Raw genomic sequence first — 56,359 nt, 5'->3', positions numbered from 1 at the left:
TTCCTTTATCTCGTCAGAACCCCTCCAATCTGTACGTCGCTAACCGGCGCCCTCCGCATTTCGCTGTCCAGCTCCGGGCGCCATCGGCTCGAGGTCGCTTCGGAGAAGATCAGGTGGGTTAAAAGCACCCACCCGTTCTTCACCTCCAGCGCTTGTCGCCGATAAGCGGGCGCTCTCCGCATTTCAGTTAATACTGCCTCTTATAGTCTACTACGTTCCTCGGGAGTTTTTCTCCGTTTAGGTAGGCTTTGAGATTGGGTAGGAAGATGTCGTTTATTACTCTTTCGTCGTAGTATTCTGTTGAGCCTGATGTGTGTGGTGTGATAATGACGTTTTCCATTTCCCACAGTGGGCTGTTTTCGGGCAGGGGTTCTGTTGCGAAGACGTCAAGTCCGGCACCGGCAATGTCTCCGGCTTCCAAAGCGAGCGCCATTGCTTCCTCATCAACAACTTCTCCACGTCCAATATTAATAAAGAAAGCGGATGGTTTCATTGCGGCAAATTGAGCCTTGCCGAACATGTTTTTCGTCTCTTCTGTCAGCGGTACGGTCAAGACAACGTAGTCTGCGCGGCTGAGTGCGTCATTTAGTTGGTCGGAAGTGAACATTTCATCGACATTTTCCTCTGGCTTTCCAGAATGGCGGACGCCAAGCACTGTCATGCCGAAAGCCTTAGTCAGTTTTGCCGTCTCCTTCCCGATTTCGCCGACCCCGATGATCGCTACGGTTTTTCCGTGCATCTCCGCTCTTAAACCAGCATTATGCCAAACTTTCTTTTCCTGATTACGAACGTAGGCATGGATTTTACGCGTTAATCCGAGCATCATGGCGAGGATCGTCTCGGAGATTGGATAGGCGTGTACCCCGCTAGCCGTCGTCAGGAGAACGCCGCGATCCTCAAAACGGGAGAGCGGCATCTTGTCAACCCCGGCACTCCAGCTTTGGAGCCATTTTAGAGAAGACTCTTCTTCAAGGCATAACTGCTCGATCTCTTTGTTCCAGCCGCAGATGATTTCTGCTTTCTTTATGTCAGTTTCCCATTTGCCCGGCTCTTTGCTGATAATTACGTTCCAGTCTGGCAGGGCATCCCGGACCTTTTGTGCAAGAGGATCTTTCAGATTTTGAACGATGATACAAGTTTTTTCATTCATGCAAACGCCTCCAAGAAAGTAAGTATTGCTTCGGAACAAAAAGTGTCATCTCTTCCGCCGAAACATATGTTTTCTCTACAGCTTTGAGAGAAAAGACTATGGTATAATCATACATATTATCATAATCATTGCTTCGATAATAAAAATTAGATTAGGTGATCAAATGGCGAAAAAGAAAAAACGGAGCCGCCGCTCGAAAGAAAGCATGAAACAGACGCTGCAGTATGAACTGGCTGGGATTATACTCATTGCGCTCTGCCTCATTTCGATCGTCAAGCTTGGAACGGCAGGCAAATACATAACTTACTTTTTCTATTACTTTTTAGGTGAATGGTATATGGCAGGGCTGCTGGGGGTCTTTGTGCTCGCCTGCTTTTTCATTGTAAAAAGGGGATGGCCGGTTTTGCTTAATATGAGACTGGCTGGTGTCTATCTCATTTTGTCCAGCTTTTTGCTGTTTGCCCATATTAAGCTGTTCGAGCTCATGGCCAATCAAGGATCCATCGGCAAGCCAAGCGTGCTATCGAATACCAACGCGTTATTTTGGCAGATTATGAAAGGCAAAGCTTCTACAGAGGATTTAGGGGGCGGGATGATCGGTGCCCTGCTTTATTCGGTCTTCCATTTTCTGTTTGATGCAGCCGGGGCCAAAATCATTGCCGTTTTCCTGATTGTCATTGGACTGATTCTTGTATCAGGAAAATCTCTGGGAGATGTATTTTCTAAAACTGGAAGCTGGATCGGTCAGTTTCTGTCAGGCCAATGGGAGGGATTTAAGGAAGATATAAAGGATTGGAAGCACAACCGGCAAGAGAAGCCGGAAAAGGTGAAGAAGGTGCGGCCGGTTAAAGAAAAGCCGGTTCGAGAAGAAGAACCGGCGGTGCCTGAGGAAAATGTCGCAGTTCATGAAGACAGGCATCCTGAGCCGCTTATTTCAAGCTTCACCGAACGGGCGTATGCCGCTGAACCAGAGCCGGTTGCCGTTAAGGAGCAGCCGCATGAAGATGAGGAAACGACAGAACCGGTGATTCCATTAGCGTTTGCGGAAATGGAAAACAAAGACTACAGCCTGCCGCCGCTTTCTCTGCTTACCCGTCCGAAGGCGACAGACCAGAGCAGCGAGTACAAGCTTATTCATGAAAATGCCGCGAAGCTCGAAAAAACCTTCCAGAGCTTCGGCGTAAAGGCGAGAGTAACCCAAGTTCATCTCGGTCCCGCCGTGACAAAATACGAAGTCCATCCTGAAGCCGGAGTAAAGGTAAGTCGAATTGTCAGCCTAAGCGATGACCTTGCATTGGCACTTGCAGCGAAAGACATCCGGATCGAGGCGCCGATTCCCGGAAAATCGGCAATTGGCATTGAAGTACCGAATTCGGAAGTTGCTGTCGTCTCGCTTAGGGAAGTGCTGGATTACAAGGAGCATGATAAACCTGAAGCGAAGCTGCAGATTGGTCTCGGCCGTGACATCACCGGACAGGCTGTCGTAGCTGAACTGAATAAGATGCCCCATTTGCTCGTTGCCGGCGCAACGGGCAGCGGAAAAAGTGTATGCATTAACGGAATCATCACGAGCATTCTCATGCGAGCGAAACCCCATGAAGTTAAGATGATGATGATCGACCCGAAAATGGTTGAACTCAATGTCTATAATGGAATTCCGCATCTTTTGGCGCCAGTCGTCACGGATGCGAAAAAAGCTTCACAAGCACTGAAAAAAGTTGTCAATGAAATGGAGCGGCGGTATGAACTCTTTTCCCATACGGGGACGAGAAATATCGAAGGCTATAACGACCACATCGTCCGTTACAATTCGGAGAGCGAAGCAACGCAGCCGCTTTTGCCCTATATTGTCGTAATTGTCGATGAGCTGGCGGATTTGATGATGGTCGCATCCAATGATGTTGAGGATTCAATTACGAGGCTAGCCCAGATGGCGAGGGCAGCGGGAATCCATCTGATTATCGCCACCCAGCGCCCGTCAGTCGATGTCATCACCGGCGTCATCAAGGCAAATATTCCTTCTCGAATCGCCTTTGCCGTCTCTTCTGCGACCGATTCCCGTACCATCCTGGACAGCGGCGGAGCGGAAAAGCTGCTCGGCCGCGGAGATATGCTGTTCATGCCTGTCGGTGCGTCAAAGCCTGTCCGTGTGCAAGGAGCCTTTCTATCCGACCAGGAAGTTGAAGAGGTTGTTGATTTTGTCATTGGCCAACAGAAAGCGCAGTATCAGGAAGAAATGATTCCGGATGATATCCAAGAAGTTACGGGCGCCGTAGATGATGATTTGTATGAAGAGGCGGTCGATTTGATTGCCGAAATGCAGACAGCGTCCGTGTCGATGCTTCAGCGCAGGTTCCGGATCGGCTACACACGTGCGGCAAGACTGATAGATGAGATGGAAGCGCGGGGAATTGTGGGCCCATATGAAGGAAGCAAACCGCGTGCCGTATTGATAGGGAAGCCGGGAGAAGAACAAAGTTCATAAATAAGTAAAAAAACAAACGAGGCGAATTTATTTCGCGTCTAAATTACTATTTTTCATTTATTTCTAGTAAAAAAAATGGTATAGTATGTTCGATTAGCAGGACAAAAAGGCAATGGGCATCCTTGCTGAACGCCTTTCACTTGCTAAGACAACATTATTAGGGGGTTCTATCTGGTGAAAAAGCATAAATTCGGTATGGCTTTATCACTCATCCTGGCAGCTGGCACGATTCTCGGCGCTTGCGGATCAGGCGACAAGAAAGAAGAAGGGTCTGCAGGTAATAAAGACAAGGACAAAAACTTTACTGCAGCAATCGTAACAGACGAAGGCGGAGTCGACGACAAATCCTTCAACCAATCCGCTTGGGAAGGGTTGCAGGAGTTCGGCAAAACGCATGATATGGAAAAAGGCAACGACGGTTATAACTATTTTGAGTCAAAAACAGATGCAGATTATCAAACAAACCTGAATACAGCGGTCCGCAATAAATTTGATCTAATCTACGGTGTTGGCTTTAAATTGAAGGAGCCTGTTGAAAAAATTGCAAAGCAGCGTCCTGAAAGCCATTTTGCCATCGTTGATGATGTGATCGAAGGCGTGGACAATGTAACGAGCATTACGTTCAAAGAGCATGAAGGCTCCTTCCTTGTCGGCGTTGTTGCCGGCCTAACAACAAAAACAAACAAAATTGGATTTGTCGGCGGGATCGAAAGTGACCTAATCAACAAATTCGCAGCAGGTTTCCAAGCAGGTGTTAAAGCGGTAAATCCGAATGCGACTGTTGATATCCAGTTTGCAGGAAGCTTCTCCGACTCTGCAAAAGGCTCTCAAATCGCAGCTGCCCAGTACAACTCCGGTATTGATGTTATCTACCATGCAGCCGGCGGTGTAGGACTCGGCGTATTTACAGAAGCGAAGAACCTGAAGCAGAAAGACCCTGAGCGCGATGTATGGGTTATCGGTGTTGACCGTGACCAGCATCCTGAAGGTGATGTGAAAATTGGCGACAAAACAGAGAACGTAACATTGACTTCAATGGTAAAACGTGTTGACGTTGCTGTTCAAGACGTCGCTCAAATGGCGAAAGACGGCAAATTCCCTGGCGGAGAAAAATTGGAATATGGTCTTGAAGAAGATGCGATCAAGATTTCTGATTCCAAAGAGCATTTGTCTGAAGAAGTATTGAACAAAGTGAAGGAATACCAAGAAAAGATCAGCAGCGGTGAAATCGAAGTACCGACTACATTGAAATAAGATGTTCACAGGGCCGGCTTTGCCGGCCCATTAAAAATGTTAAATGAATCGCAAGCGCATGCTCGCCATTCATTTAACATTTTTAAGGCTTATGCCTTTATTGTTTGAAAGAAGGGAAGTGTCGAGGTGGAGTACGTAATTGAAATGCTCAATATCCGCAAAGAATTTCCAGGCATCGTCGCCAATGACAATATAACGCTTCAAGTAAAAAAAGGAGAGATCCATGCTCTTCTTGGTGAAAATGGTGCAGGAAAATCGACGCTGATGAATGTCCTTTTCGGCCTCTATCAGCCAGAAAAGGGAGAAATCCGTGTAAACGGCAAACCGGTCCATATTACCGGACCAACCGCAGCAAACAATCTTGGTATCGGCATGGTGCATCAGCACTTTATGCTCGTTGACCCATTCACTGTGACTGAAAACATTATCCTCGGCCAGGAGCCGAAGAAGGGGATGTCAATCGACAGAAAACAAGCGGAGAAGAAAGTGCAAGCGATTTCAGAACAGTATGGGCTTGCCGTTAACCCAAGAGCAAAGATCGCTGATATCTCGGTCGGCATGCAGCAACGGGTAGAAATTTTGAAAACATTATACCGTGGAGCTGAAATTCTTATCTTCGACGAACCGACAGCCGTTCTAACCCCGCAGGAAATTAAGGAGCTGGGGGAAATCATGAAGGCTCTCGTCAATGAAGGAAAGTCGATTATTTTGATCACCCATAAGCTGAAAGAGATCATGGAACTCTGTGACCGCGTCACCGTCATACGAAAAGGAAAAGGAATCGGAACGGTGAATGTAGCGGAAACAAGCGAAAACGATCTAGCCAATCTAATGGTAGGCCGTGAAGTCGTATTTACAACCGAAAAGAAAAAAGCAGAACCAAAAGAAAATGTGCTCGAGATCAGCGATCTGGTCGTGAAAGATTCTCGCGGCGTCGATGCGGTGAGAGGGCTGAATTTGAATGTCCGGGCAGGAGAAATTGTCGGTATCGCCGGGGTCGATGGAAACGGGCAGACGGAATTGATCGAGGCGCTTACCGGTCTTGCAAAGACTGATAGCGGGACAATCAGATTGCTAGGAAAAGACCTTGCTGGCCAGGCTCCTAGAAAAATTACTGAATCCGGTCTTGGACACATTCCACAAGACAGGCATAAACATGGCTTGATCCTTGATTTTCCAATTGGGGAAAATATGGTGCTGCAAACGTATTATAAAAAGCCTTATTCCAAAAACGGTGTGCTTAATTATTCGGAGATATACAAAAAGGCAAAGGGCCTAATTGAAGAATTTGATGTTCGGACGCCGAGCGAATACACACCGGCACGTGCACTGTCAGGCGGTAACCAGCAGAAGGCGATCATCGGCCGCGAAGTAGACCGGAACCCGGATCTTCTGATTGCAGCCCAGCCGACAAGGGGTCTTGATGTCGGCGCAATCGAATTCATCCACCGAAGACTGATTGACCAGCGGGATAACGGGAAAGCGGTTCTGCTCATCTCGTTTGAGTTGGATGAGATCATGAATGTCAGTGACCGGATTGCGGTCATTTATGAAGGGAAAATTGTAGCAATCGTCGACCCGTCAGAAACAAACGAGCAAGAGCTCGGTCTATTGATGGCGGGCGCGCAGAAAGCGGAAGCGGGGGAAGGAACGAATGTCTAAACGGATCAATCATTTGCTCATACCGGTGATCGCCGTCCTGCTCGGCCTGATTGCCGGAGCGATCATCATGCTTGTGAGCGGCCTGAATCCGATTGCCGGGTATTCTGCACTATGGCGCGGCGCATTCGGAGATCAATACTATTTAGGTGAAACGCTTCGGCAGATGACGCCATATATATTTGCGGGGCTTGCAGTCGCCTTTGCATTCAGAACTGGACTGTTCAATATTGGAGTAGAGGGCCAGCTTCTAGTTGGCTGGATCGCTTCTGTTTGGGTCGGGATTGCCTTTGATTTGCCAATGATCATCCACTTGCCGCTTGCGCTTTTGGCAGCGGCGGCAGCAGGGGCATTATGGGGACTTATTCCAGGTATTTTAAAAGCACGGCTCCATGTGCATGAAGTAATTGTCACAATTATGATGAACTACATCGCTTTACATGTGACGAACTATTTGATTCGGAATGTGCTGACAGACAAAAAGGACTCGACTCCTTATGTCCATGAATCAGCTTCGCTCGCTTCAACATTCTTCCAGGACATTACGGATTTCTCCACATTGCATTACGGAATATTCATTGCTTTTGCAGCTGCCCTATTCATGTGGTTCATGCTCGAAAAAACAAAGACAGGCTTTGAACTTCGCTCTGTAGGGTTCAACCAGCATGCATCCGAATATGCCGGTATGAATGTAAAAAGGAATATCGTGCTCTCCATGGTGTACTCCGGTGCCTTTGCCGGTCTTGGCGGTGCAATGGAAGGTCTTGGTACATTCGGAAACGCCTTTATTCACTCCGGATTTTCTGGGATCGGTTTTGACGGGATTGCCGTGGCTCTGCTTGGTGGAAACACCGCGATTGGGGTTGTGCTTGCAGCCTTATTATTCGGCGGCTTAAAGGTCGGAGCGCTGATGATGCCTGAGGCAAATGTACCGAAGGAACTCGTTGAAATCGTCATTGCACTCATCATTTTCTTTGTCGCCTCCAGCTACATGATCCGTATGCTGTTGGCACGCTTCAAGAAGGGGGGGAAATAAGTGGACGTTTTATCTTTGATTATCACATCATCCATCGTAGCTGCTGCTCCACTTATTTTCACTGCGCTCGGCGGCGTTTTCTCAGAACGATCGGGTGTCGTCAATATTGGATTGGAAGGTTTAATGGTGATCGGTGCCTTCACCGCCATCATTTTCAACTTACACATGAGCTCGACTTTTGGAGCGGCAACACCATGGATCGCTATCCTTGTTGGGATGGTCGCAGGTGGGGTTTTCTCCCTCCTGCACGGGGTCGCTTCGATTACTTTCCGAGCTGACCAAGTTGTCAGCGGGGTTGCGATCAACTTTCTTGCCTTGGGTTTGGCAATGTTCCTCACCAAAAAGATCTATGACCGCGGACAGACAGAAATGATCTTGTACAACATCCGGAAGATCGATATTCCGGTGCTGAGTGACATTCCAATCATCGGAAAACTGTTTTTCAGCAATGTCTCCTACGTTTCCTATGTCGCAATCTTGGTCGCTTTTATTGCCTGGTATGTCATTTTCAAAACGCCATTCGGCTTGCGTCTCCGTTCAGTCGGTGAGCATCCGATGGCAGCAGACACGATGGGGGTTAACGTTTCCAGAATGCGGTATATCGGCGTATTCATTTCCGGTCTTCTCGGAGGAGCCGGTGGTGCGGTGTATGCACAGTCAATCACACTGGACTTCAGCCAATCAACGATCGCGGGCCAAGGCTTCATGGCCCTCGCCGCAATGATCTTCGGTAAATGGCATCCACTCGGAGCAGCAGGCGCAGCCATCTTCTTCGGCTTTGCCCAAAGCCTGAGTATCGTTGCTTCGAGAATTCCATTCCTTGAATCCGTACCAAGCGTATTCCTGCTCATTGCACCATACGTTCTCACCATCCTAGCCCTCGCAGGCTTCATCGGCCGCGCCGACGCACCAAAAGCAAGCGGCCAGCCGTATGTGAAAGGGAATAGGTAAGAAGAAAAGCGGAGGGTGGCGTTTAGGGGCGTACGGACTGGAGGAAAATCCAACGAGATAAAGGAAACACGGCGACGCAGGAGCCGATGTTGACTTATCGTAGGCGGATTTCCGAAGTCCGCTAGCCCCTGCCGCCCGGAGCTGGACAAGGAAAAGCGGAGGGCGCCTGCTAATCGGCGACAAGCGCTGGAAGAAAAGACCGGGTGGGTGCTTTCCAACCCACCTGTTCTTTTCTGAAGCGACCTCGAGCCGATGGCGCCCGGAGCTGGACAAGCGAAAAGCGGAGGGCGGTGTTTAGGGGCGTACGGACTGGAGGAAAATCCAACGAGATATAGGAAACACGGCGACGCAGGAGCCGATGTTGACTTATCGTAGGCGATTTCCGAAGTCCGCTAGCCCCTGCCGCCCCCGGAGCTGGACAAAGAAAAGCGTAGGGCGATTGATCAGGGGCGACAGGCATAAGAGTAAAACGGAAAGAGACGCTTTCCAGTCTGTATCCGTTTATAGCTTATGACCCCGAGCCCCAATCGCCCGCAGCTAAACAACGAAAAGAAGATGTGCCGCTTTGCAAAAAACGGGCTCATCCAGATAACCAAAAGCCAGCTTCCGATTCGGAGCTGGCTTTTTCGTATAAAGAAATTCATTGTCACATATTATAAGAAGAATGCCGTTTTATGCAGCTGAAGGGGTTTAACTTGATGAAATAGTGAAAGAATCGGTATAGTGAAATCATTACATACAAATTTTGGAGGAGTGTACATGGAGCATATTCAGGAAACGATCAGGCAGATGCCGGGTCTCTCGGTCCATCTGATTCAGACCGAAAAATTCAAAACGAATACAATCATGTTGAGAATGAAAGCGCCGATCGATGAAGAAACGGCAACACACCGGGCGCTGCTTCCATATGTACTGCAAAACAGTACAAAAAACCATCCGACTACCGCTGCGCTTCGGTCCCAGTTAGAAGAGCTTTACGGCGCTTCGCTGTATGTCGACCTAAGCAAAAAAGGCGAATATCATATTATTTCAGTGACAATGGAAATTGCCAATGAAAAATTCCTGCAAGACAAGACGCCGCTTTTGCAAAAGGGCATGGATCTACTAAGGAGTGTAATCCTCGAGCCGAATGCAGAAAACGGGGCATTTGAACAAGCGACAGTCGAGCGTGAAAAACGAAATCTCCGCCAGCGCATTCAATCTATCTATGATGATAAGATGCGTTATGCCAGCACGCGGCTGATTGAAGAAATGTGCAAAGGCGAGCCTTATGCTGTGCCGGTGAACGGTGTGCTTGAAGATGTCGATGCCATTACCCCTGAATCGCTGTACAACTATTACGAGAAGGCGATCCGCGAAGATCAGCTCGACTTGTTCATCGTTGGGGATCTTTCTGAAATCCAGCCGACAGCATTGTTAGACGAGTGGCATTTTGAGGAGCGGGAGCCGCGGAAAACCGAGAGCGCATCTGTAAAGCCGATTCAAAAGGTAAACACGGTTAAAGAAGTACAGAAACTGAATCAGGGTAAGTTGAATATCGGTTACCGCACCCACATCCAGTACGGAGATGAAGATTATTTCCCGCTTCAAGTATTCAACGGTATTTTTGGCGGCTTCCCGCATTCCAAGCTTTTTATTAACGTACGGGAAAAGGCAAGTCTTGCTTATTACGCAGCAAGCCGGTTAGAAAGCCATAAAGGCCTCATGCTCGTCATGTCCGGGATTGAAAGCGACAAATTCGACCAAACCGTCAGCATTATCGAAGAACAGCTCCAGGCCATGAAATCTGGAGACTTTACCGACGAGGTGCTTGCCCAGACAAAATCGGTCATCCAGAATCAGCTTCTGGAAACTCTCGACTCCTCACGAGGCATGATCGAAATGCTTTACCACAATGTTTTGGCGAAAACGGACATAAAGCCGGAAGATTGGCTGTCGTCCGTCGAAAAAACAACAAAAGAGCAGGTCGTAGAAGCGGCTGGCAAGGTTGAGCTTGATACGGTTTATTTCTTAAGCGGGGAAGGTGAGTAAAAGATGGAGAAATTGGAATTTCAGCAGCTGGAAGAAACGCTATATCATGAAAAGCTGGAAAATGGGCTGGAAGTCTATGTCCTGCCAAAACCCGGCTTTAATAAAACATTTGCAACATTTGCAACGAAATACGGATCGGTAGACGATACTTTCGTTCCGATTGACAGTACAGAAATGAAAAAAGTGCCGGATGGGATTGCCCATTTTCTTGAGCATAAAATGTTTGAAAAGGAAGACGGCGATGTTTTTCAGCTGTTCAGCAAGCAGGGAGCCTCTGCTAACGCCTTCACCTCTTTTACAAGGACCGCGTATTTGTTTTCAAGTACAACGGAAACTGAACGGAACCTGCAGACGCTGATCGATATGGTGCAAAAACCTTATTTCACTGAGGAAACAGTGGAGAAGGAAAAAGGGATCATTGGCCAGGAAATCAAAATGTATGACGACAATCCTGATTGGCGCTTGTATTTCGGTGTGATTGAAAATTTATACAAAAATCATCCGGTGCGAGTCGATATTGCCGGTACTGTCGAGTCGATTTCCCATATTACGGCAGATCTGCTTTATGAGTGCTACAACACCTTTTATCACCCAAGCAATATGCTTCTCTTTGTTACCGGTCCGGTCGATCCAGAAGCGATCATCGGCTACATCCGTGAAGATCAAGAGAAGAAAAATATCTCGCCGGCAAAACCGATTGTAAGGCAAGAAGTCGCAGAGCAAGAAAGTGCAGCGGAAAAGAAGCAGATCATTCCGATGAATGTGCAAATGCCTAAATGCATGGTTGGAGTTAAAGGGTTCAATGTCGACATTAGCGGAGAGGCCATGCAGAAGCAGGAGCTTGCGGCTATGCTTCTGCTCGACATCCTGTTCGGGAAAAGCTCAGCGAATTATGAGGAGCTGATCAAGGAAGGATTGATTGACGATACCTTTCAATACGATTATTCACAGGAGCACGGATTCGGTTTTGCTCTTGCTGGCAGCGATACAGAGAAGCCGGATGAACTTGCAGAACGTCTGCAAAAGATGATGCTCGAAGCGGCGAATGGCAGCAATTTGACAGAGGATGCGCTCGAACGGTCGAAGAAAAAACGGATTGGCGGCTTTTTGCGCTCTTTGAATTCACCTGACTTTATCGCCAACCAGTTTACGCGCTATGCTTTCAATGAAATGGATTTATTCCGCGTCGTTCCCGTTTTGGAACAACTGCAGCTTGCGGACATTAAAGAAACAGCCGCTAACCTCTTTAAGGAAGACCGGATGACGGTTTGCCAAGTGGTGCCGGCGAAATAAAAATGGAAGGGCCATCTTCAGGATGGCTCTTTCTGATGGGAGAGCGTTCGAATGGGAAAATATGCATTGATTACGGGTGCAAGCGGAGGGATCGGATCCGCGGCAGCAAGAGCCCTGGCCCAAGAGGGATGGAATCTATATCTTCATTATAACAAGGGGAAAGAACGGATTGAGGCACTTGCCAGGGAATTGGATAATGAGCAAGTTGAGGTTATTCCAATCTGTGCTGATTTGGAAATAGAAGAAGGGGCAGAACGGCTGGCCAGCCAGATTTTTTCTGTACAGGCTATTGTTTATTGCAGTGGTCGGGCTCCCTACGGGTTGTTTTCTGATCTTGCTGATGAAACGGTTGACGAAATACTGCAGCTCAATGTAAAAAGCCCTGTTCTGCTAATCAAAAAGCTGCTTCCCAAGCTCCTTCGCAACGAAGCATCTCAAATTGTCCTTGTCAGCTCGATTTGGGGTCAGACCGGTGCTGCCTGTGAAGTGATGTATTCTGCTGCCAAGGGTGCGCAAATATCCTTCGTAAAAGCACTAAGCAAGGAAACAGCACGATCGGGCCTGCGGATCAATTGCGTTGCACCGGGAGCAGTGAAAACAAATATGCTCGGCCGTTTTTCAGACGAAGAAATCGAAGAACTGGAGGACGAAATACCGGTAGGAAGATTGGCAGAGCCGAGGGAAATCGCCGACTCAATCGCCTTTCTCCTGTCGCCAAAGGCCTCCTATATTACGGGCCAAGTATTGGCAGTCAATGGTGGATGGTATACATAAGGAGATTATGGTAAACAAAAATTGTCGGAAGCCTCCGATGCATAATCAGAAAAAGGGCAGCGCATAATATAGCTGAACGATGATTTAAAAGGAGGCAATGAAATGTCAATACTCGAGAACTGGGATCAGTGGAAAAATTTCCTCGGCGACCGCTTGGATCATGCACAAGACCAAGGAATGTCGCAGGATGTTATCCACCATCTTGCTCATCAAGTGGGAGATTATCTTGCAAACGAAGTTGACCCAAAAAACGAACAGGAGCGCGTGCTGGCCGATTTGTGGTCCGTCGCTTCCGAAGAAGAACAACAGGCAATTGCCAGCATGATGGTGAAACTTGTCGAAAACAACAGCACCAAATAAACATCGCATAAATTTAAGAGGGGAATATTTTCCTCTCTTTTTTTATTTTCGACAGGAATTGCGCCGGTTTTTTTCTCCATTTTCAAGTAGGTTTCCCTTTCAAATTTTTATATAATCAGCTATGATAAAGGCGGGACTGAGTTGAGAAAACGAACATCATCTCATTGATTGGAGATGTGAAAATGGATCGAAAAGAATGGTATTTGGAATATGAAATCATCATCGACCGGCCGGGATTGCTTGGGGACGTTTCCTCGCTGCTCGGTATGCTGTCGATCAATATTATTAGCATCAATGGTGTCGACAGCGGGAGGCGAGGCTTGCTATTGAGGGCAAGAAGCGAAGAACAGATCATCCGGCTTGAATCGATTCTGGAAACGGTTGAAACGATTAAGGTGACAAAAATCAGGGAACCGAAGCTGCGTGACCGGCTTGCCGTACGTCACGGACGCTATATCCACAGAGATATGGACGACAAGAAAACATTCCGGTTCGTCCGGGATGAACTTGGTCTACTCGTCGATTTTATGGCGGAGCTTTTTAAGCAGGAGGGGCACAAACTAATCGGCATCCGCGGGATGCCCCGTGTCGGAAAAACGGAGTCGATTGTCGCTGCAAGCGTCTGTGCCAATAAAAAATGGCTGTTTGTCTCTTCCACTTTGTTGAAGCAGACGATCCGCAAGCAATTGATCCAAGATGAATATAACGAAAATAACATCTTTATTTTGGATGGAATCGTATCACGCAGACGGGCCGATGAGCAGCACTGGCAGCTCGTCCGTGAAATAATGCGGCTGCCAGCCGTAAAGGTGATTGAACATCCTGATATTTTCGTTGAGCATTCCGAGTATTCTATGGACGATTTCGATTATATTATCGAGCTGCGACATAGTCCGGATGAAGAAATTACATATGAGGTTGTGGAGAAAAACAATTTATTTAATCAAACCGGCGGATTCGGTTTTGATTTTTAGAATGGCAGGTGTTTTCATTGACGGAATTAGGAAGCCGTCTGCGCATGGCAAGAGAAGAAAAAGGCCTTAGTCTCGATGAGCTTCAGGCAATGACAAAAATTCAGAAGAAATATTTGATTGGTATTGAAGAAGGGGAGTACAGTGTCATGCCCGGCAAATTCTATGCACGGGCATTTATCAAGCAATATGCCGAAGCAGTTGGCCTCGAGCCGGATCAGCTTTTTGAAGAATTCAAAAGCGATATACCGCCGGCGTACGAGGACGACCTGCCTGAGCAGCTGTCTCGTGTACAATCAAGGGGCGGATTCAGCGCTGGTAACTCGAAAGTGATGGAATTGTTGCCGAAGATTGGTGTTGCAGTATTCGTGATAGCCGTGTTGTTTGTCATCTGGCTTCTCGTGATGAAAGTTTGGGACGGCGACGGAAAGCAGCCTGGAGATGCAGGAGAAGGATCTGTCGGCTTCAAGCAATCGGATCAGGTGCAGACACCTGACAAGCCTGAAGGGGAAGACCAAGCTAAGGACGACAAAAAAGAAGATGCCGCAAAAGGCGAGGAAGAGGCTCCTGACAATGAAACAACGTCACAAACTCTGACGGCTGCTGGAGTATCTGGCGACCAGACTACTTATACGCTGACAGGAACCGATTCGTTTGCGTTGAAAATGAATGTCGTTCCGAATGGTGAAAGCTATGTCCGTGTCCGAGATGCGGCAGGCAAAACGCTCCTTGATGGAACGCTCGGACGTGACCCGCTTGGAGAATCGCAGGAGCTTGACCTTTCAGGACAAGGAGAAATCTCAATCCGGATTGGCAGTACGCCGAATTTGGAGTTATTCGTGAATGGCGAGAAGCTCCAATATGAACAGGATCCTGCCACCAGAGATGTTCAAACGATCAACATTCAGTTTACCAAGACGGAGTAGGCAGTTGTTATTGCCTCCCGTCTTCGGGAAATAAAGTAAAAGAAAGAAGCCGATACCGCCGCTCGTCCGGCGGTTATTTGTTCAGGAGGTCAGACAAGTGAATTTACCGAATAAGATTACCGTATCCCGCATATTATTAATCCCAGTTTTTGTTATCTTGATGCTTGTCCCGTTCAACTGGGGCACATTGCACGTTCTGGGAGCGGACATTAAAACAGCTCATTTGATCGGAGCGCTCATTTTTATTATTGCCTCTGTTACAGACTGGATTGACGGCCATTTTGCCCGCAAATACAATCTGGTAACCAATTTAGGGAAATTTCTTGATCCGCTTGCAGACAAGCTGCTAGTATCAGCCGCATTGATCGTGCTGGTGGAAATGCAATTGGCGCCGTCATGGATTGTAATCATCATTATTAGCCGTGAATTCGCAGTTACAGGCCTTAGATTGATCTTGGCGGGAACAGGAGAAGTAGTTGCCGCAAATATGCTCGGAAAGATCAAAACATGGACACAGATCATTGCGATTTCAGCATTGCTCCTCCATAACATTCCATTTTCCGCAGTCAATTTTCCGTTTGATATCGTTATGCTCTGGGTTGCGATGTTTTTCACAGTTTGGTCCGGATACGATTATTTCCAGAAAAACTGGGAAGTATTTAAACATTCCAAGTAAAACATGCTATTCATTTTAAAAGGAGAGGGATTGAGGGGATGAACGCAGAAATTATCGCGGTCGGGACAGAGCTGTTGCTCGGCCAGATCGCCAACACGAACGCTCAATACCTGTCCGGGCAATTGGCTGAGATAGGTGTCAACATGTATTATCATACGGTCGTCGGCGACAATCCGGCCAGGCTGGAAAAGGCCATCAAGATTGCCGAAGAGCGAGCTGACCTGATCATTTTCACAGGCGGTCTTGGACCGACGAAGGATGATCTGACGAAAGAGACGATTGCCCGCCATCTGGGCCGCGGCCTGAAAAAAGATGAAGAAGCGATGAACACGATTGTTGAATATTTTGAACGGACAAAGCGGAAAATGACTCCTAATAACGAAAAGCAGGCGCTTGTCCTTGAAGGGGCCAAGGTGCTGCCGAATGAGCATGGCATGGCACCAGGTATGTTCGTTAAGGAAGGAGCGCATTTGTACATGCTTCTCCCGGGACCTCCACATGAAATGAAGCCGATGTTCCGTAAATTCGGACGTCCTGCCATCCTTGGCAAATTGGATTCGGTGGAGAAGATCCAATCCCGTGTCCTCCGGTTTTTCGGAATTGGCGAAGCGATGCTTGAGGATGAACTGTCAGATATGATTGATTCTCAGTCAAATCCTACGATCGCGCCGCTTGCCGGTGAAGGTGAAGTGACAATCAGGCTGACAGCAAGAGCTAAATCCGAAGAAGAAGCCGATAAAATGATCGATGAGACGGAGAAGGAAATTCAAAAGCGTGCTGGCGAGTTCTTCTATGGCTACGATGATACAAACTTGATGCGCGAATTGCTCAAGGAGCTGGAAAACCGGAAGCTGACGATCGCGGCAGCGGAGAGTTTGACAGGCGGTCTGTTCCAGTCAGAAATGACGTCGGTCACCGGTGTGAGCACAATGCTGATTGGCGGTATCGTCTGCTACTCGAATAAGGCGAAGATGGAACTATGCAAGGTGAAGGAAGCGACTCTTGAAGAGTTCGGGGCTGTTTCAAAAGAGTGTGCAATTGAACTCGCTGAGAACACACGGGAGCTGCTTGGAGCCGACATCGGCATCAGCTTTACCGGGGCAGCCGGTCCGGATGCGCTTGAAGGCCATCCGGCAGGGACTGTCTGGATCGGTATATCGATTAAGGGCCAAGAGACAAAGCCATTCCTGCTGCAGCTGAGCGGATCTCGAAATGGCAACAGGAAAAGATCGGTCCAATACGGCTGCTATTATTTATTGAAAGAACTGACTTCAGGCCGGGGACCGGCACGGACAGAATAATGGAATAAGATGGGCAGTCCAAAGCCGGATGAGACGGTTTCACGGGCTGTCCTTTTCTATCTCCTTTGAGTGTATGGCGATTGAGAGAAAAATAGTTTATAATGCCGATTTGCTAGAAAACAGAAGGGGATATCCCGTTTTTATATAGGAAAAAAAGGCAAATCTCTCTTGTATTCTTTTGAAAAATAATCGAATAAATGTTCGCTTTTTGCTTGGCAAAGCCAAGAAAAAGCGGTATAATAAAGTTAAGTTCTTAATGAAACAACATGAACAACACGATAATCGTTGATTATATATTTTGAGGAGGAAAACGAGTGAGTGATCGTCAAGCAGCGCTCGATATGGCGCTAAAACAGATAGAAAAGCAATTTGGTAAAGGGTCGATTATGAAATTGGGCGAACAGACAGACCGCAAAGTTTCAACGGTCCCTAGCGGCTCTCTAGCGCTCGATGTAGCGCTCGGTGCAGGCGGGTATCCGCGCGGCCGTGTCATTGAAATTTACGGCCCGGAAAGTTCAGGTAAAACAACAGTGGCACTCCATGCGATTGCCGAAGTACAGGCGAATGGCGGACAAGCCGCTTTCATCGATGCGGAGCACGCACTGGACCCTGTCTATGCCCAAAAACTTGGCGTTAATATCGATGAACTGCTGCTGTCCCAGCCGGATACAGGGGAGCAGGCGCTGGAAATCGCTGAAGCGCTCGTCCGAAGCGGTGCCATCGAAATTATCGTTGTCGACTCGGTCGCGGCTCTTGTACCAAAAGCCGAGATTGAAGGGGAAATGGGAGACTCCCACGTCGGCCTCCAAGCACGTCTCATGTCCCAAGCACTCCGGAAGCTGTCGGGTGCGATCAATAAGTCGAATACGATTGCTATCTTCATCAACCAAATCAGGGAAAAAGTCGGCGTCATGTTCGGGAACCCGGAAGTCACTCCTGGCGGCCGCGCGCTGAAGTTCTATTCCTCTGTCCGTCTTGAAGTCCGCCGTGCAGAACAATTGAAGCAAGGCCAGGACATCGTTGGTAACCGGACAAAGATCAAAGTGGTGAAAAACAAGATTGCCCCTCCGTTTAAAGTGGCGGAAGTGGACATCATGTATGGCGAAGGGATTTCCCGCGAAGGGGAAATTATCGACATGGGCTCCGAGCTCGACATCGTCCAGAAGAGCGGATCCTGGTATTCCTTCAATGAGGAGCGCCTTGGTCAAGGACGTGAAAATGCCAAGCTGTTCCTAAAAGAGAACAAAGGGCTTCGTGATGAGATCATGTACAAAATCCGTGATCATTACGGCCTTGACGCCGAACGGATTCTTCCAGAGGCAGATGAAGAGGAAGAACCGGAAGAATTCAGCCTTCTTGAAGAATAAACTTGTTGAGCAGCAAAGCATTCCCGCTTTGCTGTTTTCTCTATCCAGATTAGTGAGCGAGCGCTCAGTCGGTTGAGAGCGAGGATAGGCTTGTCGCTGATAAGCCGCCTTCCGCTTTTCCATTGTCCAGCTACGGTCGGCAACGACTAGCAGACTTCGAGATTGCGCCTACGATAAGTCAACATCGGCTCCTTCGTCGCCGTGTTTCCTTTATCTGGTTGCAATCCCTCCGGTCCGTACGCTCCTGAGCAAGCCGCCCTGCGCTTTTCTTTGCTTGACTTTATGTGGGGGCGGATTTAAAATTAACATGTATAATTTTAAAATTTTAATGCATGAATTTTGAGACGGGCTTTGTATATTGAGACTTTTGTTGAGATGTACCAGCCGACATGTTAAAAGCATGATACAAGTTCATAGCAAGGGGAGGTGAAAGTATGGAATTACTCATCGTGATCATCTCCATTTTGCTTGCCCTATTCGTCGGTGTAGTTGTTGGCTATTTCATCTTTAAATCCATTGGGATGGCTAAGCTTACTGGTGCGCAAGGTTCCGCTGAGCAGATCGTTGAAGATGCAAAGCGGGAAGCAGACGCATTGAAGAAAGAAGCGCTTTTGGAAGCTAAGGATGAAAATCATAAACTTCGTATCGAATCTGAACGCGAACTTCGTGAAAGAAGAACCGAATTGCAAAAACTTGAAAATCGATTATTGCAAAAGGAGGAGAACCTCGACAGGAAGGACGATATCCTTGACAAGCGGGAAATTATGCTTGAAAAGAAAGAGGACTCTCTAAATGGCAGACAACAACATATTGAAGAGATGGAAAGCAAAGTGGAAGAAATGGTCCGCAAGCAAAAAACAGAATTGGAGCGCATTTCCGGCTTAACGCGGGAAGAAGCGAAATCCATCATTCTGTCAGGCGTGGAGAAAGAGCTGGCGCATGATACCGCTCTAATGATCAAAGAAAGCGAATCCCGTGCCAAAGAGGAAGCCGATAAAAAGGCGAAGAACATACTCTCGCTTGCCATCCAGCGCTGTGCCGCCGAGCACGTTGCTGAAACGACCGTCTCTGTCGTCAATCTTCCGAACGATGAGATGAAAGGTAGAATCATCGGACGTGAAGGCCGGAATATCCGGACATTGGAGACGTTAACCGGTATTGATCTGATCATCGACGATACGCCGGAAGCGGTCATTCTATCTGGCTTCGATCCGATTCGTCGGGAAACGGCCCGGATTGCTTTGGAAAAATTGGTTCAGGACGGGCGGATTCATCCGGCCCGGATTGAAGAAATGGTAGACAAAGCAAGACGGGAAGTGGACGAACACATTCGGGAAATCGGGGAACAGACGACGTTTGAAGTAGGCGTTCATGGACTCCATCCAGACTTGATCAAGATTCTCGGCCGATTGAAGTACCGGACAAGCTACGGACAAAACGTGCTGAAGCACTCAATGGAAGTGGCATTCCTTTCCGGATTGCTAGCTGCTGAGCTTGGTGAAGACGAAATGCTCGCCCGCCGTGCAGGTCTGCTCCATGATATCGGGAAAGCGATTGACCATGAAGTGGAAGGCAGCCACGTTGAAATCGGAATCGAACTGGCGACGAAGTATAAAGAGCATCCTGTTGTCATCAACAGTATCGCTTCGCATCACGGCGACACCGAACCGACTTCCGTCATCTCTGTCCTTGTCGCAGCTGCCGATGCGTTATCGGCTGCGAGACCAGGAGCCCGGAGTGAAACGCTTGAGAATTATATTCGCCGCTTGGAAAAACTCGAAGAAATCTCTGAATCCTATGTTGGTGTTGAGAAATCTTTCGCTATCCAAGCAGGAAGAGAAGTCCGTATTATCGTGAAACCTGAACAGATCAATGATTTGGAAGCCCATCGTCTCGCCCGCGATATACGCAAGCGGATTGAAAACGATCTCGACTATCCAGGCCATATCAAAGTGACGGTTATTCGAGAAACGAGAGCTGTAGAATATGCAAAATAAGCAAAAGGAATGATGCTTCGCATCGTTCCTTTTCTTTTTTTATTCGATCATGTGGTAAAATAGGTGGAGTGCTGACATTGGCCATGGATCAATTGAGAGAGAAGGTTTTCGTTTGGATATTTTATTTATCGGTGATGTCGTCGGTTCTCCGGGACGCGACATGGTAAAGGAATTTTTGCCGCGGCTGAAGAAGAAATACCGGCCGCATTTGACGATTGTGAATGGGGAAAATGCTGCCGGCGGACGGGGCATTACTGAAAAGATCTACAAGCAGTTCCTGGAGGCCGGCGCGAATGCGGTGACACTTGGAAACCATGCTTGGGATAATAAAGAGATTTTTGAGTTCATCGAGGGAGCAAAATATTTGGCGCGACCGGCCAATTTTCCGGAAGGGACACCAGGCACAGGCATTGTGTACGTCCGGATTAATGAATTGGAAGCGGCAATCATCAATTTGCAGGGAAGGACGTTTCTTCCTCCGCTCGATTGCCCGTTCAGGGTAGCTGAGAGTCTGATTGAGGAGGCTCATAAAAGGACACCGATTGTGTTTGTCGATTTTCACGGCGAAGCAACGAGCGAAAAGCAGGCAATGGGCTGGTTCCTCGACGGAAGGGTGACGGCTGTCGTAGGAACCCATACCCATGTGCAGACTGCCGATCACCGGATTCTGCCGCAAGGGACTGCCTATATGACCGACGTGGGGATGACCGGGCCTTATGACGGCATTCTCGGCATGGAGAGAGGAGCGGTGATCAACCGATTCTTGACATCCCTGCCTGCGCGCTTCGAAGTGCCAAAAGACGGAAGAAAGCAATTGAGCGGCTGCTTGATCCAAGTTGACGATAAAACCGGAAAAGCAAGAGGAATCCGGCCAATCCTGATCAACGATGATCATCCGTTTGCCGAGTGAACACCATCACACAGGTCTTTTGAAAAGGCCTGTGTTTTTTTGTGCTTTTTCAGAGGTTGTCTGAATATAGTTAGAGTGGAAGGGTGCAGTAGTTTGGCGGCAGTTGGTTGGAGGGGAAATGACAAGGAGGAACAAGAAATGGAGATATTAAAAGTTTCAGCAAAATCTAATCCTAATTCTGTGGCGGGTGCGCTGGCAGGTGTCCTCCGTGAAAGGGGCATGGCGGAAATTCAGGCTATTGGCGCAGGAGCGCTGAATCAGGCGGTAAAAGCGGTAGCGATTGCAAGGGGGTTTGTTGCCCCGGGCGGTGTCGATTTGATTTGCATCCCGGCATTTACGGACATTTTAATTGATGGCGAGGAGCGGACAGCCATCAAGTTGATCATTGAACCGCGCTGATACGATTGAAACACGAGAGCTGTCTTCCTGTTGTGGAAGCGGCTCTTTTTTGAACTTTTTCCAACAACAGCAGGCGCCGGTTGTGAAAAAAAATAAAAAACTATATACTAGACAATGGATATGTATGGGGGATGGCAGCAGAAGTGTCCCCAATAAATAATAGGAACCTTTTCGCTATGGCCGATTAGTGTTTTCAAGATAGAAAGGGGATTTTCATGAACGAGAAACAGCGTTTGGAAAGTCAACAGGTTTCCGCTGCTGCTCCGGCGGCCAAGCAGGGAGAAAAAGATTACAGCAAATATTTTCAGGCCGTGTACACGCCGCCTTCCTTAAAAGAGGCGAAAAAGCGCGGCAAGGAAGAAATTAAGTATCATGAGGATTTTGCGATTCCGGAACAATTTCTCCAAATGGGGAAGGGACGGAAGTTTTATATACGGACATATGGCTGCCAGATGAACGAGCATGACACCGAAGTAATGGCCGGTATTTTCATGGGACTCGGCTATGAAGCGACAGACAGTGTCGACGATGCGGATGTCATTCTGCTCAATACATGCGCCATCCGGGAAAACGCCGAGAACAAGGTGTTCGGTGAGCTTGGGCATTTGAAGCCGCTGAAGCTGGAAAGACCGGATTTATTGATCGGGGTGTGCGGCTGCATGTCGCAAGAGGAATCAGTCGTTAACCGGATCATGGAAAAGCATCAGTTTGTTGATATGATTTTCGGTACGCATAATATTCACCGTCTGCCACAGATCTTGCATGAAGCATACCTGTCGAAGGAAATGGTGGTTGAGGTTTGGTCCAAAGAAGGCGACGTCATCGAGAACCTGCCGAAGGTCCGCCGCGGCAACATCAAGGCATGGGTCAACATCATGTATGGCTGCGATAAGTTCTGTACATACTGCATCGTTCCTTATACGCGAGGAAAAGAGCGGAGCCGCCGGCCGGAGGATATTATCCAAGAGGTCCGGATGCTTGCAGCCCATGGTTATAAGGAAATCACCCTGCTTGGGCAAAATGTCAATGCTTACGGCAAGGATTTCGAGGATATCGAGTACGGACTTGGCGACCTGATGGACGAGCTGCGAAAGATCGACATCCCAAGGATCCGGTTCACGACGAGCCATCCTCGCGATTTCGACGACCATTTGATCGAGGTGCTCGCAAAAGGCGGCAACCTTGTTGAGCATATTCACCTGCCGGTCCAGTCGGGTTCAAGCGACATTTTGAAAATCATGGCGAGAAAATACACTCGCGAAGGATTCCTTGAGCTTGTCCGAAAAATTAAAGAAGCGATTCCGAACGTTTCGCTCTCAACCGATATCATTGTCGGTTTCCCGAATGAAACAGAAGAGCAGTTCGAAGAGACGATGTCGCTTTACCGTGAAGTCGGCTTTGAAATTGCCTACACATTTATTTATTCTCCTCGGGAAGGAACGCCGGCCGCTAGGATGAAGGACAACGTCCCGATGGAAGTGAAGAAAGCTCGTCTGCAGCGCTTGAATGACCTTGTTAACGACCTGTCGCGCCAAGCGATGGAAAAATACGAAGGTGAAATCGTCGAAGTGCTTGTTGAAGGCGAGAGCAAAAACAACCCTGACGTGCTTTCCGGATACACCCGCAAAAACAAGCTGGTGAATTTCCGCGGACCAAAGTCGATCATCGGCCAGTTGGTGAAAGTGAAAGTAGTCGGAACAAAAACATGGACCCTCGACGGAGAATTGGTTGAGGAGCCAGCGGAGGCGGTATTGTAAAATGGCGAAATACACGAAAGACGATATATTGGAACAAGCAACACAATTGGCGAAAATGATCGCGGAAACGGATGAGGTCGACTTTTTTAAACGTGCTGAGGCTCAAATCAATGAGAACCAGACAGTCAGGGAAATGATCGCATCGATCAAGAGCCTGCAAAAGCAAGCGGTCAACTTCCAGCATTACGGAAAAGAGCGTGCGCTGCAGCTGACAGAGGAGAAGCTCGAGAAGCTGGAAGAGGAGCTTGACCAGGTTCCAATCGTCCAGGAATTCAAGCAGTCTCAGGTCGATGTGAATGATCTGCTTCAGCTTGTATCCTCTGCTATTTCCAACACTGTAACGGATGAAATCATCAAATCGACCGGCGGAAACCTTCTTCAGGGCGAAACCGGCTCAAAAGTGAATAATAGTTCGGCAAGCTGCAACTGATTTTGGGAGCCTGCTGAACTTTAACAAAAAAGCCGCTATCCAGTGATGGCGGCTTTTTACCGTACCACCACTGTTCCGGCAGTTCCGCCTCTCCAGAACGGGTCCCGCTTCTTGAACGGCCTTTCCCCCACAGGGCGTTCACCCCGCCTTCTTCGCCCGCATATCGTAATGCATGCAGGGCAGATGCCGGGCAAATGGGCACCTGCGTATAAGCACACTAGTCTATTGCCCCGCATACGATGAAGGGAAAATGAAGGAGGAGGTTTCGCTCGAATGGCAGAATATAGAGAGATTATAACGAAAGCGGTCGTGGCGAAGGGACGCAAGCATACGCAAGCGAACTATTCCATCAGCCCGCAGCACCATCCTTCGAGCATATTAGGCTGCTGGATCATCAATCATAAGTATGAGGCGAGAAAAGTCGGGAAAACGGTGGAAATCCACGGCAGTTTTGACGTCAACGTCTGGTATTCCCACCATGACAATACGAAAACATCTGTCGCGACAGAAAAAGTTGAGTACAAAGATGTCATCAACCTGAAATACCGGGATCCAGACTGCCTCGACGACCGGATGGTCTCAGCAAGAACAACACAGCAGCCGAATTGCGTCGAAGCATCGATTGCGAAGAAAGGCAATAAAATTGTCGTTAATACAGAAAGAGGCTTTAAGGTAGAAGTGATCGGGGAGACGAAAGTATGTGTCGCTGTCCATCATGGGCACTGCTCTGATGACGATGAAAGCAGCAGCAGTGATGAGCATCATGCAGGACTTGAAGACGCAGAATTCGAGAAAATCGACCCGGACTTTCTAAATAAGGAAAAATAGCAGAAAAAGAGCGGGGATGCGGATCCCCCTTTTTTTATTGTCTCCTTTAGGGAGGAATGTTTGCCAAGAAGGGGGAGGGGCATCTGTGTTATACTAGGAAAAGATGAGTTTTGGGAACGGAAAGGATTTTGGTACATATGCAGTCTTACACGCCGATGATGCAGCAATATATGAGAATAAAAGCCGAATACGAAGATGCGTTCTTGTTTTTCCGGCTTGGTGATTTTTATGAAATGTTCTTCGAGGATGCGTTGAAGGCATCGCAGGAATTGGAGATTACGCTGACGAGCCGTGATGGGGGAGCGAAGGAGAAAATTCCGATGTGCGGCGTCCCCTACCACTCAGCTTCCGGGTATATTGAAAGATTGATAGAAAAAGGATACAAAGTGGCGATTTGCGAACAGACGGAAGATCCGCGGCAAGCGAAAGGGGTCGTTAAGCGTGAAGTCGTCCAGCTGATCACGCCGGGAACACTGATGGAAGGCCGAGGACTTGCGGAGAAAGAGAACAACTATATTACCGCGGTCACATCATTTAGCAGTGCTTCCTTCAGTCTTGCCTATACCGATCTTACAACAGGTGAAAACCGGGCTGCTTTGCTTGGCGGGACAATCGACTTGCTTCTGAATGAGCTTTCGCTGATTGAGACAAAAGAGATCATCGTTCCTGGGGATTTCAATCCTGAGTGGAAAAAACGGATCAAAGAGCGGACTTCCGCTGTCATTTCGATCGAAGACGAAGTAAAAGAGATTGAGGAGTTCGCCGAAAATTGCGCTTCGCTTTCCTGTGAGGAGCTGACGGCATCGGCTTATCGGCTGCTCCATTACTTGAAACGGACGCAAAAGCGGAGCTTAGAGCATCTGCAGCCGTTCCAGTCTTATACAGTCGATCACTATATGAAAATGGATTATTATTCGAAGCGGAATCTTGAACTGACGGAGTCTCTGCGCGGCAAGGGCCGGAAAGGAACACTCCTTTGGCTGTTGGATGAAACGTCTACAGCGATGGGTGCTCGCAAGCTCAAGCAGTGGATCGACAGACCGCTGATTGAAAAAGCGGCGATTGATGAGCGGCTTCATTTTGTCGGTGTTCTAAAAGACCGGTTCATTGAGCGGCAGGAACTCAGGGATCTGCTGAAAGGCGTATATGATCTGGAAAGGCTTGCGGGCCGGGTTGCATTCGGCAATGCGAATGCCCGTGATTTCATGCAGCTGAAACGATCGCTCATGCAGATACCATCTATCCGCGACCTGCTGGCGGAGCTTTCAGATCCGGCCATCAGCAAGCTTGCTGACAGGCTTGATCCGTGCAATGAGCTTTGTGACCTGCTGGAGCGGGCAATCGTCGAAAGTCCTCCGATTTCACTGAAAGAGGGCGGCATTATCAAAGACGGCTATCATGCGGAGCTGGATACATACCGGGATGCAAGCCGGAACGGTAAAACTTGGATAGCCGAGCTTGAACGGAAGGAAAAGGAAGCGACCGGAATCAAATCGCTGAAAATCGGCTACAACCGTGTGTTCGGCTATTATATCGAAGTGACAAGAGCGAATGTGCCGCTGCTCGATCCGGATCGTTACGAACGGAAGCAGACGCTGGCGAACGCGGAACGCTTCATCACCCCTGAGCTGAAGGAAAAGGAGGCGCTCATCCTCGAGGCGGAAGAGAAGAGCACCGAGCTGGAATATGCGCTTTTCTTGGAAATTCGCGAAACGGTCAAGAGCTTTATCCCGAGGCTGCAAAATACAGCCCAGATCATCAGCGAGCTTGACGTATACCAGGGGTTTGCTACAGTCAGCGAGGAACGCCATTATTCGAAGCCGGATCTTAGTCCGGGCCGGATCGTGAAAATCACGGACGGTCGGCATCCTGTTGTTGAAAAAGTGATGGGATCCCAAGAATATGTGCCCAATGACTGCCGCCTTGATGAAAAAACGGAAATGCTGCTCATAACGGGTCCGAACATGTCGGGAAAAAGCACCTATATGCGCCAGATTGCTCTAACAGCCGTCATGGCGCAGATCGGCTGCTTCGTGCCGGCAAGTGAAGCAGAGCTGCCAATTTTTGACCAGATCTTCACGCGGATTGGAGCGGCCGATGATCTGATTTCGGGCCAGAGTACCTTTATGGTCGAGATGCTTGAAGCGAGAAACGCCATCGTCAATGCGACGAAAAACAGCCTGATTTTATTCGATGAAATCGGACGGGGTACGTCGACATACGACGGGATGGCACTCGCCCAGGCGATGATCGAGTTCATTCATGACCGGATCGGCGCAAAAACGCTGTTTTCGACTCACTATCACGAATTGACGGTGCTCTCAGAGGAACTATCCATGCTGGAAAACGTCCACGTAAGTGCTGCTGAACAAAATGGACGGCTAGTCTTTTTGCATAAGGTCAAGCCGGGTCCTGCAGACAAGAGCTACGGTATCCATGTCGCCGAGCTTGCAGAGCTGCCGCATGACCTGATTGCGCGGGCAGAAGAGCTGCTGGCGGATTTTGAAAAAGAAAAATCGGCAGAAACGGCAGCACCTGTTAAGGAAACGGCAGCAACTGTTGAAGAAGCGGCAGAGCAATTGTCTTTCTTCACAGAAGCAGGGCCGGAAAAAAAGAAACTGCCGGCAAAGGAACAACGGGTGATCGAGGAACTCAGCGAGATGAATGTGCTGGAAATGAACCCGCTCCAAGCGCTTAATGCATTGTATGAGTTGAAGAAGAAACTGAAGAAATAAGGAGGCGGAGAGGTTGCGCGAAATTATCGAACTGGATGACGCCCTTTCCAATAAAATTGCCGCCGGCGAAGTTGTCGAGCGGCCCTCTTCGGTCGTGAAAGAGCTGGCGGAAAACGCCATTGACGCTGGAAGTACAGTAATCGAGATTGATATCGAGGAAGCAGGACTCGGCAGCATCCGGGTGCTCGATAATGGAAAAGGGATCGGGCCGGAAGATGTAACGGCTGCCTTCAAGCGCCATGCGACGAGCAAAATTAAAGACGAGAATGATCTGTTCAGAATCCGCACGCTCGGCTTTCGCGGCGAGGCGCTTCCGAGCATCGCCTCTGTTTCCCATCTAAAAATCACAACCGCAAGAGAAGGGGAACCGGGAACGGAAGCTTATTTGGAAGGCGGAAAGCTGATCAGCGAAAAAATGGCTGGCAGCCGCCGGGGAACGGACATCCTTGTCACGAACCTTTTTTACAATACGCCGGCACGGCTGAAATACATCAAGTCGCTGCAAACTGAAATGGGCCATATTACGGACATCATCAACCGCCTTGCCCTCTCCCATCCGGAGATTTCTTTCCGTCTTCGCCATGACGGGCGCCAGCTTATGCAGACGAACGGGAATGGTGAGGTGCTGCAAGTCCTTGCCTCGATTTACGGAGTGGCAATCGCCAAAAAGATGGTAAAAATTGAAGCGGAATCGCTTGATTTTTCGGTGAGCGGCTATATCGCCCTGCCGGAAGTGAACCGGGCTTCCCGCAATTATTTGTCAACGATGGTGAACGGGCGCTTCATCAAAAATTTTGCCATCGCCAAGGCCGTGCAGGAAGGTTATCATACACTTTTGCCAATTGGCCGATACCCTGTCGCCCTTTTGTCCATTTCGCTTGACCCGATCCTTGTCGATGTAAACGTCCATCCGGCGAAAATGGAAGTTCGGCTCAGCAAAGAGCAGGAGCTGTATGAACTGATTGCGGAAACAATCAAAAACGCATTCCGCAAGCAGCGTCTTATTCCAGACGGGCAGTCTGCGGTCGTGAAAAAGCCTGCTCCCGTGTCCGAACAGACCGCGCTTCCCCTTCATGAGCGGACGGAAGAGCGGAAGCCGAAAAAGAGTTTTACGCTGTTTGAAAAGGAACCGCTGCTCCCGGCGGAAGAGATGCGTAAGCTATATGAGGCAGAGAGCAGCAACGAAAAAGTTGTCATTCCATCTGTACCTGATCTCTTTTTGCCGCAGGAAGTGAACGAGCCGGCTCCTGAAGAGATTACGGCCCGTTCACCTGAAAGGGAAGGTGAGGCGCGGGTTCCCCGGCTCTATCCGATCGGGCAGATGCACGGGACCTATATATTCGCCCAAAACGAGGAAGGGCTGTACATTATTGACCAGCATGCTGCACAGGAACGGCTGAAATATGAGTATTTCCGCGAGAAGGTCGGCGATGTCAGGCAGGAAGTACAGGATTTGCTCGTTCCGATCACACTTGAGTTTTCAACTGATGAGGCGGTAAAAATCACCGAGCATGAAGAGGAGCTGAAAAAGGTTGGCGTGTTCCTTGAGGAGTTCGGCACGAACAGCTTTATTGTCCGCTCCCATCCGCAGTGGTTTCCGCGGGGTGAAGAGAAGGAGATCATTGAAGAGATGATCGAACAGGTGCTTTCGATGAAAAAGGTCGACATCAAAAAGCTGAGGGAAGAAGCTGCGATTATGATGAGCTGCAAAGCCTCCATCAAGGCGAACCACCATTTGCGCAATGATGAGATCCAATCGCTGCTCGATGATCTCCGGCAGGCAGAGGATCCGTTCACCTGCCCGCATGGACGGCCGATCATCATTCATTATTCGGTCAGGGAAATGGAGAAGATGTTTAAGCGGATCATGTAAGAAGTCTTGAATTTTTCACAACTCGAAAGATGAGAGCTGTCTGTCATCTTGTATAATGGGGTGGGAAGCGGTTTTTCAATTGGTAACCGTTCCAATGATCGGGAATTATATTATTTTCTTATAGGAGTGTTAGGGGATGAACACTTTTCTTATCGTTGCGGCGATTGTCACTGCGATCGCGGCACTTGTAGGGACGCTGCTAATCGGTAAAGACATCAGCAAAAAACTGAAGCAATACGAAGTTGAAGGGGATACGCTCGAAAATGAGCTGAAAAGATCCAATGAATATGAGACCACATCGCTGAAAGTGAACATTAAATCGCTGACATGGGTCTATGTCGGTCTTGCCCTTGTCACCATTTTTACTTGCCTGGGAATATTTTTCTATTAAACATCTGCGGCCGGTCCCTGAGACCGGCCGTTTGTTTTGTTTATCCCGGGCTTCTTGCTATAATTAGGGTAACCAGATATGGAAAGCAGTGAAATGTATGGAAAAAGAGAAGGTCATCGTGATCGTCGGGCCGACAGCTTCAGGGAAAACGAAAACGAGCATCGATGTCGCAAAGCGCTTCGGCGGGGAGATCATCAGCGGCGACTCGATGCAGGTGTACCGAGGAATGGATATTGGAACGGCGAAAATCACCCGGGACGAGATGGAAGGCATCCCCCATCATCTTATCGATATCAAAGACCCGGATGAGCCTTTTTCAACAGCCGAGTTCCAAACGCTCGTCCGTGAAAAAATCAGTGAGATTACGGACCGCGGGAATGTCCCCATTATCGTCGGCGGCACCGGCCTCTATATCCAGTCTGTCCTCTATGATTACCATTTTTCCCCCGCAGCAGGTGATGAGGCATTCCGTGCGGAGATGGAAAAAAGGGCTTCAGAAGGAAAAGGGATGGAACTTTATGAGCAGCTCAGACAGATTGACCCGAAGAGTGCGGCGAATATCCACCCGAACAATACAAGAAGGGTCATCCGGGCGCTTGAAGTGTACCATCTGACCGGAAAGACGGTAAGTGAGCAGCAAGAGAAGCAAACGGCAGAACTTCTCTATGATACGGCACTGGTCGGCCTTACAATGGATAGAGAGCTGTTATACGAGCGGATCAACCGGCGGGTCGACATGATGATCGAAGCAGGTCTGGTAGAAGAGGCAAGGAAATTTTTTGATTCTGGCCTCCGCGGGGTACAATCTGTTCAGGCGATCGGCTATAAGGAATGGTTCGCTCATTTTGAAGGGCGGCTCACCTATGAGGAAGCTGTAGAGGAACTGAAGAAGAATACTCGCAATTACGCAAAACGGCAGTTAACCTGGTTTCGCAATAAAATGGACATTGCCTGGTTTGATTTGAACCCCGAAAGGGAACAATGGAGTAAAGTTGCGGAAATAATTGATTATATAGCAGGAAAGCTGCGATTATAATCGAATACATAAGTATAGAGAAGATAGAGGAGGACGTTAAATGAAGCAACCGATCAATATTCAGGACCAGTTTTTGAATCAACTCCGCAAAGAGAGTGTCCCTGTCACTGTCTTTTTGCTAAATGGATTTCAGCTTCGCGGACAGGTGAAAGGCTTTGACAATTTCACCGTTCTTTTCGAATCTGAAGGGAAGCAGCAGCTTGTCTTCAAGCATGCCATCTCGACATTTGCTCCTCAGCGGAATGTAAGCATCAATCAAGAAGAGCAGTAATCCTTTCTCCGGGATAGAAAACGCGCAGCCAAGCATGCGCGTTTTTTGTATGGTCTTTTAAAGACAAGTTAAAGACTTGTCTTTTAGTTTCTGCTCGACTAATAGTTATAGTGAAGGATACTTTTCACAATCAGTCAGGGGTGATTCGAATCGAAAAAATATACTATTTGAACTCTCATGCAACCGTGAAGTTTGCCGCTGAGGAGCTTGAAAGGCTGCTGAAGAAGGCGGGCCAATTGCCGGAAGTTATAAATGGGGCTGTTCCCGAGGTTCCGGGAAGGGCGGTATTGCTTGATGTTGACAACGAAGACGGCGAAGGGTTTGTCATCGTTCAAGAAAAAGAAGCCGTGCGTATTACCGGCAAAAACCCTCGGTCACTTCTATATGGGGTCTATCGGTTTTGCGAACGGATATATGGTTTCCGCTGGCCCGCGGCTGGAGAGGAAACAACAGTCGAACAAAAAGAACAGCTGCCGCCTGAGGGGATTTCTGAAGAACCCCTTCTAAGAAGACGCGGCAATATAATCGAGACGATCAACGACCCGGGATACATAAAGGAACTTGTCGATTGGGGGGTGAAAAATGGGCTGAACGAATTTTTCTTCACCTTTTTCCTATGGGATTCGGTCAAGAATGAGATCGAAGCCGAACTGCTGCGCCGGGATGTGAACGTGACCCTTGGCGGCCACAGTCTCCGCTATCTTGTGAAAGAGGCTGCCGGGGCAGAGGCAGCAAATGAGAGCGTCCGATTCTTCTCTGGCAATTACGAATTACAGGACAGGGTGATCAGCAGGATTGTCGATCAGTGCAGGGCTGAGCCTGTCATCAGGCGGATTTCCCTTTGGCCGGAGGATATCGGGGTGAACGAGCGGGAATATGCTGATTTCCTCCCTGTGTACATCGCGTTCATGGAAAGGCTGCAAACACGGCTGCTTGAGGAGAATCTCTCCATCGAAGTTGAACATATTGTCTATAATGCAGGGCTTGCCTGGAATATGCTTGAGCGAAATGGCTGCCGGGCATCAAGCGAATTGGATGTGCTGTATGCCTACTGGGGACGGGATTATTCAGAACGGATTGATGGCGGAAGGGAAGGCGAAAAAAGAGCGGCCTTGGCACTAAAAGACTGGGTGAGCGAAGCGAAAAAATATCGGACTTCAGTGACAGTCCTTGAGTATTACAGCGATCATTTTATGTTAAGTGAACTGTTTCCGCCACTGTTTGAGCGGATCCTGCAAGACGTTCAGGACTATAGGAACACCGGTGCCCGCGGTCTGCTCAATCTGATTGTACCGCTTCACATACGGGAACCGGGATCGGAGCTGGCCAGAGAGTATCCTTGGCGGAAAATCCATCAGCTGAACAACTACTTCTATGCGGGGGCATGTTGGGGAAGAAGCCGGGAAGAACTATGCTGTGAATTTGAAACCGTTTACCATAGCGGTTGGCTGAATCTGTTCCTCGGAATGGAAAAGATAATTGCCCGCCAAACGCGCTGGAACACAAATCTTTTTCCTGCGAGAATTGTAGATACCGGAAAGATAGATGATGGTTCCATTGGAGGAGAGGATATCGTCGTCCTGCTTGAAGAAATAAGCAGATTCATAGACAAAGCAGCCGTGCCTGCCAAGGGGGAGGATTGGCTTTTTGCTTATCTTCACCATCTAAAGGAAACGGCAGACACCGTGAGGAAATCCTGGGAGAAAAAGGGGGCAGTCCAGTGAGTTTTGAAAATCTCTATTATTACCGGCCCGCAAAAGAAACATCCGGCCAGTTTGTCAAAAAAACAGTAATTGTCTATGGCGCGACGCCGGCTGGAATTTGTGCAGCGATCCAGGCGGTAAAGATGGGGGCAAGCGTTGCGATTGCTGAGTTCAGTAATCATCTCGGGGGGATTACCGCCAATGGTCTCGGAGCGACGGACTTCGGTGCAAAAGAGGCGATCGGGGGACTTTCCAGGGAGTTTTATGAGCGGATTGGCGCGGTGTATGGAAAAGAGGAACAATGGACGTTTGAACCGAAAGTGGCCAAGCGTGTGTTCTCCAATTGGCTCGATGAATATGGAATCCCTGTCTTTTTCCGCGCGTATTTAAAGAGTGTTGACGTAGAAGCAGGGATCATTAAGAGAATTCGAATGGAAAATGGAGATGTTTTTGAAGGGGATATGTTTGTAGATGCCAGCTATGAGGGCGATTTGATGGCAAAAGCGGGTGTGAATTATTTCGTCGGACGCGAGGCGAATGCCGTCTACCGCGAAACATATAACGGCGTCCAATTTGGACACCCTCACCATAATTTCAAAACGGAAGTTGACCCGTACAGGATCAAAGGCGATAGCGAAAGCGGACTGCTCCCAGGGATAGCGGAAGCTGTCTCAAGCGAAGAAGAGGTACAGGGCAACGGCGACAAACGTGTGCAGGCGTATAACTTCCGCGTTTGTTTGACGAAAAATCCTGCGATACGGGTGCCGCTGCCGAAGCCAAAGCATTATGATCCAAGCCGATTCGAGCTGCTGCTGCGCTATATCGAGTCGGGTGTTTGGGATGCCATGAACCTGCACACGATGCTGCCAAACGGGAAATCGGACCTGAACAATTTCGGGGGATTTTCTACCGACAATATCGGCATGAACGACGGCTGGCCGGATGGCAGCTATGAGGAGAGGGAAAAAATCTTTCAAGACCATGTGAATTATACGATGGGTCTCCTTTATTTTTTAGCCAACGATCAGCGTGTACCGGAACCGGTGCGGGAAGAAGTGTCCGAATGGGGACTCGCGAAAGATGAATTTCCCGAAACGGATCACTGGCCGTCACAGCTGTATATCCGAGAAAGCAGGCGGATGAAAGCGGACTATGTGATGACGGACCATAACTGCCTCGGCACATCGGTCATTCGCGATTCGATCGGACTCGCTTCCTATCAGATGGACTCCCATCACTGCCGCCGCGTTTTGCTCGACGGAAAGGTCGTCAACGAAGGCGACGTGCAAATTCCCATTTCTCCGTACCCGATTTCATATCGGTCAATCCGGCCAAAAGAAACAGAATGCCGGAATCTGGCGGTTCCGGTCTGCCTGTCCAGCTCCCATATTGCCTATGGTTCACTGCGAATGGAGCCTGTCTTCATGATTATCGGCCAATCAGCAGGAGCCGCAGCTGCTCTTGCGGCCAAGCGCGGCACTTCGATCCAGCAGGTGCCGTATGAACTGCTTCGTGCCGAACTGGTGAAGGCCGGCCAAGTGCTGGAATGGGATGACGCAATCGAAGATGATCCGATCGAAAGGATGAAGGAAACGTTCGGCAAGGTTTGATACAGTATTTTAGAGGGGCAGGGCAGAAAGTCAGTTTACACTGATTTTCTGCCCTGCCCTCATTTTTACACTATGCGGTTTTTTATTCTTTAAGGAATCTTTCTGCTATGACACCGGAAGAAAACAAAAATATGAAACTTCCGGTGTCAATCCTCAAGCTATGCGAGCTCTTCTGCAAGAGCCATCACAAGAGCGGCTGGGTAAAGAAAAAGCAGGAGAAGTAACGTAACGTTCTTCTTCTCCTGCATTATTTTTGTACACTGATTGTGCTTCGGGCTGTCTGTTTGCGTTCAATCCGGGCAAACGCCTTTGAGCTGATCCATGTCATTAAGAGCGCCATCCCGCTGCCCGAAAAAAGCGGGATTGTACCTGGCAGGAATGAGATGAAAAAGTATAGTAGCACGGCGGAGACAATCATCAACAGTGCTTCCACCGGCGAATTGATCGCAATCAGCCATACTTGCTTGAGATACTGAAAAAATTTCATCTCGAAATGGACAAAAACCGGAAAGAAAAACAGGAGCGCCAAAATATAGGATAAAAGAATGAAGAGCAACACCGGGATCATAAAGGGAAGCTTCCCGCTGTTCATTTGAATAAAAGTAAAATCATAGTATAGCAGATAGCCGACAAGCGCAAACAACAGCGCAAAACCGTTGAGGGTGAAAAATCCCTTGCGGAACTGTTCCCAAAACACTTGAACCATCGAAAAATCAGTTTCTTTTTTCACGAGCCATTTTCGGGTGACGGCAAACATGGCAGCCGTTGATGGAAAAAGGCCGAAGACGCCAAGCCCAATGACGGTGAATAGAATCCATAAAAAATTGAGAAAGGCAATCCTCACCATCCAATTTGCTATCTGGTTAAATCGGTCCCACCCGCTCATATTCCTTCACTCCTTTGCTACATAGAATATACGCCAAGAATACAACTTTTGGCAAATGAACTCTTTCATTGTTTTGAATTTTTTTGGGATATATGTCTTTTATGGATGAAAAAAGTCTTATCAGATCGAATTATCTGCAGTACGGTTTATCTCAAATAGCTCAGTTTGGCAAGGAGAGAAGCACGCTGAAAGTGCAATGGTAAAATACAGGATATTAAAGACATTTAAGAGACTTGTCTCTTTAGAGGAAAACTCATAAAATAAGACCTAGTTGAAGAATATTTAGAAAGTTGTTGAAAAAGCCCGGTCTCGATTAATGCCGTATCAGCAAAACTGTTCTTACAGCTTTCAAAAACTTTGTATGCGGTTTCAATCGACTGGCTGATCGACAGGCAACAAACAAAAAAGCATGATAGAAGGGATGGAGAGGGGAAAATGTTAAAGAGATTAGGTTTGGTCGTTCTGATGCTGATGCTAGGGATTTTCATGGCGGCTTGCAGCTCGAAAGACGCAGGCACTCCGGATAAGTCCGGAGGCAAGGAAAGTTCTGGAGGCGATTCAGGTGAAAAGATCGGAGGAGAAATTACTGTCTGGGCCCATCCTTTCACAGGTGAAGGAGACGGGGAAAAGAAAATGTGGCAGGAAATCATCTCCGCTTTTGAAAGCGAGCATGATGTGAAGGTCAATTTCGAGCAGATTCCTTGGGCAAACAGAGACCAGAAGATTTTGACGGCCCTTGTAGCCAATAATGGACCAGATGTTTTTTATGCGATTCCTGACCAGATGCCCCAATATGCGGATGAGGGGATGCTTGTCGAGCTTGACCCATATTTGAAAGATCTAGACATGGATGACTTCGTCGATACGGCGCTTGTATCGACAACTTGGAAGGGCAAAACATACGGCCTGCCGATATTGCAGGAAGCCTATACACTCTTCTACAATACGGACATCGTGAAGGAGATCGGCGAAGATCCGGAAAAACTTCCTGCGACTTGGGATGAGTTCAAGGAGTGGGCGAAAAAAGCGAAGGATAAAGGCTACTATGCTACGAGCTACCAGGGCGGCGGCTCATTGAACTCCACATTGTATCCTTATGTGTGGCAGGCTGGCGGCCAGGTTGTCACGGAAAACAATGAAGTGATGATCAACAAGCCGGAGGCAGTCGAAGCCTTTGAATTGATTAACGAAATGTATGAAAAAGGATGGATTCCAGAGGATTCCATCACAGCGATGGAGCATGATGCCCTTTGGGACAGCGGAAAAATCATGGCTGTAATCGGAAGCGGCATTTCTCTCAGCAATAATTTGGCGAAAGGGATGGACAATTTCGTTATTGCACCTCCATTGAAAAATAAAGAGCAGGTTACTTATGGAACGACAGGCATGTTTGTTGTCCCGACGAGCACGGAAAATCCGGCGACTGCAGCCGAGTTTATCAAGTTTATGACAAATGCAGAAAACCAGCGCAAATTTAACACACTCACTAAGTACATCCCAACAAGAGAATCTGCAAAAGATATTTTTGACGGGGACGAATACTTGAGCCAGCTAGCAGGCTACACGCAATATGCACTTCCGGGCGTCATCCATCCAGCTGGACGGACAATTATGCCGAAAATCCAAGCTGAAATACAAACGATGATGGAAGGCAAAAAAACGCCTCAGGAAGCAGCAGATGCAGCTGCTGAAGCAGTCGAGGCAGAACTGAAAAAGTAACGGGCATGCACATGAGGGAACAGGGACCAGGCCGGTATTTGCCGGATTCCCTGTTCCTAACTTACATATGAAATAAGGTGATGAAGCTGGAAATCCAAGAAAACGTACAACTCATGCAAAGAAATAAGCCGACGTTCAAGGCGAGGATGAAAAAGCAATGGGACAAAAATGGAATGGTTTATATTTTCCTCATACCGGCTTTGCTCCACTTTCTGATTTTCCAAGTGTTCCCATTCGCCTTCAGCTTTGTTCTCACTTTCATGGACTGGAAAATTATCGGGTCACCGGAATTTGTCGGACTGAAGCATTGGAAGGCGTTGTTCAGCGACAACCTCGCCTGGAAATCAATCTGGAATACCGTTCTCTTCTCGATCTATTACATCGTTCCAACGATGACGCTCGGCCTGATCCTGGCACTCATTATCAATTCGGGCGTAAGGTTCGCCAACTTTTTCAAGGGGATCTTTTTCCTCCCGGTCGTCACCTCCTTTGTTATCATTGCTGGGATATGGGGCTGGCTTTTCCGGGGAACCGAGTCGGGATTCATTAACTCAATCATCAGCAAAATCGGTATCGCACCGCAGCTTTTCCTGTCAAATTCTAGTCAGGCATTAATGGTACTTGCCGGGCTTAGTATTTTCAAAGTAGCAGGAAGCACAATGATTTATTATTTCGCCGGGCTGCAATCCATACCAAAGCAGTTGTATGAAGCAGCTAAAATCGACGGTGCTTCGAAGCAGCGGATTTTCTGGACGATCACCTTCCCGCTTTTGAAGCCGATCCATTTCTACGTGGCAATTGTGACGACAATCGGTTCGTTCCAGATTTTTGATTCGGCCTACCTGCTGACAGGTGGCGGACCGAACTATTCGACGACGACGATTGTGTACTATTTATACGAGCAGGGATTTACGTCACTGAATTTGAGCTATGCATCTGTTCTTTCCTATGTATTGTTCTTTATTATTCTCATTATTTCCCTCATACAGCGAAAATACCTCGGACAAGATGCGTCACTCTATTAAACTGGCAGGGATGATAAGGGAGATGGAATGATGGTAAAAAAAATAGTTTCTTATACGACGATACTTATATTGGCACTCGTGTTTTTATTGCCGTTCATCATCATGGTGCTCGGCTCACTGAAGCAAATGCAATACGCCTTGCTCGACCCTTTGTTTTGGATTCCGGACAATCCGACATTGATAAACTATCTCTATATTTTCAATGATGGCATATTCCTTAAGTGGATCATGAACTCGGTGGTCATTACGATCATCCCAGTGGCCAGCCAGATGTTCTTTTGCGCGGTGCTCGGTTATATTTTTGCGAAAAAGAAATTTCCGGGAAGAGAGCTTATTTTCTGGTTGTTCATGGGCGTTATCATGATCCCGCAGCAGCTTTTGATTATACCGAAATACATCATGTTCGCCGATTTCGGCTGGATCAATACGTATTGGGCATTGATTATGCCGGAGCTGTGGGGAATCATGGGTGTCTTTCTCGTTCGTCAGTTTTTACAAAGCATTCCGAATGATTTGGAGGAAGCTGCCTATATGGACGGGGCAAACGATATCCAGATTTTCATGAAGGTCATCTTGCCGCTGTCTGTGCCGGTCATCGCAACGGTTGGAACGTTCTCTTTCATTTCCAACTGGAATGATCTGTTCCAGCCGCTCATCTTCATGACGAAGGAAAGCATGTTCCCTGTCACGGTCGGACTTGCAACACTGATCGGGAAGGAAGGGAATTTTGGAATCGAGATGGCGGGTTCGACACTGTCTTTTATCCCGACCTTTTTGATATTCCTGTTCTTCCAGCGCTATTTCACAGAGGGTATTCAGTTGTCCGGGCTGAAATAAAAAGAGAAAGGCGTGAAAAGATGGACGAAATGAAAATCGGGATTATTGGGCTAGATACATCGCATGCTCCGGCATTCACCGAATTGCTGAACAACCGGGAAGCACCGTTTTATGTACCGGGAGGCTCTGTAACCATCGCTTTTCCCGGTGGTTCCCCGGATTTTGAACTGAGTGCGTCAAGGGTCGGAGGGTTCACGGAGAGGCTCAAGGAGGAATACGGCGTGGAGATGGCCGGTAGTCCGCGCGAAGTTGCTGAGGAGGCCGACGCCGTCTTGCTCCTTTCAGCTGACGGCCGGCTCCATCTCAGCCAATTTGAAGATATCGCTGCCTATCGTAAACCCGTCTTTATTGATAAGCCGTTCGCTATCCGGTCGAAGGAGGCTGTCATGATTGCGGAGCTCTCAACCAAATGGGATACACCGGTTATGAGCTCATCCGCCCTGCGCTTTTCCGCTTGCATGCAAAGAGCACTGGGCGATGGCCCTTCTGCCGAGATTATGGGCGCCGATTGTTTTGGTCCGATTGAATTCGTGCCGACACAGCCGGGGCTTTTTTGGTATGGCATTCATACAGCTGAAATGCTTTTTGCCGCCATGGGTATGGGAGTGGAACGGGTGCGCGCTGCATCCGCCGGTCATGCTGAGGTTGTTACAGCCATTTGGAAGGATGGCCGGATTGGTACTTTGCGGGGGAAAAAAAAGGGCTCCGGAACGTTTGGAACGGTGATCCATCGGGCGGAAGGGGCTGAATTCTACGCGGTCAGGGAGGAGGACAGGCCCTTTTATGCTGACTTGCTGAAGGAAGTCATTGGATTTTTACGGGACGGGAAGACACGCGTGCCCCTTCAGGAAACAATCGAAATCATTCGGTTTATTGAAGCAGCGAACGAAAGCAGGGAGACAGGGAAAGAAGTCAGGTTATAAAAAGACCCCCCCAACCATATGGTCAGGGGGCGATCCTTTATTTTGCGTATTCGTCATGAATGAAAGAAAGCCGGTATATCCGGCGTGGCCGGCCTTTATGTGTCACCTTCTCTTCGCCGATGATGTCAACGAGCTCGGCATCCATCCATTTGAGCAGAATCCGGTGGGTGCTGCGGATGGTGATGTTGAGCGTGGAGGCAAGTTCCTGGGCAGTATAATCAAATTTCTTATGGCGGGCAACACGGGCCATCAACTTCGTCATATAAGCGGCGGACATGCCCGCCTTTTCTGCCTTGTCGAGCAGGTCGGCATCCGTGATTGCCAATTCATAGCGCTCATACTGGGTGTCGGTCGTCATGTCAACGGGCCCGAGCACGCTCCGGTCTTCCCTGACGATATAACAGACATTGCCGCCGAGCCCTTTCGATTGCCTGAGTGCGAGCCTCGCATGGCTTCCTGCTTCTGCCGCTGTCCGTCCAAAACCGACGCCGACACTCAACGTGACACCTGCTTCGTTTTTCGTTTCGCGCAAAAGCGGGAGGAATTTATAGCCGCGTGTTTCGCGCTCGAAGATCCCACGTGTTGTGATGAACAGATACTCATTTCCGAGCAAAATCAGGTGGCCGTCCAGCTGTTTCACATAATCAAGCAACATTTCTTGCACTTTCAGTTTTAAAAGCTGGACATCATGCTCGGACGTGTATGTTTCAGCTACCTGGCGGAAGTTGTCGATGTCGACGAGGCCAAAGACGATCTGGGACTCTTTATTCCTTCTTGTTTCTGTCGCAAGAAGAGCCCGTTCAAGCGAGACGATCATGTCCTGGTTCGTCGGCGTGGCCCATTGATTGGGGATGTTGAGCTCATCCAGCTTTTGAGCGACCTGCTGGATGCCGGTTAGGATCACCGAGCGATCCTCCTTATGGTTGCGGATATGAAAGGCGGTGATGTCGTCGACAGAGAACTCCTTCGCCGGTTTTTTATACAACTTCAGCTCATTCCCGCTCTCGCCGAATTCATGTAAAATCTGTTCGACGTAAGTCGGGTCGATCGTATCAACAGACAGCTTCTCCAACCTAGAACGATTTTTCAATAGAAAAAGAGAACGGTACAGGCCAGTGCCCATCAACGGCACATGATGGACGGGAACACGAAAATCGAGAGCCTGCTTCGCCGTATAGTAGGAGTGATATTCGGTGAATAACAGGACATCGACTTCATTCATAAGTGAAGCGGCAACTTCTGCAGCTCCGTTGTCTGTTCCGACAGTACGGAAGAGCGGACGGAAGTTTGGGAACGTTTTCAAAACTTCCTTCGTCTGACTGTGAAGCGCTTCAGATCCGATAATGCCGATTGTAATTTCCTGGCGCTCCCCAGCGGTGTGATCAGACATAATTGAATTCCCCCTTTTTAGACAGTGAAAAGACATGTCTCTATTGAAGATTGCTTCTATCATAATCGGAGATGAAAAAAATGTCAAAACATTCATTCCTTTACAGTGGATTAAAAGACAATTAATGGACTTGTCTTTTAATCAATTTGTCCATACAATTATGACGAATCAAACAATTGAGCGCAGTGTTAGAGTTGCACTGCGGTGAATAGGAGAGATGAAATGAAAACGATTGCAGAACTGGAAGAGTTTATGACAAAGCCTTCAGCTGACTTAGTAAAAGACATGCAGACCATTGACGGCGACATTTTAATATTGGGAGTCGGCGGAAAAATGGGCCCGACGCTTGCCAAGCTGGCAAAACGGGCGATTGATGAGGCAGGGGTTGAAAAACGGGTGATTGGTGTTTCCCGGTTCTCCTCCGGTACATTACGGGAGGAGCTGGAAGCGGCGGGAGTCGAAACAATTGCGGCAGACCTTCTTAATGAGGAGGAGCTTCAGCGGCTGCCTGAAGTCGAAAACATTATTTACATGGCTGGAAATAAGTTCGGTACGGTCGGCAATGAACATTTTACGTGGGCGATGAACGCTTACTTGCCAGGGAGACTGGCGGAGAAGTTCAAGGATTCCCGAATGGTCGCCTTTTCGACCGGGAATGTCTATCCTCTTGTCAATCTCGCGACGAACGGCTGCTCGGAGGAGTATCCTGTTGGGCCGATTGGAGAGTATGCCCAGTCCTGTCTTGGACGGGAAAGAGTGCTAACCTATTTCTCGCACAAAAACGGAACACCAATGCTGATTTATCGACTCAACTACGCAATTGACCTCCGTTACGGCGTATTGCTGGAAATAGCCAAGCAGGTTTATGAAGAGAGGGAAATCGATTTGACAATGGGCAATGTGAACGTGATCTGGCAAGGGGATGCAAACGAGTATGCACTCAGGTCCTTGCTTCACACCGATTCACCGCCTAAAATCTTAAATGTTACTGGGCCGGAAACATTGTCTGTCCGCTGGGTGGCTGAGGAATTTGCCGAAAGACTCGGGAAACAGCCAATCTTCATCAACGAGGAAAGTGATCAGGCATTGTTGAATAACGCGTCAAACGCGCATAAGCTGTTTGGCTACCCGAAAGTGTCTGTCCAGGAAATGATCGACTTGATTGCCGGCTGGGTGGCGCAGGATGGAGAAACGATTAACAAGCCGACCCATTTCCAACAGCGGGAAGGAGCGTTTTAACATGCTGAGTGCAAATTTGAAACAGAAACTTCTTGATGGAGTGTTTATCCCGGCTCATCCGCTCGCGCTTTCAGAAAATCGCGAGCTTGACGAAGCCGGGCAGCGGGCACTCACAAGGTATTATATCGAGGCTGGGGCAGGCGGCGTAGCCGTCGGCGTGCACACGACCCAATTTGAAATCCGCGACCCGCAGTTCGGACTGTTTGAAAGAGTGCTTGAGCTGGCGATGGAGGAAATTCAAAGGGCTGGCGTATCTGATTCGTTCATCAAGGTGGCGGGCATCAGCGGCAGTACCGAGCAGGCGCTTGAAGAAGCGCGCTTTAGTAAAAAAGTCGGTTATGACCTTGGATTGCTCAGTATGGGAGGATTAGACGATCTCAATGAAGAAGAAGTATTGGAGCGGGCACGGAAAGTTGCGGATGTGATTCCGGTATTCGGCTTTTATCTTCAGCCGGCAGTCGGCGGCCGTGTTTTCTCTTATTCTTTTTGGAAGGAGTTTGCAAGTATACCCAATGTGCATGCGATTAAAATTGCTCCCTTTGACCGGTACGGTACGCTCGATGTTGTAAGAGCTGTCTGTCATTCAGACCGGCATGAAGAAATCGCCCTTTATACGGGGAATGACGACAATATTGTCAATGACCTGCTGACGACGTACAAAATCCATGCAGGCGGGCGCACGGTGGAAAAAAAGATTGCCGGAGGACTGCTCGGCCATTGGTCGGTGTGGACGAAGAAAGCAGTTGAGATTTTTGAGCAGGTAAAACAGGCAAGGGCAGGAGAATCCATCCCTGCGGAGCTTTTGACGCTCGGCCAGGAGATTACAGATGCGAATGCAGCGTTCTTTGATCCTGCTAACGGTTTTAAAGGCTCGATCGCCGGCATCAATGAAGTGCTCGCCAGACAAGGGCTGCTGCAAGGGCGCTGGTGCCTGCTCGACAAAGAAAGACTTAGCCCCGGCCAGCTTGAGGAAATTGACCGGGTATACCGCGAATACCCGCATTTGAATGATGATCAGTTTGTGAAGGAACGATTGGCATCATGGCTGCCGGTCCGGAGCTGAAAGGGGAAGGTCCATTGCGAAAAATTATCGCCAAAAACGGCAAAGTAACTATTTCGGAAGAGGAGAGACCTGAAATCCTGCCATCCTATATTTTGGTGGAGACGATGTACTCGGTCATTTCACCGGGAACAGAGCTTGGGATGATCGGGGCGAGCAAGGAAACGCCGATTGCGCTTGGGTATAGTGCAATGGGAAGGGTCGTGGAATGCGGCAGCGAAATTGAAGATACGGCGGCAGGTGATCTTGTCGCCTGCTACGGAGCTCCCTATACGCATCACGGGGAGTATTTGCTCGTTCCAAAGACTTTGTATGCGAAGGTGCCGCATAATGTGGAGCCTGAAGAAGCGGCACTTGCCGGAATCGGCTCTATTGCCATCCATGCGGTGAGAACGGCCCGACTCCAATTCGGAGAAACAGTCGTTATTGCCGGGCTCGGGCTGCTTGGACAAATGATCGCCAAAATTTGTGACGCGGCAGGTTATCGTGTTATCGCCTTTGATCCGAGTGAAGAACGGGCCGCTATGCTGACAGAACAGAATATCCGCTCCTATTCTTCACAGCACGAAATGGAAACAGCAATCGAAGAAGGAACAGATGGCTACGGCGCAGATGCGGTCCTCCTCTGTGCTGGCGGGAAAAAGTCGCCGCTTACAGACGAGTGTCTCAAATGGATCCGCGACAAAGGGAAAGCGGTCATCGTCGGCGATATCGAGCCTCTGTTTCCACGCAGCCTGATGTTTGCCAAAGAAGCGCAAATCCTTATTTCAAGAGCCGGAGGCCCGGGCCGTTACGATCCGGTTTATGAGCGGCAGGCGATCGACTATCCGTACGGTTTTGTGCGCTGGACGGAAGGGCGGAATATCGCTGAATACATCCGGCTTGTAAGTGAAGGGCGGATTAATGTGAAACCGTTGCTTGGCGACAGTGTGCCTTTTGAAGATGCGCCGGCTCATTATGAAGCTCTCCGGAACAAAGATACCGCAAAGCTTACAGAACTGATCAAATTTTGAGGAGTAAAGGAAGGGAGAGAGTGCAATGTTGAAGGTTGGTGTCATTGGCGTCGGATCGATATCAGAGTTTCATATTAAACCGTATTTGGAGAACGAGCGCGTAAGCTTAGTGGCCCTCTCCGATGCAAATGAAAGCAGGCTGAAGGAGAAAGGCGAACTGTACGGAGTGGGGACGCTTTACAGCGACTATCGTGAATTGCTCGGGAATGAAGACATTGACGCGGTCAGCATTTGCACATGGAACAACAGCCATGCGGAAATTGCAATTGCTGCGCTCGAGGCAGGGAAGCACGTACTCGTCGAAAAGCCGCTGAGTACAACAGTCGAGGAAGCGCTTGCGATAGAGGAAGCCCAGAAAAAGTCGGGCAAGGTGCTCCAGGTCGGATTCGTCCGCAGGCATGGGGACAATGCGAAGCTCCTGAAAACCTTTATTGACAGCGGCGATCTCGGAGAAATCTATTACGCCAAAACATCCTGCACAAGAAGACTCGGCAATCCCGGCGGCTGGTTCAGTGACATTTCTAAGTCCGGCGGGGGCCCGCTGATCGATCTTGGAGTACATATGATCGACATTTGCTGGTATCTGATGGGAAAACCGCGCCCTGTGTCAGTGAGCGGCAATACGTATAAAAAGCTCGGAAACCGAAGCCATATTGAAAATCTCTCATTTTATAAAGCTGCCGACTATGATCCTGATCTGAATGATGTGGAAGACCTGACAAATGCGATGATCCGCTTTGAAAACGGTGCCTCTTTGATCGTTGATGTCAGCTTCACCCTTCATGCGAAGGAAGACGAGCTGTATGTCAAGCTTTACGGTGATAAGGGCGGTGCGGAAATTGAGCCTGAGCTTTCTTTTGTTACGGAGAAGCATAATACAATCTTGAATATGACTCCGCAGATTGATAGCTTAAGCTTTGACTTTGAAAAAGCCTTCAGAAATGAAATCGATCATTTTGTCGGCTGCTGCCTTGATGGCAAGGAAACGATCGCCCCTGTTGAAGACGGGGTACAGGTAATGAGGATGTTGAATGCTGTCTATCAATCTGCCAGAACAGGCAAGGAAGTGCAACTGTAATGGCAACGGTGCTGAAGGCGGATGTGTTGATTGCTGGCGGCGGTTTCGGCGGCTGTGCAGCAGCGATGGCTGCATGTGCAGAAGGATTGACGGTTGTAATGACAGAAGAAACAGACTGGATCGGCGGGCAGGTGACATCCCAGGCTGTTCCTCCCGATGAGCACCAATGGATCGAGCAATTCGGCTGCACGAGCAGGTACAGGGATTATCGGAACAGGGTGAGAGAGACATATGTGAGGACAATGAACATCCGTCACGCCGGAGAACCTTTCAACCCGGGCAACGGCCTTGTCTCGAACATATGCCATGACCCGCGCGTTTCGTTGAGCGTATTGGAGGAAATGCTCTTACCTTATCAACTAACGGGGCAGCTGACGATTCTTTATAAGACAGTCCTGGTATCGGCTGAAAGAGCCGGCAGCCACTTGCGGGTCGTCCAGCTCGCCCATTTGGACACAGGCGAGGAAAGGGCAGTGTCCGCCTCTTATTTTATAGACGCAACGGAGGCGGGGGACCTTCTGCCGCTGGCCGGTCTCGCCTACCGGAAGGGGGCAGAAGCGAAAGCGGAAACCGGAGAACCCCATGCCCTCGAAATGTCGGATTCCGGTGATATTCAGGCGTTTACCCATGTGCTGGCGATGGAGTACCGGCCAGGGGAAGACCATACGATCGAGCGGCCTGATATGTATGGATTTTGGAAAGCGTTTCATCCAGACATCTGGCCTGACCTGTATTTGAGCTTTTATGCTCCGCACCCGATTACGAAAGAAAAGCGGGAATATACGCTTTTCCGGGAAGAGACCGGTTTTCCGCTTTGGGAATACCGGCGGATCTATGACGCTTCCCAGTTTGAAAGTGCTTTTGCTGCAGGAGACGTCAGCTTGATGAATTGGCCGATGAATGATTATTTCATCGGGAATATTTACGATGTACAGCCTGAAGAAAAGGAGCGACATCTATACGGGGCAAGGCAGCTCAGCCTCTCGCTCTTTTATTGGCTGCAGACTGAAGCGCCTCGGCCCGACGGTGGGAAGGGGTATCCGGGACTGAAGCTCAGGCCGGACGTTCTCGGTACGGAAGACGGTCTTGCCAAAGCGCCGTATATCCGTGAATCTAGGAGGATTTTAGCGGAGTATACAATTTGTGAGCAGGACGTATCGCCCGCGTACCAGCCGGGAAAGACCGGTAAAATTTATGAAGACTCTGTCGGCATCGGCTCGTACAGCATCGATCTGCATCCAAGCATGTCTGGCAGGACGTATCTTGATATAGAGGCATTGCCTTTCCACATTCCGCTCGGTGCGCTTTTACCGAAAGAGATGGACAATGTCCTCGCTGGGAATAAAAACATCGGCACGACCCATATTACGAACGGCTGTTACCGGCTTCACCCGGTTGAATGGAATATAGGTGAAGCGTGCGGGGCACTTGCCGCTTTCTGCCTGAAAAACGGACTAGAGCCAAAAGAGGTAAGAGGCAATGCAGAGTATCTGCAAGCATTTCAACAGAAGTTGCGGAAAGACGGATTTGAACTAGAATGGCCAGCTGAATTTTATCAGGATAGGGATGATGTCTCTGCTCCTGCGGCGGCTGTCCAGGAAGGGGGCATACAATGAAGGTAAGCGTTAGCATGTACAGCCTTGCATCTGCGATTGAGAAGGAAAGCTGGTCTATTGCCGATTTTATCAATTATGCAGCAAGTATCGGCCTTGAAGGGGTCGAGCTGCTCGATATGTACTGGAAAGAGGAGGAGCGGGAAATTGCTGAGGTGCTCCCTCTGCTCGAAAAAAAGGGGCTCACTGTTTCCGCCTATGATGTATCCAATAATTTTGTCAAAGAAAATGCGGAAGAACGGAATGAGGAAGCGGAGAAGGTCATAGCGGGCATCCGAACGGCAAAAAAGCTCGGAACGAATATTGTCCGGGTGTTCTGCGGTGACCTCTCGGACGGGCTTACCTATGAGGACGGTCAGGATTGGATCGTCGAAGGATTGAAAGCTTGTGCAGTGGAGGCTGAAAAAGCGAAGGTTTATCTGGCAATTGAAAATCACGGCCTGCTTGCGGGTAAAAGCGAACAGGTTGAAGAAATTATCCGCAATGTCGCAAGCCCCTATGTAAAATCAACGTTTGATACGGGCAATTTTCTGCTTGTTCATGAAGAACCGACGGCAGCCTTTGAACGCTTGAAAGAAGAGATTGTGCACGTGCATTTTAAGGATTTTCGGAAAAAGAACGCACAGGATGAAAAAGATGGCTTCCGATCAACGGAGGGAATGGAACTGATCGGCACCGTTCCTGGTGATGGAATGGTCGACCTTGCTGCGATCGTCGGAGGACTGAAAAAAAACGGATATACAGGCTGGCTTTCCATTGAATATGAGGGGTTTGAAGATGCGAAGGCGGCTAACGAAGAAGCGGTCAGCCGGTTGCGGAAATTAATTTTGCAGGAGGGATGAAGTTTGGCAGACATCATAGTTGCGGATCCGGGACAGATCGATTTTACGGGTACGCTTGCGGAACTTGAGGAAATAAAAGCAATTGAAGAGGCGGCAGATGGAAAAACATCGCTTCTTTCCCTAAAAGACTGGAAAGGATCCAAACTTGAGGGCGCGCGCGTTTACATCCCAGTCCAAAAGGCAGAGGATGGCGGAGAGGTTTATGTCTATTCGGAGCTGGAAAGCTATCCTTTTTTTCAGAAGATCAAAGAGGAGATCGTCAAAGCGGCACAGCCGAAAGGAGTCTTCCGCCTGAGAAGGATCGGTCACTGCGAGGACGTTGATAAACGGGCGGCTAGTGATATGTTGGCGCTGGCGGGATTTTTAGGCGAGCTGCGGAAAGTGAGTGCCAAACGTTCGAAAGCCGGCATGGAACCGCAGCATTTGATTATTACTGCGGTATTTGGCGAAGGTGTATTGGCCCATCTTGAATATACCGTTTCCGGTGAGGAAGAAATTGAGCTGGAATGGAGCGGAGTGCGGAGAATTATTGAATTCAGCAGTACTGAGCTCGGTTTTTCGCCGTTTTTTTATACAGCCGAATCGATCGTTGCGGCCGGCCGGAAAGCGGACAAGGAATGGGTGGACGAGTGGCAGCGGATCTTGGGATGGATCAGAGGAGGTGGAGCAGAATGAAAATCGGAATGATGAGTTTTGCTCATATGCATGCCTACAGCTATGCTGACAGCTTGAAGAAGCTGCAAAATGTCGAGCTTGCCGGGATTTTTGATGATGATGCGGAACGCGGGCAAAAGGCGGCGGAGCAATACGGTACCGTCTATTTTTCCGACATGGACGCATTTTTAGCAACAGAGATGGATGCGGTCATCATTTGCAGCGAGAACAACAAGCACAAGGAGATGGCGGTGAAGGCTGCTGAGGCGAAAAAGCATATCCTTTGCGAAAAACCAATTGCGACGACAATCGAGGATGGAGTGGAAATCATCCGGACTTGTGAGGAAAACGGTGTCATTTTGCAGATCGCTTTTCCGGTCCGCTTCAGCGCACCGATCGCTTCCTTGAAAAAAAGGATTGATGCCGGGGAGTTGGGCGAGATCATCGCTTTCCGCACGACGAACCGCGGCCAAAACCCTGGCGGCTGGTTCATAGAGAAGGATTTGTCAGGAGGCGGGGCCGTACTGGATCATACAGTCCATATGGTTGACATCATGCGCTGGTTCCTCGGGAAGGAAATAACGGAAGTCGAGGCGCATGTCGATTCTTTTTTCCATGATATCGAAGTGGATGATGCCGGCATTCTCACGCTGGAATTTGAAGGGGGCGTCATTGCTGCACATGATGCGAGCTGGTCACGCTTCGCTGAATACCCGGTTTGGGGAGACGCGGCTATCGAGGTGATCGGCACGAAAGGCCGGGCGAAGGCTGATGCGTTCGGTGAGTATTTCCGGATGTTCGAGAGCGGATCAAAATCGCTCTCCCATGTAATGTACGGCGCTGATATGGATTTTGGGCTCATTCGTGATTTCGTCCAATGCATCGAAGAGGGCCGTGAGCCGTCGATTACGGGTTTTGATGGATTGAAGGCACTGGAAGCCGGGCTTGCTGCATACGAGTCTGAAGAAAAGAAAAGGCCGGTCAGTTTGAAAAAGTAAAGGGGGAATCTCAATGGAAATCCGGAGAGTGCAAGGCAGCGAGTTTCAGCAGGCCATCCGCCTGTCGGATAAAACATTTCGGAAAGAAGGACATTCCTCCATGGGAGAAGCGTTCCCGCAAGTTTTCTCTCCGTATTTAAGCCAGTCTTACGGTGCCTTTGACGGATCTCAGCTGGTATCTTTCATCGGCCTTGCGCCATCAAGAGTGAGAATCGGTGAAGCGGTTTTAAACGTTTTTTCGCTCGGATCCGTGGCAACAGATGAAGCATACAGGGGCCAGGGCATTTCGACGGCAATGCTGAAGGAATTGTATCAATACATTGACAAGGCTGAAGCTGCCCTTCTGTTCATCTCGGGTGATCGCGGGCTTTATCGCCGAAACAATTGCCATTATTTCGGAAGTAGAAAAAAATATCTGCTGGAGGCGGCGGACCAGGAGAAGCGGAATGAATTTAACGGCGAGACAAGGGAGGGGACGAAAGAGGACATATTCTCAATCTTGACGTTGAATGAAAAGAACGAAGTACGCTACGAAACGAGTATTTGGGAATGGAATACGCTATTGAAGGCAAGCGGCTATGCGAGTATCTTTAAGCTGAACCAGCGGGTGTTCGTTGCCGAGGCGGGCGGAAAGAATGTCGGCTACGTAGTCGCCGGTATCCCTGATGAAAACAGCACAAAGCAGGAAGCGATCGTGCTGGAGTGGGGCGGAGACAGGAAGGCGGTTTCAGCCATTCTGAATGATTTGCTAGATGAAGAGATTGCAGGAAAGATTGAATTGAAAGTACCATGGGACGATGAGCTGAATGATGAAATCGGAGCCCAGGCTGAAGACATTCGCAATGGAGGGACCGTTTATGTGGTAGACGCCGAACGGCTCATCCAGCAGCTGATGCCGTATTTAATGACGAAGGATGGGCACGTGGAAGAGGAACTTTCGGTTCGGACGGATGGAGAGGAAATCCACCTTACATACAAGGGGAGCGATAAGATGTTGTCGATGGAAAAATTCATCGATGTCCTATTCACAGAGGGCTCTGCGGACGGACCGTTTGCCGAAATCTTCCCGGTACCGCTGCCGAGCACGGAAACATTGCATTATGCTTGATGATTGAAAAGAGCGGTTTAAACCGCTCTTTTTTACGTATTGTTTAACCGGGACTGTGAAATTCGCTAGGACAGACATGCCGTTAGGTTAGTTTTGTGAAATCGATCACTGGGATATCAGCGGGTATAATAACGGCAGCGTGCGAGATGGGAAGCGGAACACTTTTTGCTGCGACGACATATTTGATGTGCTGACTACTAAAATAGCATAAAGGACTTCAGCCTCGATCCAGAGACTCTTTTTCTTTCCTATACATAATAATTAAATCGCTGCTTAATGCCATAGTGTCGTATGCTACGTTCTATTTGGTTTCCTATTTGTTTAGCATGCAGCGTAATCCTATCCGCCCTCTCGCATGCCAAAGTGAATCAAGCCCTTGCCGCCCGAATATACTTATAATAATAGAGGGTGTGACCCTGCACTCTGTTAACGGAGTAACGCCGTTTAATGGCGGAGGTTCAGACTCCGATTGGGCACCATTTTTGGGGTGTGGGCGTATACTGTTGGGGAATGTGGGGTGAGGGAATTTGAGTGAGCCGATTCGGATGAAGAATAATGGGCAGATCAGTATTATGCTGAACGTCGATAAGCGGGAGAAAGTGCGGACTCTTCAGAAGGAAGGGCTACCGGCGTCGCTAGCGGGGGAGCATGCAATCTTAAAGGAAATTGAGGCAGAGCTATCGGCGCTCGTCGGGATGCAAGAGATTAAAAGGACGATGCAGGAAGTGTATGCATGGATTTATATTAATAAAAAGCGGGAGGAAGCCGGGCTAAAGCCGGGCCGGCAAGTACTCCATATGATGTTCAAGGGAAATCCCGGCACAGGCAAGACAACGGTAGCACGGCTGATCGGCAAGCTGTTCCAAAAAATGGAGGTGCTGCCGAAGGGCCACTTGATCGAAGCCGAGCGGGCAGATCTCGTCGGTGAATACATCGGGCATACGGCCCAAAAAACTCGAGACCTCATCAAAAAAGCGACAGGCGGCATTCTTTTCGTCGATGAAGCATACTCATTAGGCCGCGGAGGAGAAAAGGATTTTGGGAAAGAAGCGATTGATACACTTGTAAAACATATGGAAGACAAACAGAACGATTTCATCCTAATCCTTGCCGGATATTCTCGAGAAATGGAAAACTTCCTGAAACTCAATCCAGGTCTTCATTCCCGCTTTCCGCTCGTATTCGATTTCAAGGACTATTCGGCAGACGAATTGATGGAAATTGGCCGCGGAATGCTAGACGAAAAAGAATACGTTCTATCAAACGAGGCTGAGACAAGGCTTAAAGACCATCTGCAGCATATGAAAGCACAACAGTTACCGAGTTTTTCCAATGGGCGGTATGTGCGCAATGTAATTGAAAAAACAATCCGGGCCCAAGCAATGCGGCTGCTAAAGGAACCACATCTTAACCGCACACAGCTGACGTCACTTCTTCCGGAGGATTTGCGTTTTCCTAACCAAAAATAACAAAATTGCGGCGATCATCCGATTGCCGCATTTCACTTACAGAGAATCTTTCTGCTATGATGGGTACATAGTAGATCAGGAAAGAGGCGATGTTGTGGGAGCAGAAATGGAAAAAGCGATACTTGTCGGCTGTCAGCTTCAGCAGGATGCCGACGAGCGTTTTCACTATTCGATGGACGAATTGGAATCGCTGACAGGAACGGCAAACGGAACCGTCGTGTGCAGGCTGACACAGAAATTGGAGAAGCTTCACGGCGGAACCTATATCGGAAAAGGAAAATTAGAAGAGCTCCAGCATCTTGAAGAGGAACTGGAGCCAGATGTGATCATTTTTAACGATGAACTTACACCCGGCCAGCTGAAAAATCTCCAGGATGCCTTAAAAGCGAGGGTACTCGACAGGACCCAGCTCATTCTCGATATTTTTGCCGTGCGGGCCCGTTCAAAAGAAGGAAAGCTACAGGTAGAGCTTGCTCAGCTCCAGTATCTCCTTCCGCGCCTGGCTGGCCAGGGGACAGAGCTCTCCAGGCTTGGGGGTGGAATTGGCACGAGGGGGCCGGGGGAGACGAAGCTCGAGTCTGACCGCCGCCACATCCGCCGCCGAATTGACGAAATTAAGCGCCAGCTCGACACAGTCGTCCGCCACCGGGAAAGATACCGGGAAAGAAGAAAGCGCAACACAGCATTCCAGATTGCGATTGCCGGCTATACGAACGCGGGTAAATCAACTCTTTTTAACCGGCTGTCCACAGCGGAGTCTTATGAAGAGGATAAATTGTTCGCCACACTTGATCCGATGACGAGAAGGCTCATCTTGCCAAGCGGCTATGGCGCGCTTCTTACCGATACGGTCGGGTTCATCCAGGAACTGCCGACCGCACTGATCGCAGCCTTCCGCTCGACACTTGAGGAAGTGAAGGGGGCGGATCTGATATTGCATGTGGTCGACAGCTCGAATCCGGACTATGCCAACCATGAAAAAACGGTGAATGGGCTGCTGAAGGAGCTGGAGATGGACAACATCCCTCAGCTGACTGTATACAACAAGAGGGACAGCGTCCATCCGGAGTTTGTCCAAGGGCCTGGTGAGTCGATCCAAATCAGTGCTTTTGATGAAGAAGACCGGGTGAAGCTAAAAAAGAAAATCGAAGATACGGCAACATCCTTAATGGAATATTATCACGTCCGGGTGCCGGCGGAAGAAGGCCGCCTGCTCTCCGTGCTGAAAAGTGATACAATCATGCGGGAGCTTGTTTTTTTGGAGGAGCAGGAAGCGTATCAATGCAAAGGGTACGTATTGAAAGACCATCCGGTCACAGGCTCGCTCCACTTGTACCAAATTTGAACGGAAGCAGAAGGGGTTTGGAAACGAATGTTATTTAAGGAAGAACAAATGGCGGTCCTTGAGCCGATCATTGAAGAAATTGAAGAAAAAATTGCGCCGGTCCACAGAAAAATTGACCGGATGATCGAAAAGAATCAGCTTCGCGTGCTTGTAAGCTTTCAGAAGCATAAAGTGAGCGACACCCATTTCACACCGTCCACAGGCTATGGCTATGACGATGGCGGCCGCGACACACTTGAAAGCATTTATGCCGAAGTGTTCGGCGGAGAGGCAGGGCTCGTCCGCCCGCAGATCATCTCCGGAACGCATGCAATCACGATTTCACTTTTTGGCGTACTCCGCCCGGGGGATGAGCTGCTCTACATTACGGGAAAACCATATGACACATTAGACGATGTAATCGGCAGCAGCGGAAAAGAAACAGGGTCGCTCCGTAACTTCGGAATCAGCTACGACCACGTGGACCTTACAGCAGAAGGAAAGGTCGATTTTGCCGGAATCGAGAACAAGTTGAAGCCGAACACGAAGATGGTGGGAATCCAGCGGTCGAAAGGATATGCAAGCCGTCCGTCGTTCACCATTTCTGAAATCGAGGAAATGATCCGCTTTGTGAAGGAAATAAATCCAGAAACCGTTGTATTCGTCGACAATTGCTACGGCGAGTTTGTCGAAGACCGGGAGCCTTGCCATGTAGGGGCAGACTTGATCGCCGGCTCGCTGATCAAAAATCCGGGCGGCGGTATCGTCAAAACCGGCGGCTACATCGTCGGCAAGGAAAAATGGGTGGAGCAGTGTGCATACCGGATGACTTCGCCGGGCATCGGTGCTGAGGCGGGTGCCTCTCTATACAGCCTGCTCGAAATGTACCAGGGCTTTTTCCTTGCGCCTCATGTGACTGGCCAGGCATTAAAAGGCGCCGTCTTTACCGCCGCATTCCTTGAGAGGATCGGCATGCAGTCAAACCCTGCATGGGACGCAAACCGAACCGATCTGATCCAGGAAGTCCGCTTCCCGAACGCCGAGATGATGATCGCTTTCTGCCAGGCAATCCAGGCGGCATCACCGGTCGATTCTTATGTGACGCCAGAGCCGTGGGCAATGCCAGGGTATCAGGACCCGGTCATCATGGCGGCAGGCGCATTTATCCAAGGAGCAAGCATCGAACTATCAGCCGACGGACCGATCCGACCGCCCTTTTCGGCTTACGTCCAAGGGGGCCTGACCTATGCCCATGTAAAAATTGCCATCACTTCTGCCGCAATAAGATTACTGGATAAAGGTTTAATTACCATCGATTAAGTTAATATGTAATATGAGGGCAGCTATTTCCAGCTGTCTTTTTTACAATTTTTCTTGTAAAATAGTGAAGTTAAAATATGATTTTTATATGGGAGGACTTTGGAACAATGGGCATGTTTACGAAAGAAAGCATTACGCAATTGGCTGAGGAACAAAATGTAAAGTTTGTCCGGCTGCAATTTACCGACATTCTTGGCACGATTAAGAATGTGGAAATCCCGATCAGCCAGTTAGGCAAAGCCCTCGACAATAAAATGATGTTTGACGGGTCATCGATTGAAGGGTTTGTCCGGATTGAAGAATCGGACATGTACTTGTATCCGGACCTTGACACGTGGGTCATTTTTCCGTGGACTGCTGAAAAAGGCAAAGTGGCACGTCTCATCTGCGACGTCTATGATGCTGACCATAAGCCGTTTGCCGGAGATCCGCGCAGCAACTTGAAAAAAGTATTGAAAGAAATGGAAGGACATGGCTTCACACATTTCAATCTCGGACCTGAGCCGGAATTTTTCCTGTTCAAGCTGGATGTAAATGGTGAGCCGACTTTGGATCTGAATGACAACGGCGGTTATTTTGACCTTGCTCCAACCGATCTTGGTGAAAACTGCCGCCGTGATATCGTCCTTGAACTTGAGGAAATGGGCTTTGAAATCGAAGCCTCCCATCATGAAGAAGCACCAGGACAGCATGAAATCGATTTTAAATATGCCGATGCCGTCACTGCCTGCGACCATATCCAGACGTTTAAACTCGTCGTCAAAACAGTCGCGCGTAAGCATGGCCTCCATGCAACATTCATGCCGAAGCCGCTCTTCGGTGTCGCCGGATCCGGCATGCACTTCAATATGTCCCTATTCAACGGGGGAGAGAATGCATTCTACGACCCGAACGGCAACCTGGAAATGAGCGAAACGGCGTACCAGTTCATGGCCGGCGTCATCAAGCACGCACCAGGATTCACAGCAATCACAAATCCGACTGTGAATTCATACAAGCGGCTCGTACCAGGCTATGAGGCTCCATGCTACATCGCTTGGTCCGCACAAAACCGGAGCCCGCTTGTCAGGATTCCATCATCCCGCGGCCTGAGCACAAGAATCGAGGTGCGCAGCGTCGACCCGACCGCCAACCCATACTTGGCAATGGCCGTCCTTCTGAAAGCCGGACTGAGCGGTATCGAAGACCAATTGACACCTCCGCATCCGGTCGACCGCAACATCTATGCGATGAACAAAGCAGAGCGACTCGAAGAAGGCGTCATCGACTTGCCGTCTAACCTTCACGAAGCACTCGAACTGCTGCAGCAGGATGAAGTCATCAAATCCGGACTCGGCAAGCACATTTTCGAAAACTTCATCGAAGCGAAAGAAATCGAATGGGATATGTTTAGGACCCAAGTACATCCTTGGGAACGGGAACAGTATATGAGACAGTACTAAGCTAGAGGGAGTAAGTGTTTCGGGGTGGGGTGACCAATGGAATTAGTCTATTCATCCGCGCTACCCCAATAGTACCCCATAAAAAATCTTTTAAAATGAGGCTGGGACATAACTAGTCTCTAACCAAGAGAAAGGTGAAATTGAGCGAGTCAATTTCACCTTTCTCTTTTTGTTATTTATAAATTTAGGATCCACTTGCTGTGTTGGCCGTAAACTTACGTAAGTTCACGGCCATTAACGCGAAT

Annotated in this window: 47 protein-coding genes; 44 read left to right on the top strand and 3 right to left on the bottom strand. The window is 48.9% G+C overall.

The window, feature by feature from the left end; genetic code table 11:
• Positions 1–187 precede the first annotated feature (187 nt).
• Complete coding sequence (locus AC0TWI_RS03295; RefSeq protein ID WP_488124909.1) at positions 188–1,150, bottom strand: D-2-hydroxyacid dehydrogenase; 963 nt, start codon at positions 1,148–1,150, stop codon at positions 188–190.
• Between the two features lie 163 nt (positions 1,151–1,313).
• Between AC0TWI_RS03295 and AC0TWI_RS03290 the strand changes: the two genes are divergently transcribed.
• From AC0TWI_RS03290 to AC0TWI_RS03160, 27 genes are all read left to right on the top strand, one after another.
• The gene (locus tag AC0TWI_RS03290) at positions 1,314–3,635 is read left to right on the top strand and encodes an FtsK/SpoIIIE family DNA translocase (protein ID WP_488124908.1); all 2,322 of its coding nucleotides are present in this window, start codon (positions 1,314–1,316) and stop codon (positions 3,633–3,635) included.
• Between the two features lie 174 nt (positions 3,636–3,809).
• Positions 3,810–4,889, top strand: a complete 1,080-nt coding sequence (locus AC0TWI_RS03285; RefSeq protein WP_488124907.1) for a BMP family lipoprotein — start codon at positions 3,810–3,812, stop codon at positions 4,887–4,889.
• A gap of 126 nt (positions 4,890–5,015) precedes the next feature.
• Positions 5,016–6,551: an ABC transporter ATP-binding protein gene (locus AC0TWI_RS03280; protein ID WP_488124906.1), complete on the top strand. Its 1,536-nt coding sequence runs from the start codon at positions 5,016–5,018 to the stop codon at positions 6,549–6,551.
• On the top strand, positions 6,544–7,584 hold the full coding sequence (locus AC0TWI_RS03275) for an ABC transporter permease (protein ID WP_488124905.1): 1,041 nt from the start codon (positions 6,544–6,546) through the stop codon (positions 7,582–7,584). The genes AC0TWI_RS03280 and AC0TWI_RS03275 overlap by 8 nt, the downstream gene beginning before the upstream one ends.
• On the top strand, positions 7,585–8,535 hold the full coding sequence (locus AC0TWI_RS03270; protein ID WP_488124904.1) for an ABC transporter permease: 951 nt from the start codon (positions 7,585–7,587) through the stop codon (positions 8,533–8,535). It abuts the gene before it with no gap.
• 759 nt (positions 8,536–9,294) lie between these two features.
• On the top strand, positions 9,295–10,566 hold the full coding sequence (gene yfmF / locus AC0TWI_RS03265; RefSeq protein WP_488124903.1) for an EF-P 5-aminopentanol modification-associated protein YfmF: 1,272 nt from the start codon (positions 9,295–9,297) through the stop codon (positions 10,564–10,566).
• A gap of 3 nt (positions 10,567–10,569) precedes the next feature.
• A complete protein-coding gene (gene yfmH / locus AC0TWI_RS03260; RefSeq protein ID WP_488124902.1) occupies positions 10,570–11,859 on the top strand; it encodes an EF-P 5-aminopentanol modification-associated protein YfmH in 1,290 nt (429 codons plus the stop codon).
• A gap of 51 nt (positions 11,860–11,910) precedes the next feature.
• Positions 11,911–12,633, top strand: coding sequence for an elongation factor P 5-aminopentanone reductase (gene ymfI / locus AC0TWI_RS03255; protein ID WP_488124901.1), 723 nt, complete (start codon positions 11,911–11,913; stop codon positions 12,631–12,633).
• Between the two features lie 102 nt (positions 12,634–12,735).
• The gene (locus AC0TWI_RS03250; protein WP_488124900.1) at positions 12,736–12,993 is read left to right on the top strand and encodes a DUF3243 family protein; all 258 of its coding nucleotides are present in this window, start codon (positions 12,736–12,738) and stop codon (positions 12,991–12,993) included.
• Between the two features lie 182 nt (positions 12,994–13,175).
• The gene (locus tag AC0TWI_RS03245) at positions 13,176–13,967 is read left to right on the top strand and encodes a DUF3388 domain-containing protein (RefSeq protein ID WP_488124899.1); all 792 of its coding nucleotides are present in this window, start codon (positions 13,176–13,178) and stop codon (positions 13,965–13,967) included.
• A 17-nt stretch (positions 13,968–13,984) separates the two neighbouring features.
• Positions 13,985–14,890: a helix-turn-helix domain-containing protein gene (locus AC0TWI_RS03240; RefSeq protein WP_488124898.1), complete on the top strand. Its 906-nt coding sequence runs from the start codon at positions 13,985–13,987 to the stop codon at positions 14,888–14,890.
• Between the two features lie 97 nt (positions 14,891–14,987).
• A complete protein-coding gene (pgsA, locus tag AC0TWI_RS03235) occupies positions 14,988–15,566 on the top strand; it encodes a CDP-diacylglycerol--glycerol-3-phosphate 3-phosphatidyltransferase (protein WP_488124897.1) in 579 nt (192 codons plus the stop codon).
• Between the two features lie 38 nt (positions 15,567–15,604).
• Entirely contained in the window at positions 15,605–16,867 is a 1,263-nt protein-coding gene (locus tag AC0TWI_RS03230) for a competence/damage-inducible protein A (protein ID WP_488124896.1), read from the top strand.
• A gap of 314 nt (positions 16,868–17,181) precedes the next feature.
• The gene (recA, locus tag AC0TWI_RS03225; RefSeq protein ID WP_488124895.1) at positions 17,182–18,234 is read left to right on the top strand and encodes a recombinase RecA; all 1,053 of its coding nucleotides are present in this window, start codon (positions 17,182–17,184) and stop codon (positions 18,232–18,234) included.
• Between the two features lie 434 nt (positions 18,235–18,668).
• Positions 18,669–20,231, top strand: coding sequence for a ribonuclease Y (gene rny / locus AC0TWI_RS03220; protein WP_488124894.1), 1,563 nt, complete (start codon positions 18,669–18,671; stop codon positions 20,229–20,231).
• A gap of 112 nt (positions 20,232–20,343) precedes the next feature.
• On the top strand, positions 20,344–21,141 hold the full coding sequence (locus AC0TWI_RS03215) for a TIGR00282 family metallophosphoesterase (RefSeq protein WP_488124893.1): 798 nt from the start codon (positions 20,344–20,346) through the stop codon (positions 21,139–21,141).
• Positions 21,142–21,279: 138 nt separating this feature from the next.
• Positions 21,280–21,540 carry a stage V sporulation protein SpoVS gene (gene spoVS, locus AC0TWI_RS03210; protein ID WP_488124892.1) on the top strand — a complete coding sequence of 87 codons (261 nt, stop codon included), beginning with the start codon at positions 21,280–21,282 and terminating at the stop codon, positions 21,538–21,540.
• Positions 21,541–21,755: 215 nt separating this feature from the next.
• Positions 21,756–23,297 (top strand): tRNA (N6-isopentenyl adenosine(37)-C2)-methylthiotransferase MiaB, encoded by a 1,542-nt coding sequence (miaB, locus tag AC0TWI_RS03205; protein WP_488124891.1) that lies wholly within the window; start codon positions 21,756–21,758, stop codon positions 23,295–23,297.
• A 1-nt stretch (position 23,298) separates the two neighbouring features.
• Positions 23,299–23,727: a YlbF/YmcA family competence regulator gene (locus AC0TWI_RS03200; protein WP_488124890.1), complete on the top strand. Its 429-nt coding sequence runs from the start codon at positions 23,299–23,301 to the stop codon at positions 23,725–23,727.
• A gap of 273 nt (positions 23,728–24,000) precedes the next feature.
• Positions 24,001–24,555 (top strand): outer spore coat protein CotE, encoded by a 555-nt coding sequence (gene cotE, locus AC0TWI_RS03195; protein WP_488124889.1) that lies wholly within the window; start codon positions 24,001–24,003, stop codon positions 24,553–24,555.
• Positions 24,556–24,692: 137 nt separating this feature from the next.
• On the top strand, positions 24,693–27,290 hold the full coding sequence (mutS, locus tag AC0TWI_RS03190) for a DNA mismatch repair protein MutS (protein ID WP_488124888.1): 2,598 nt from the start codon (positions 24,693–24,695) through the stop codon (positions 27,288–27,290).
• 13 nt (positions 27,291–27,303) lie between these two features.
• Positions 27,304–29,163, top strand: a complete 1,860-nt coding sequence (mutL, locus tag AC0TWI_RS03185) for a DNA mismatch repair endonuclease MutL (RefSeq protein WP_488124887.1) — start codon at positions 27,304–27,306, stop codon at positions 29,161–29,163.
• A 136-nt stretch (positions 29,164–29,299) separates the two neighbouring features.
• Entirely contained in the window at positions 29,300–29,554 is a 255-nt protein-coding gene (locus AC0TWI_RS03180) for a hypothetical protein (RefSeq protein ID WP_488124886.1), read from the top strand.
• Positions 29,555–29,651: 97 nt separating this feature from the next.
• Complete coding sequence (gene miaA, locus AC0TWI_RS03175) at positions 29,652–30,590, top strand: tRNA (adenosine(37)-N6)-dimethylallyltransferase MiaA (protein WP_488124885.1); 939 nt, start codon at positions 29,652–29,654, stop codon at positions 30,588–30,590.
• A 40-nt stretch (positions 30,591–30,630) separates the two neighbouring features.
• Complete coding sequence (gene hfq, locus AC0TWI_RS03170) at positions 30,631–30,861, top strand: RNA chaperone Hfq (protein ID WP_488124884.1); 231 nt, start codon at positions 30,631–30,633, stop codon at positions 30,859–30,861.
• 167 nt (positions 30,862–31,028) lie between these two features.
• Positions 31,029–32,585 carry a beta-N-acetylhexosaminidase family protein gene (locus tag AC0TWI_RS03165; protein ID WP_488124883.1) on the top strand — a complete coding sequence of 519 codons (1,557 nt, stop codon included), beginning with the start codon at positions 31,029–31,031 and terminating at the stop codon, positions 32,583–32,585.
• Entirely contained in the window at positions 32,582–34,174 is a 1,593-nt protein-coding gene (locus AC0TWI_RS03160; RefSeq protein ID WP_488124882.1) for an FAD-dependent oxidoreductase, read from the top strand. The genes AC0TWI_RS03165 and AC0TWI_RS03160 overlap by 4 nt, the downstream gene beginning before the upstream one ends.
• Positions 34,175–34,421: 247 nt before the next feature.
• Here the strand turns inward: AC0TWI_RS03160 and AC0TWI_RS03155 are convergent, their stop codons facing one another.
• Positions 34,422–35,060 carry a YesL family protein gene (locus tag AC0TWI_RS03155; RefSeq protein WP_488124881.1) on the bottom strand — a complete coding sequence of 213 codons (639 nt, stop codon included), beginning with the start codon at positions 35,058–35,060 and terminating at the stop codon, positions 34,422–34,424.
• A gap of 435 nt (positions 35,061–35,495) precedes the next feature.
• Between AC0TWI_RS03155 and AC0TWI_RS03150 the strand changes: the two genes are divergently transcribed.
• The 4 genes from AC0TWI_RS03150 to AC0TWI_RS03135 all read left to right on the top strand — a co-directional run bounded on the left by AC0TWI_RS03150 (position 35,496) and on the right by AC0TWI_RS03135 (position 39,564).
• Entirely contained in the window at positions 35,496–36,779 is a 1,284-nt protein-coding gene (locus tag AC0TWI_RS03150) for a sugar ABC transporter substrate-binding protein (RefSeq protein ID WP_488124880.1), read from the top strand.
• 113 nt (positions 36,780–36,892) lie between these two features.
• Positions 36,893–37,804, top strand: a complete 912-nt coding sequence (locus tag AC0TWI_RS03145) for a carbohydrate ABC transporter permease (RefSeq protein ID WP_488124912.1) — start codon at positions 36,893–36,895, stop codon at positions 37,802–37,804.
• Positions 37,805–37,834: 30 nt separating this feature from the next.
• Positions 37,835–38,641, top strand: a complete 807-nt coding sequence (locus AC0TWI_RS03140) for a carbohydrate ABC transporter permease (RefSeq protein ID WP_488124879.1) — start codon at positions 37,835–37,837, stop codon at positions 38,639–38,641.
• 20 nt (positions 38,642–38,661) lie between these two features.
• Entirely contained in the window at positions 38,662–39,564 is a 903-nt protein-coding gene (locus tag AC0TWI_RS03135; protein WP_488124878.1) for a Gfo/Idh/MocA family protein, read from the top strand.
• A gap of 37 nt (positions 39,565–39,601) precedes the next feature.
• Here the strand turns inward: AC0TWI_RS03135 and AC0TWI_RS03130 are convergent, their stop codons facing one another.
• Entirely contained in the window at positions 39,602–40,954 is a 1,353-nt protein-coding gene (locus tag AC0TWI_RS03130) for a GTP cyclohydrolase IIa (RefSeq protein ID WP_488124877.1), read from the bottom strand.
• A 222-nt stretch (positions 40,955–41,176) separates the two neighbouring features.
• Between AC0TWI_RS03130 and AC0TWI_RS03125 the strand changes: the two genes are divergently transcribed.
• From AC0TWI_RS03125 to glnA, 13 genes are all read left to right on the top strand, one after another.
• A complete protein-coding gene (locus tag AC0TWI_RS03125; RefSeq protein ID WP_488124876.1) occupies positions 41,177–42,193 on the top strand; it encodes an NAD-dependent epimerase/dehydratase family protein in 1,017 nt (338 codons plus the stop codon).
• Position 42,194: 1 nt separating this feature from the next.
• Positions 42,195–43,256 carry a dihydrodipicolinate synthase family protein gene (locus AC0TWI_RS03120; RefSeq protein ID WP_488124911.1) on the top strand — a complete coding sequence of 354 codons (1,062 nt, stop codon included), beginning with the start codon at positions 42,195–42,197 and terminating at the stop codon, positions 43,254–43,256.
• 14 nt (positions 43,257–43,270) lie between these two features.
• Positions 43,271–44,266, top strand: a complete 996-nt coding sequence (locus tag AC0TWI_RS03115) for a zinc-dependent alcohol dehydrogenase (protein WP_488124875.1) — start codon at positions 43,271–43,273, stop codon at positions 44,264–44,266.
• Between the two features lie 25 nt (positions 44,267–44,291).
• The gene (locus AC0TWI_RS03110; RefSeq protein WP_488124874.1) at positions 44,292–45,344 is read left to right on the top strand and encodes a Gfo/Idh/MocA family protein; all 1,053 of its coding nucleotides are present in this window, start codon (positions 44,292–44,294) and stop codon (positions 45,342–45,344) included.
• A complete protein-coding gene (locus AC0TWI_RS03105) occupies positions 45,344–46,960 on the top strand; it encodes an FAD-dependent oxidoreductase (RefSeq protein WP_488124873.1) in 1,617 nt (538 codons plus the stop codon). Before AC0TWI_RS03110 ends, AC0TWI_RS03105 begins: the two co-directional genes overlap by 1 nt.
• Positions 46,957–47,799 carry a sugar phosphate isomerase/epimerase family protein gene (locus tag AC0TWI_RS03100; protein WP_488124872.1) on the top strand — a complete coding sequence of 281 codons (843 nt, stop codon included), beginning with the start codon at positions 46,957–46,959 and terminating at the stop codon, positions 47,797–47,799. Before AC0TWI_RS03105 ends, AC0TWI_RS03100 begins: the two co-directional genes overlap by 4 nt.
• A 3-nt stretch (positions 47,800–47,802) precedes the next feature.
• Positions 47,803–48,474 carry a hypothetical protein gene (locus AC0TWI_RS03095; RefSeq protein ID WP_488124871.1) on the top strand — a complete coding sequence of 224 codons (672 nt, stop codon included), beginning with the start codon at positions 47,803–47,805 and terminating at the stop codon, positions 48,472–48,474.
• Positions 48,471–49,451, top strand: a complete 981-nt coding sequence (locus tag AC0TWI_RS03090) for a Gfo/Idh/MocA family protein (RefSeq protein WP_488124870.1) — start codon at positions 48,471–48,473, stop codon at positions 49,449–49,451. Before AC0TWI_RS03095 ends, AC0TWI_RS03090 begins: the two co-directional genes overlap by 4 nt.
• Before the next feature lie 13 nt (positions 49,452–49,464).
• Complete coding sequence (locus tag AC0TWI_RS03085; RefSeq protein ID WP_488124869.1) at positions 49,465–50,559, top strand: GNAT family N-acetyltransferase; 1,095 nt, start codon at positions 49,465–49,467, stop codon at positions 50,557–50,559.
• Positions 50,560–51,086: 527 nt separating this feature from the next.
• Entirely contained in the window at positions 51,087–52,028 is a 942-nt protein-coding gene (gene spoVK / locus AC0TWI_RS03080) for a stage V sporulation protein K (RefSeq protein WP_488124868.1), read from the top strand.
• Positions 52,029–52,134: 106 nt separating this feature from the next.
• A complete protein-coding gene (gene hflX, locus AC0TWI_RS03075; RefSeq protein WP_488124910.1) occupies positions 52,135–53,373 on the top strand; it encodes a GTPase HflX in 1,239 nt (412 codons plus the stop codon).
• A gap of 27 nt (positions 53,374–53,400) precedes the next feature.
• The gene (locus AC0TWI_RS03070; RefSeq protein WP_488124867.1) at positions 53,401–54,672 is read left to right on the top strand and encodes a methionine gamma-lyase family protein; all 1,272 of its coding nucleotides are present in this window, start codon (positions 53,401–53,403) and stop codon (positions 54,670–54,672) included.
• A gap of 107 nt (positions 54,673–54,779) precedes the next feature.
• Positions 54,780–56,114, top strand: a complete 1,335-nt coding sequence (glnA, locus tag AC0TWI_RS03065; RefSeq protein ID WP_488124866.1) for a type I glutamate--ammonia ligase — start codon at positions 54,780–54,782, stop codon at positions 56,112–56,114.
• Positions 56,115–56,359: the final 245 nt, after the last annotated feature.

It is taken from the genome of Lederbergia sp. B243.17 (genome assembly GCF_057657925.1).
Note: the sequence above shows the minus strand (reverse complement) of the source record. Positions and strands in the feature narration are given on the sequence as shown.

Bases quoted from the DNA above. Each gene is read 5' to 3' on its own strand.
- ymfI (WP_488124901.1), top strand. From the start codon at position 11,911: ATGGGAAAATATGCATTGATTACGGGTGCAAGCGGAGGGATCGGATCC.
- AC0TWI_RS03145 (WP_488124912.1), top strand. From the start codon at position 36,893: ATGCAAAGAAATAAGCCGACGTTCAAGGCGAGGATGAAAAAGCAATGG.
- hflX (WP_488124910.1), top strand. From the start codon at position 52,135: ATGGAAAAAGCGATACTTGTCGGCTGTCAGCTTCAGCAGGATGCCGAC.
- AC0TWI_RS03110 (WP_488124874.1), top strand. From the start codon at position 44,292: ATGTTGAAGGTTGGTGTCATTGGCGTCGGATCGATATCAGAGTTTCAT.
- AC0TWI_RS03275 (WP_488124905.1), top strand. From the start codon at position 6,544: ATGTCTAAACGGATCAATCATTTGCTCATACCGGTGATCGCCGTCCTG.
- miaA (WP_488124885.1), top strand. From the start codon at position 29,652: ATGGAAAAAGAGAAGGTCATCGTGATCGTCGGGCCGACAGCTTCAGGG.
- AC0TWI_RS03180 (WP_488124886.1), top strand. From the start codon at position 29,300: ATGAACACTTTTCTTATCGTTGCGGCGATTGTCACTGCGATCGCGGCA.
- AC0TWI_RS03140 (WP_488124879.1), top strand. From the start codon at position 37,835: ATGGTAAAAAAAATAGTTTCTTATACGACGATACTTATATTGGCACTC.
- AC0TWI_RS03245 (WP_488124899.1), top strand. From the start codon at position 13,176: ATGGATCGAAAAGAATGGTATTTGGAATATGAAATCATCATCGACCGG.
- yfmH (WP_488124902.1), top strand. From the start codon at position 10,570: ATGGAGAAATTGGAATTTCAGCAGCTGGAAGAAACGCTATATCATGAA.
- AC0TWI_RS03230 (WP_488124896.1), top strand. From the start codon at position 15,605: ATGAACGCAGAAATTATCGCGGTCGGGACAGAGCTGTTGCTCGGCCAG.
- AC0TWI_RS03100 (WP_488124872.1), top strand. From the start codon at position 46,957: ATGAAGGTAAGCGTTAGCATGTACAGCCTTGCATCTGCGATTGAGAAG.
- cotE (WP_488124889.1), top strand. From the start codon at position 24,001: ATGGCAGAATATAGAGAGATTATAACGAAAGCGGTCGTGGCGAAGGGA.
- AC0TWI_RS03090 (WP_488124870.1), top strand. From the start codon at position 48,471: ATGAAAATCGGAATGATGAGTTTTGCTCATATGCATGCCTACAGCTAT.
- miaB (WP_488124891.1), top strand. From the start codon at position 21,756: ATGAACGAGAAACAGCGTTTGGAAAGTCAACAGGTTTCCGCTGCTGCT.
- AC0TWI_RS03130 (WP_488124877.1), bottom strand. From the start codon at position 40,954: ATGTCTGATCACACCGCTGGGGAGCGCCAGGAAATTACAATCGGCATT.
- AC0TWI_RS03295 (WP_488124909.1), bottom strand. From the start codon at position 1,150: ATGAATGAAAAAACTTGTATCATCGTTCAAAATCTGAAAGATCCTCTT.
- AC0TWI_RS03085 (WP_488124869.1), top strand. From the start codon at position 49,465: ATGGAAATCCGGAGAGTGCAAGGCAGCGAGTTTCAGCAGGCCATCCGC.
- yfmF (WP_488124903.1), top strand. From the start codon at position 9,295: ATGGAGCATATTCAGGAAACGATCAGGCAGATGCCGGGTCTCTCGGTC.
- AC0TWI_RS03150 (WP_488124880.1), top strand. From the start codon at position 35,496: ATGTTAAAGAGATTAGGTTTGGTCGTTCTGATGCTGATGCTAGGGATT.
- AC0TWI_RS03070 (WP_488124867.1), top strand. From the start codon at position 53,401: ATGTTATTTAAGGAAGAACAAATGGCGGTCCTTGAGCCGATCATTGAA.
- AC0TWI_RS03135 (WP_488124878.1), top strand. From the start codon at position 38,662: ATGGACGAAATGAAAATCGGGATTATTGGGCTAGATACATCGCATGCT.
- AC0TWI_RS03290 (WP_488124908.1), top strand. From the start codon at position 1,314: ATGGCGAAAAAGAAAAAACGGAGCCGCCGCTCGAAAGAAAGCATGAAA.
- mutS (WP_488124888.1), top strand. From the start codon at position 24,693: ATGCAGTCTTACACGCCGATGATGCAGCAATATATGAGAATAAAAGCC.
- AC0TWI_RS03250 (WP_488124900.1), top strand. From the start codon at position 12,736: ATGTCAATACTCGAGAACTGGGATCAGTGGAAAAATTTCCTCGGCGAC.
- AC0TWI_RS03200 (WP_488124890.1), top strand. From the start codon at position 23,299: ATGGCGAAATACACGAAAGACGATATATTGGAACAAGCAACACAATTG.
- AC0TWI_RS03120 (WP_488124911.1), top strand. From the start codon at position 42,195: ATGCTGAGTGCAAATTTGAAACAGAAACTTCTTGATGGAGTGTTTATC.
- AC0TWI_RS03105 (WP_488124873.1), top strand. From the start codon at position 45,344: ATGGCAACGGTGCTGAAGGCGGATGTGTTGATTGCTGGCGGCGGTTTC.
- AC0TWI_RS03155 (WP_488124881.1), bottom strand. From the start codon at position 35,060: ATGAGCGGGTGGGACCGATTTAACCAGATAGCAAATTGGATGGTGAGG.
- spoVS (WP_488124892.1), top strand. From the start codon at position 21,280: ATGGAGATATTAAAAGTTTCAGCAAAATCTAATCCTAATTCTGTGGCG.
- glnA (WP_488124866.1), top strand. From the start codon at position 54,780: ATGGGCATGTTTACGAAAGAAAGCATTACGCAATTGGCTGAGGAACAA.
- rny (WP_488124894.1), top strand. From the start codon at position 18,669: ATGGAATTACTCATCGTGATCATCTCCATTTTGCTTGCCCTATTCGTC.
- hfq (WP_488124884.1), top strand. From the start codon at position 30,631: ATGAAGCAACCGATCAATATTCAGGACCAGTTTTTGAATCAACTCCGC.
- AC0TWI_RS03125 (WP_488124876.1), top strand. From the start codon at position 41,177: ATGAAAACGATTGCAGAACTGGAAGAGTTTATGACAAAGCCTTCAGCT.